This is a genomic window from Micromonospora avicenniae (assembly GCF_900156065.1).
Lineage (GTDB): Bacteria > Actinomycetota > Actinomycetes > Mycobacteriales > Micromonosporaceae > Micromonospora > Micromonospora avicenniae.
The window spans coordinates 113,130-170,800 of sequence record NZ_FTNF01000011.1; the positions used below are offsets into that span (position 1 = coordinate 113,130).

Genomic DNA, 57,671 nt, shown 5'->3' on the forward strand with positions numbered 1-57,671 from the left:
CCTTCCCACCGCGATGCGGTACATCCGGGACAAATCCGCCGTTGACCGGCGCGCCGGCAATCGGATGGTGGTGCGGGGCTGTCAGGCCTGGTCGATGGCAGGGGCTCGGTCGGGACGGCGGAACAAACTGTTAATTGTCTTAATCATTACATGTAAACTCATCGTTATCAATGTCGGCATGCTGAGTACCAGGCAACGAACGGCATGCGGGTGAGCGGTACGTCCGCGGGCATCCGTCCGCGGACGCGCCGGATCAGGGACGGGAGTGCGATGGTGACCGAGCCGGGGCGGAGCAGGGGCGCTGTGAACGGAACACCGGCGGAGCAGGGCCTCGACCGCGAGGTGTGCGCGCGGTGGCGACTGACGCCCGGGCCGGCGCTCGGGCACCGCGGGACGGGGACGTGGGCGGTCACCCGCGGTGGTGAGCCGTTCGTGGTCAAACACCTCCATCCGCAGCGCTTTCCCGACTGGCGTTACACGCTGCGGGTGGCGGCGGCGTTGCGCGCCCAGGGGTGGCCGACCCCGGAGCTCGCCGAGGAACCGGTGACCGTGGCCGGCGGCGCGTGGGTGCTCTTCCATCGCCTCCCCGGCCGATCGCCGAACCCGACCGACGCGGGCAGGCCCGCCGAGGAGCGCGCTCGGGGGAGGCTGCTCGCCGAGCTCCACGCGTCCGCAGCGGCCACCGGCATCGTCGACCAGCGGCGCGGGTTCACCGGCCCGGCGGAGCTGGTGCGCGACCCGGTGCTGGACCACTGGCTGCGCGTGCACGAGGCTGCCCGCCCGGACGAGGGGCGAGCGCTGCGGGCGTACCGTGACGCGGCGCTGCGATGGTTCACCGACAATCCCGTCGGGAACGCTCCGCGCAGCGTCGTCCACGGCGACTTCGCTCCCTGGAACCTGCTGTTCGACAACGGCCGGCTGACCGGCGTCGTCGACTTCGAGGGAACCCACCACACGTACCAGGTGGCCGACTTCGCGTTGTCCTGGCGTGGCTACCACGACGACGTCCTGCGGGGCTACGACGAGGTGCGCCCTCTGTCGGACGGCGAATGGGCGTTGGTGCGGCCGGCGTTCTGGGCGTGGCTGTTCATCGGGATGAAGGATCTGCTCGCGTGCCACTACGGCGGAGTCAGGCGGGTCGACTCGCTGCCGACGCTCGAATGGCAGGTCCGTCACCTCCGGAGGCACTCACCTCTGCTCGCGGCGAAGGCGGGCGCGTCCCCGCTGGCCTTCGAGCGGTGACGCGCGCCGGCTGGGTAACGGCTGCCTGAAAAAGGCAACGTCAGCCGCCGCCGACCCGTGGTTGCCGGTGGTCGGTCAACCGGAGGCCGACGCCGCGTACCGCGTCGATGGTGACGCCGGTGCCGAGCTCGCCGAGCTTGCGGCGCAGCCGCTTGACCAGTGACTGGATGTCCGCCCGGCGCTCCAGGCCCTCGTCGCGCCAGACCGCCCGGTGCAGCTCGGCGTAGCTCCACACCCGCACCGGCTCCGCCGTGAGGCAGGTCAGCAGATCGTGTTCAAGCCGGGTGAGCGCGATCTCCTGCTCGCCGTAGCGCACGGTGGACCGGGCTGAGTCGATCAGCAGTGCGTCGTCGACCGGATCGGGCGGGGTGGGTGGCGCCGGCGCCACGCCAGGCAGCTGGCGCGGGACCGCGATCAACCGACGCAGTTCGTCGACATCGGCCACCAGCAGCAGTGGTGCGGCGCCGTCGAGGCGCTCCGCGAGCCGCAGTCGCTCGGCAGGCGACGGCGCCACCGCGATGACCAGCGGATACAGCTCCTCGGCCGGATCAGGACCGTCCGGCACAGCAATCTCGTCGACCTCGCCCACCGTACCCATCCCGGGACTGACGGGCAGTGTCTGCCCGCATTGATCTTGGTCGTGACAATTGTTGGCAGGCGTCAAACCGCCGCCAACAAGCTCTTAGTGACAACTTGCTCACCGCATGTGCTTGATCGTCCATTCATCTCGATCATAGTGTCCAACCGGGCAACCGGCGTGACCCGCGCGGTGCATGGGGGGGCTTGGAGGGGATCGTCCGAACCGGTATCCAGACGGGGACGATCGTCCTGCACCTTCACCATGGCCCATTCAACCCCCTGGGTCGTCCTGAAGGAGGCAACACCGAATGTTCAGACGTCCACATTGGACGCGCGTCGCCAGATCCCTGGTGAGCGCCGGCGCGGCGACGGTTCTCGTCGCCACCGCGCTCGCCGCCACGGGATCGGGCGCCCAGGCCGCATCAGGCGGCTTCGGCGCAGGCGCGCCCTCTCCGGCGGACAAGATCCGTCCGGAACTCACGAAGCAGCTCGAGGGCAAGGTCGAGAGCGACTTCTGGATCCGCTTCAAGAACCGGGCGGACCTGAGCCAGGCCAGCCAGAACAAGGACTGGAACAAGCGGGGCGCCGAAGTGGTCGCCGCCCTCAAGAAGACCGCCGAGGAGAGCCAGGCCAAGGTCAAGGCCGAACTCAACGGCACGGGCGCGAAGTACCAGTCCTTCTGGGCGACCAACGCGATCCGGGTCAGCGGCGGCTCGTTGGGGCTGGCGCAGAAGATGGCCGCGCACGCCGAGGTCGAGGCCCTCTACGCCCCGGTCGCCTACCAGATCCCCAAGACCACCAAGGGGGACGCCGAGAAGGCCGTGAACGCCCTCGAGTGGGGCATCGCCAACATCAACGCCGACGACGTCTGGTCCCAGTACGGCGTCACCGGTGAGGGCATCACGATCGCCAACATCGACACCGGCGTCCAGTTCGACCACCCGGCGCTGGTCAACTCCTACCGGGGCAACAACGGCGACGGCACGTTCGACCACAACTACAACTGGTTCAACGCCGCCGGCACCTGCGCGACCGCCCCCTGTGACGGCGACGGCCACGGCAGCCACACCATGGGCACGATGGCCGGCTCCGACGGCGGGGCGAACCAGATCGGCGTCGCCCCCGGCGTCAAGTGGATCGCGGCGAACGGCTGCTGCCCCAGCGACGCCGCGCTGATCAACTCCGGCCAGTGGATGCTCGAGCCGACCGACCTGAACGGTCAGAACGGTGACGTCACCAAGCGGCCGAACATCGTCAACAACTCGTGGGGCACCGTCCTGCCGTCGAACGACCCGTTCATGGAGGACGTGACCCTGGCCTGGACGGCGTCGGGCATCTTCGGCGTCTTCTCCAACGGCAACAGCGGCCCCGGCTGCCAGACCAGCGGCTCGCCGGGCAGCCTGGAGAGCAACTACTCGGCCGGCGCGTACGACATCAACAACAACATCGCCGGCTTCTCGTCGCGTGGTGCCGGGCAGAACGGCGGGATCAAGCCGAACATCTCGGCGCCCGGCGTGAACGTCCGGTCCAGCGTGCCCGGCAACGGGTACGCGAGCATCAGCGGCACCTCGATGGCGGCTCCGCACCTCGCGGGCGCGATCGCGCTGCTCTGGTCGGCGGCGCCCGGGATGGTCGGCGACATCGACGCGACCCGGGACCTGCTCGACAACACCGCCGTCGACACCAACGACGCGCAGTGCGGTGGCACCACCGACGACAACAACGTGTGGGGTGAGGGCCGGCTCGACGCGCTCGCGCTGCTCAACTCCGCGCCGATCGGCGACACCGGCACCGTGACCGGTACCGTCACCGACGCGGGCACCGGCACTCCGATCCCGGGTGCCTCCGTCGTCCTGACCGGTCCGGCCGACCGGCAGCTCACCACCGCCGCGGACGGAAAGTTCTCCTCCCTGCTGCCGGTCGGTGACTACCAGGCCGTCGTCTCGGCCTTCGGCTACGGGCAGAAGACGGTGACCGCGACGATCACGCCGAACGCGACCACGACGCTCAACGTCGCGCTCGACGCCATGCCGAGCGTCAACATCAGCGGTACCGTCACCGACGGCTCCGGGCACGGTTGGCCGCTCTACGCCAAGGTCACGGTCGTCGGCCCGTCGGGCCTGTCCGACTACACCGCGCCCGCCAACGGCCGCTACAGCCTGAAGGTTCCGGCCGGGGCGACCTACAGCCTGAAGGTCGAGTCGGTCTACCCGGGCTACGAGACGGTGACGAAGGAGGTCGTCGTCGCCTCGCGCAACGTCACCGCCAACGTCGCCGTGCCCGCGAAGGCGGACGCGTGCGCGACGGCGCCCGGCTACGAGTACGGCTCCGACGGTGAGTACGAGACCTTCACCGGCACGGGCACGCCGAGCGGCTGGGAGGTCGTGGACCACCTGGGCAACGGCCAGGTCTGGAAGTTCACCGACGACGGCAACCGGGGCAACCAGACCGGTGGCAACGGCGGCTTCGCCATCGTCGACAGCGACCGCTACGGCGGCAGCGGGCAGCAGGACACCTCGCTGGTCAGCCCGGTCGTCGACCTGAGTGACGTCGCGGCGCCGGTCATCCGGTTCAACCAGGACTTCAACTGGCTCGGCCCGGAGAAGGCCGACGTCGACCTCAGCCTCGACGGCGGTCAGACCTGGACGAACGTTCTCAAGCAGACGAACGAGGTCGCCGGCCCGCGGGTGACCGAGGTGGCGATCCCGCAGGCCGCGGGTCAGTCGCAGGTCCGCGTGCGGTTCCACTACTACGACGCCGCGTACGAGTGGTGGTGGCAGGTCGACAACGTGCTCATCGGCAGCGAGGTCACCTGCGAGCCGACCAACGGCGCTCTGGTCTTCGGCCACGTCCGTGACAAGAACACCGGCGGGTACGTCAACGGTGCCACGGTCACCAGCGTCGACAAGCCGGCGGAGAAGGCCACCACGATGGCGACTCCGGACGACACCGGTCTCGAGGACGGCTTCTACTGGATGTTCTCCTCGCTGACCGGCACGCACAAGTTCACCGCGAAGGCCGGCAACTACGTCAGCCAGAGCAAGAACGTCGACGTCCAGGCCGACTGGGCGACCGGCACGAACTTCCAGCTCAACGCCGGCCAGCTGTCCGTCACCCCGGGCACGCTGAGCGGCACCGCCAAGATGCCCAGCGGCAAGGTCAGCAAGACGTTCACCGTGACCAACACCGGCGGCGCGCCGGTCGACGTCGCGTTCGGTGAGCGCGACGCCGGCTTCGAGCTCCAGCGGGCCGACGGGTCCCGGGTGAGCCGGCAGCAGATCCTCGGCGCCGAGGGTGCGCCCGAGCAGCGGCTGAAGGTGGCGACCTCGTTCGCCGCCACGGCCTCCGGCAAGTCGTCGACGGCGGCCACCGCGGCCGGCCCCCAGGCCGACCCGTGGACGAACCTGCCCGCCTACCCGGGAGTCGTCATGGACAACCGGGTGGTGAACCTCGACGGCAAGGTGTACTCGATCGGTGGTGGTGACGGCTTCGCGTCCAGCACGAAGAACTTCGTGTACGACCCGATCGCCCAGACCTGGTCGCCGATCGCCGATCTTCCTGAGGCACGCAACGCCCTGACGGTGGGTGTCCTCGACGGGAAGATCATCGCGACCGGTGGCTGGGCGGCTGCCGGCCCGTCCGGTACCACCTGGGCGTACGACCCGGACGCCAACACCTGGAGCCAGCTCGCCGACAACCCGGCGCCGCGCGCGGCGGCCGGGCAGGCGATCGCCGACGGCAAGCTCTACGCCATCGGCGGCTGCACGAGCTCGGCCTGCACGCCGATGTCGAGCACGGTGGTCCGGTACGACCCGGCCGGCGACAGCTGGGAGACCCTGCCCGAGTACCCGAAGTCGGTGGCGTTCGCCTCCTGCGGCGGGATCGACGGCATGATCTACTGCACCGGCGGTAACGACGGTGGCTCCGCGCACAAGGCCAGCTACGTCTTCGACCCGGGTGCCAACGCCTGGAGCCCGATCGCCGACGCGCCGGTCGACCAGTGGGCCTCGTCGTTCGCTGTCGCCAACGGCAAGCTGCTGGTCGTCGGTGGTGTGCAGGCTGGTGCGGTCACCAACGCCGGCTTCGCCTTCGACCCGAGCACCGGGTCCTGGGAGAACCTGCCGAACGCCAACGCCCCGCGGTACCGCGGTGGTGCGGCGTGTGGCTTCTACAAGGTCGGCGGCTCCTCGGGTGGCTTCACCGCTACCCAGGAGAGCGAGGTGCTGCCCGGCTTCGAGGAGTGCGCCGTCGGCGGCGCCGACGTCAGCTGGCTGACGATCGACAAGTCCGAGGTCACGCTGGCGCCGGGTGAGGCGGTGACGGTCACCGTCGGGATGACGGCGAACGTCGACCAGCCGGGCACCTACACCGGTCAGGTCACCATCAAGGAGAACACCCCGTACACGGTGGCTCCGGTGACCGTGGCGATGACCGCGCAGGCTCCGAACACCTGGGGCAAGCTGATGGGTACGGTCACCGGGAACAGCTGCAGGGACGGTGCCGTTCCGTTGAACGGCGTGACCGTCCAGATCGACTCGTGGGCGAGCTCGCTCACCCTCGCCACCAATGCGGAGGGTAAGTACGCCTACTGGCTCGACAAGCGGAACAACCCGCTGACCATGATCGTCGCCAAGGACGGCTGGAAGCCCCAGACTCGTTCGACGAAGATCAACACCACCACGCCCACGGTGGAGGACTTCGCGTTGTCTCCCACCAAGTGCTGACGCGTCACCGCTGATGCACGACGTCCGGCCCGCCTGGTCCTCCCAGGCGGGCCGGACCCCTTTTCTGGACCCGCCGCACGGCGTGCTGTGGATCGCCCTCCGGGCGAGGGCACAACCTGCGGGATGCTGTGCCTGAGGGCTCAACGTCGGGCTGCGGTGGCTGTCCGGCGGTCGGGACGCCTGTCCGGTCAGGCGGAGGCGAGCCGGAAGCCGACTCCGCGGACGGAGTCGATGGTCGCCGAGGCGTCCAGCGTGGCGAGCTTCCGTCGTATCCGGCGCACCACCGAGTGCATGTCGGAGCCGCGCCCGAGGTGTTTGTTGCCCCAGACCTTGAGGTGCAGCCGCTCGTAGGTCCAGACCCGGCCGGGCGCGCCCATGAGACAAAGCAGAAGGTCGTGTTCCAGACGCGTCAACTCGATCTCGCGGTCCAGCCAGCGCGCCACCCGCCGGTCCGAGTCGACCGTCAGTGCCGGTGCCGGTGCCGGTGCCGCCGCGGCGGCACCGGGCGCGCCGTCGACCGGCACGGCCTCTACCGGGCGGACGTCCGCCTCGGTGGTCGGCGTCTCGGCTCCGCCGAGAAATTCCCTCGCCTGGTCGACGCTCGAGACGATCAGGAACGCCTCCGTGCCGCCGAGCAGTTGCGCGAGCTGCCGGCGCGCGGCCGGCGCGGAAGCGATACCGATGACCATGGATGCGACCGGGATCCCCCGCATTCCCCACCTCTTCCGGTTTCCCCACTGATACCGGGATGGTTTCTTGATGACGCAGATCAATCTGCGGAGTGACCCTAGCGGGGCTTTATCTCGGTTCGGTTAAGAATATTTGCACGTAGGCATTCATAAATTGAGTCCCATGGCTCGCGATCTCGGCATTGTCATGTTCATGACAAGGTGGCCGAGTTTTGACAGGAAACCTTTGTCCTTTATGGCTTGGTTGTGCCCGGTCTGGGGGCGTCGGTTACAGCTACCAGCGAGTACGTTGGTTCACTGCCGCCGCCAACCCGCCGTGCAGCGGCGAATTTCCGGGATCGGGTGCATTCAGATTCTGCCCCGGACTACTGAGCGATGAATCAGCATCTGACTCAATAATCGGTTGACGGCCGGGGCGCGTCGTGGCGCCGGTATCGTTGCTCCGTGGCCTCGTTGTATACATTTCTGTCGGCCGTGGATACGAGGGAGGATTGGCCAGGCATTGCGTTGCCGAACGGTCGTGCGGGGTGGCCGCCGGCTTGCAGCTAATTTGCCCTCGGCCCGCACACCGGCCCGCCGAGCCGGTCGCCCGACCGCCCCCGGTGGGCCGGGTGGGCGGAGATGGTGGGCGACCGGCCGGTGACGTACCGGCCACGGTGCCGTGCGGAGCACGCCAAGACGGGCTCAGCTGCGCGCCGGCGACCACCCGTCGGCGAGCAGCCGTGCCGCGTCGGTGCCCTCACCGTGGAACAGCAGCCCGTTCCCGTCCGCCGCGACGATCCGGTCGACGTAAACCCCTCGGCCCTGGCTCGAGACGTCCGTGCTGCTGCTCCACCGCAGGTGGGTGGCGTGTTCGGGTAGCTCGGCCATGACCTGCCACCACACCCGGCCACCGTAGCCGGTGACCGTGCCGTCGCTGCTCCAGCGCTGTCCGCTTCGGCTCAGCACCAGCGTCGTAGGCGCCCAGGTGACGCCGCCGTCGACCGAGGTCTCGACGCGCACGCTGTCGAACCGCGGCTCGGTGTCGTACCAGAACAGGAAGCTGGCCGTGCCGCCGTGCGCCGGCCGACGCAGCGGCGCGGTGAGCGTGACGGTCGCCGAGTCGCGCGGATCCGCCCGCCACGCCTCGCGTGAGTTGGGCCGCACCGGCATCGCCTCCGCGAGGTCGCGCGCCACGGCGCGGCGGGCCACGTTGTTGCTGCCCCAGCCTCGGTCGGGGTGTACCCGGTTGCTGAGCAGGATCACGAACGAGTGGGACAGCGGGTCCACCACCAGGGACGTGCCGGTGAAGCCGGTGTGCCCGAACGTGACGGGGGAGGACAGGCCCATCATGTACCAGTGCTTGTCGAGCTCGAAGCCGAGCCCGCGGTCGCTCTCCGGGTACGTCGTCTCGAGCGGGGCGTTGTAGTTGACCAGCATGGCGCGTACCGTCTCCGGACGCAGGATCCGCCGGTTCCGGTACTCGCCCCCGTTGAGCAGCGACTGGCACAGCACCGCCAGGTCCGCCGCGGTCGAGAAGACTCCCGCGTGACCGGCCACCCCACCGAGCGACCAGGCGTTCTCGTCGTGCACCTCACCCCAGACCATGCCTCGTCCGGCGTACGGCTGGTACTCGGTGGCGGCGATCCGGGAGCGCAGCTGCGGTGCCGGGTTGTAGCCGGTCTCGTTCATGCCCAGGGGTGCGGTGACACCGTCGCGGACCAGGTCGGCGAGGGGACGGCCGGCGACCCGTTCCACCAGCACGCCCAGCGCGATCAGCCCGAGGTCGGAGTAGACGTACCGGCTGCCGGGTGTCGCGCCGGCGTCCAGCGGTGTGGCAAGAGCCGCGGCGAGCCGTTCGGTCGGTGTCGGGTAGCTGCTCCACAGTGGTGCGAACGCGGGCAGCCCGGAGGTGTGGGTGAGGAGCATCCGGACGGTCACCTCGGCCTTGCCGCCGGCCGAGAACTCGGGGACGTAGTGGGCGACCGGTGCGTCAAGTGACACCCGCCCCCGTTCGACCTGCTGCATGACCACGATCGTGGTGAACAGCTTCGACACCGACGCCAGGTCGAAGATCGTGTCCGGGCGCATCGGGATCTGCTGGTCGGCGGGAAGCTCCACCCCGGCCAGGTCCGGCGGCGCGCCCACCGCGCTGTACCGCACCGCCGTGCCCACCGCCGTGTGCTGCACGATGACGCCGTCCTTGGCCGCCAGCGCGACGGCGCCGGCGTACGCGGGGTACCCGGGATGGTCCGGCGTCGGTTCCAGGTACGCCGCCAGGTCGGCGGGGATGCGCCCCACCGGTTCCGGCGACAGGCCGACCTCGTGCGCGGTGCCGCGTCGAAGCGTGTCGTGCCGGAACCGGACGTCGGCGGGCGTCACGGTGGGCGGTTCGGCCCCGGCCGGCGGTCGGGCGAGCGCGGAGGTGCCACCGGACCCGAGTGCGGAGGCGGACTCCGCGTGTGCCGTCCCGTCACCGGTGTCCACAGGAGCGGCGGCGGCTTGGGACGGCAGCGCGGCCGCCAGGACGGCCACCGCCAGGCCGAGGGTGACCGCCCGCCGCCGACCGGCTCCGGAGTTGCGGTGCGGCATGGCTCCTCCTACCAGGTCAGGCCGTGGCCGTACGGGTGCAGCACGGCTGACCCGTCGGGCGTCGGAATCGTCACGGGCAGCCGTCCCCGCGGGGACAGTTCGTCGTGCAGCGCACGGACCAGGGTGTCCATCGCCGCTCGGGTGTACGAGTACGTGACCAGGTAGGCGTCGACCCCCGGCAGGTACGCCACGTCGTACGGGTCGCGGACCGCCACCACGACGACCGGCTTGCCGGTGCCCAGCAGCGCGGCGACGAGTCGCTGCTGACTGGCACGCGGGTCGGTGATCGTGGTGTCCCACGCCTTGTTCACCAGCACGACGGTGAGGTCGTGGCCGGCCGCCTCGGCGGCCGTCGCGGCGATCACCGCGTCCGACGGCAAGGTGGCGGGTCGGGCGGTGGCTCGGGCCCCGCGCGCCGTGAACCCGGCGGCGACCGTCTCGATCGGGGTGAAGGCGGCGGTGTTCCACCCGGTGACCAGCACCGACCGGTCCGTCCGGGGCAGGGGCAGGAGCCCGGCGTCGTTGCGGACCGCCGTGAGGGTCGGGTCGGTGACCCGGGTGACCGCGGCGAGGTGTTCCGGCGCCCCGACGATGCGTACCGCCTTCTCCGCGTCGACCAGCGGCGAGCGGGCGAGGCCCTGCCGGTGCTTGAGGGTGAGGATGCGGCGGACCGACTCGTCGATGCGTCGTTCGGTCAGCTCGCCGCTCGACACGGCGCGCAGCACCGCGTCCCGGGCCAGCCGCAGGTCCGGCGGCATGAGCAGTTGGTCGGCGCCGGCCTTGAGCGCCAGGACCGGAACCCGCTCGTCGCCGTACCGCTGCCGTACGGCGGCCATGTTGAGCGCGTCGGTGATGATGACGCCGCGGAAGCCGAGCTCGCCCCGGAGTACGCCGTTGAGGATGCGCGGCGACAGGGTGGCCGGGTCACCGGAGGGGTCGAGTGCGGGGACCACGATGTGCGCGGTCATGATCGAGTCCACGCCCGCCCGGATCGCCTGCCGGAACGGCGGCGCGTCGATCTGGTCCCACTCCGCCCGGCTGTGGTTGATCACGGGCAGGCCGGTGTGGCTGTCGGTGGCGGTGTCGCCGTGGCCGGGGAAGTGCTTCGCCACCGAGGTCACCCCGGCGCCGGCCTGGAATCCGGTGACCTGCGCCCCGGTCAGCTCGGCCACCAGCGTGGGGTCGGCCCCGAAGGACCGGACGCCGATCACCGGGTTCGCCGGGTTGACGTTGACGTCGGCGATCGGGGCGTACGGCTGGCGGATGCCGACCGCGCGGAGTTCGCGTCCGGTGACCTCCGCCGCGATCCGTGCGGCCTGCGGCGACCGGGCCGCGCCCAGGGCCATCGAACCGGGGAACTGCGCGGCGGGTGCGGGCATCCGCAGCACCACGCCCTGTTCCTGGTCGGTGGAGATGAGCAGCGGCACCGCGCCCTTGCCGCCGTGGCCGAGCGCCGCCCGTTGCAGATCATTGGAGAGGGTGGCGATCTGACGGGGACTGTCCAGGTTGTGTGACCAGGAGAAGTAGCAGACCGCGCCGAGGGCGAACTCCTCGACCACCTCGGCCGGGGTCTCGACGCCGAACGCGGCGAGGTTGGCGGCCCGGTCGGCGGCGCTGGGCTCGGTGGCGTCAGCGCCGTAGACGTAGGTGGCGAAGAGCTGGCCGACCTTCTGCTCAAGGCTCATGTGCCGCAGCGTCGAGGTGACCCAGCCGTGCTCCCCGGATCGCTCCGGTGGGTCAGCGGCGCGGCCGGGGACCGGTGCGGCGGTGGCGCCCACGGCGGCGACCAGGACGGAAGCGATGGCGAGACGGGTCTTCATCGACGACGACCTCTCAGTCCGGATGGCCGAAACTTAGCTACACATCGATGAATCGTCAAGAAGGATTGCTACATGCCGGATGCTCGGCTCCTCAGCCATGCACGGATCTGTTCGCCGTGCTCGTCGAGCCCGGGTGGTGGCAGCTCGTACTGTGCCGGGGTCTCCGACAAGGTGATGGGGTGGCGGATGCCGGGCACGCCACCGACGGTGACCACCGGGTCGAGCCCCAGTTCCTCGGCGAGCGAAACGCCGCCGTCGACGGTGTTGATGGGTGCGCACGGCACGCCAGCGGCCAGCAGCTCCCGGAACCACTCGTTCCTCGTGCGCCGGACGAGCCGTTGGACGAGCAGCGACCGCAACTGTTCCCGGTTGGCGGTGCGGTCCTGGTTGCGCTCGAAGCGCGGGTCGTCGGGCAGGTCCGGCAGGTCGAGCACCTGGCAGAGCCGGCGGAACTGACCGTCGTTGCCGGCGATGACGACCAGCTCGCCGTCGGCGGTGGGCAGCGGCTCGTACGGGCAGAGGCTGGGGTGCGCGTTGCCCATCCGGTACGGGACGGTGCCGCCGGCGACGTAGCCGCTGGTGTAGTTGACCAGCCCGGACAGCGCGGAGCTGAGGAGGTTCACCTCGACGTGCTGGCCGCGGCCGGACTGCCGGCGGTGGTGCAGGGCGGCGAGGATGCCGACGCTCGCGTGCAACCCGGCCATCACGTCGAAGACGGCGACGCCGGCGCGGTAGGGCGGGCCGTCCGGTTCGCCGGTCAGGCTCATGAGACCGGAGATCGCCTGGACCATCAGGTCGTAGCCGGGGTGGTTCGCGCCGGCGCCGGTGCCGAATCCGGTGATGCTCGCGTAGACGACCCTCTCGTTGGTGGCGGCGACGGTGTCGTAGTCCAGGCGGAACCGGGCGAGGCCCCCGGGGCGGAAGTTCTCGATCACCACGTCGGCGCGGCGGACCAGTTCCTGGGCGGCCGCGAGGTCGTCCGGGTCCTTCAGGTCGAGCACGACGGAGCGCTTGTTGCGGTTGACACCGAGGTAGTACGTCGAGACGTCGTCGCGGGTCGGGGGCATCCAGGTACGCGTGTCGTCACCGTCCGGGCCCTCCACCTTGACGACCTGCGCACCGAGATCGGCCAGGAGCATCGTCGCGTACGGGCCGGCGAGGATCCGGGAGAAGTCCGCGACGAGAAGGCCGGCCAGCGGGCCCGAGGATTGCTGCACCATGTCTCCGCCCGTTCTGCGGACCGGTGTCCGCGAAATCAGCTTGCTCCACCCGGGGCCGCTCCGGTGTCACCTGGAACGCGGACGGCGGCCGCCAGCCCGAAATCGCCCCGGCAATGATCGATGACGATGGCATCCCTCCGGCGCCGGCCCCTCGCGGTTCGTCCCCGGTGCAACTAGAGTCGACCGCAGCAATTCCCGTGGATCGATCCCCGGCCACCCGCCACGGCGAGGAGCGTGTCATGCAGCTGACCGAAGGCGTCGAGGTCGTCGGCCCCCGGCACGACCGCCACGACGAGATCCTCACTCCACCGGCGCTCGCCTTCCTGGCCGAGTTGCACCGCGCCTTCGACACCCGCCGCCGCGAGCTGCTCGCCGCGCGTGCCGATCGTGTCGCCGCGCTCGCCGCCGGCGCAATGCTGGACTTCCTGCCCGAGACGAAGCACGTCCGCGAGGGCGACTGGCAGGTCGCCCCGCCCGCGCCCGGCCTCGTCGACCGGCGGGTGGAGATCACCGGACCGACCGACGCGAAGATGACCATCAACGCCCTGAACTCCGGGGCGCGGGTGTGGCTCGCCGACCTGGAGGACGCGAACACACCGATGTGGGAGAACGTGATCGGCGGCCAGCTCAACCTGCGCGACGCGATCGGGAACACACTCACCCACACCGCCGCGGACGGCCGGCGCTACACCCTGCGCGACGGCGAGCTGGCCACCATCGTGGTCCGGCCGCGCGGCTGGCACCTCACCGAGAAGCACATCCTGGTCGACGGCGAACGCACCTCGGCCAGCCTCGTCGACTTCGGCCTCTACTTCTTCCACTGCGCGAGGCGTCAACTCGACAGTGGTAGCGGGCCCTACTTCTACCTGCCCAAGATGGAGAGCCACCTGGAAGCGCGGCTCTGGAACGACGTGTTCCTGCTGGCTCAGGAACGGCTCGGCATCCCACGCGGCACCATCCGCGCCACCGTGCTCATCGAGACCTACCCGGCGGCGTTCGAGATGGACGAGATCCTCTACGAGCTGCGCGAGCACTCCGCCGGGCTCAACGCCGGCCGCTGGGACTTCATGTTCAGCGTCATCAAGACGTTCCGCACCCGGGGCCGGGACTTCCTGCTGCCCGACCGCAACGCGGTGACCATGACTGCGCCGTTCATGCGCGCGTACACCGAACTGCTGGTGCGGACCTGCCACCGGCGCGGCGCGCACGCCATCGGCGGGATGGCCGCGTTCATCCCGAGCCGCCGCGACCCGCAGGTCAACGAGACGGCACTGGCGAAGGTGCGCGATGACAAGACCCGCGAGGCGGGCGACGGGTTCGACGGCTCCTGGGTGGCCCACCCCGACCTCGTGCCGATCTGCCGGGAGGTCTTCGACGGCGTCCTCGGCGACCGGCCGCACCAGCTCGACCGCACCCGCGAGGACGTCCGGGTCACCGCCGATCAGCTCCTCGACGTCGCCGCCACGCCCGGACGGCAGACCGAGGCGGGGCTGCGCAACGCGATAAGCGTCGGCGTCCAGTACCTCGCGAGCTGGCTGCGCGGCACCGGCGCGGTGGCCATCTTCAACCTCATGGAGGACGCGGCCACCGCCGAGATCTCCCGTTCCCAGGTCTGGCAGTGGCTGCACAACGGCGTCACCCTCGACGACACCGGCGAGAAGGTCGACCGGGAGCTGATCGAACGACTGGCCGACGAGGAACTGGCGAGACTGCCCGGTGCCCAGGCCGACTGGACGGCGGCCCGGGAGCTGTTCATGGAGGTCGCCGTGGCCGACGACTTCGTGGACTTCCTCACCCTGCCCGCGTACGAACGGATGCCCTGACACCTGCGGCCGCGACGGAAGGTCGGCGATGACCACGACGGACATCAGCACCCTCGGCGCGGCACTGCGAGCCGTGCTCGGCGACGCCCAGGTGATCAGCGACCGGCAGGAGCTGCGCACCTACGAGTGCGACGGGCTCGCCCAGTACCGGGTGATCCCCGCCCTCGTGGCGCTGCCCCGCACCGCGGCCGAGTGCGCGGCGACGGTCCGCGCCTGCGTCGACGCCGGCGTGCCGTTCGTGGCCCGCGGCTCGGGCACCGGCCTGTCCGGCGGGGCGCTGCCGCACGCCGAGGGAGTGCTCGTCGTCACCTCCCAGATGCGCGCGATCCGGGCGGTCCTGCCGCAGGACGAGCGGGCCGTCGTCGAGCCCGGCGTCATCAACCTCCACGTCAGCCGGGCCGCCGCGCCGTACGGCTACCACTACGCACCCGACCCGTCGAGCCAGCAGGTCTGCTCTATCGGTGGCAACGTGGCGGAGAACTCCGGCGGCGCGCACTGCCTGAAGTACGGGTTCACCACCAACCACGTCACCGGCCTGGAGGTGGTCACCCCCGACGGCGACCTGGTCCGGCTCGGCGGCGCCGCCCCCGACGCGCCCGGGTACGACCTGCTGGGCGCCTTCGTCGGCTCGGAGGGGACGCTGGGCATCACCACCGAGGTCACCGTGCGGCTCACCCGCTCGCCGGAGTCGGTGCGTACGTTGCTGGCCGGCTTCGCCGGCACCGACCAGGCCGGCGCGGCGACCTCCGCGATCATCGCGGCCGGCGTGGTGCCGGCGGCCATCGAGATGATGGACGCGCTCGCCGTCGAGGCCGCCGAGGCGGCGGTGCGGTGCGGCTACCCGGCCGGCGCGGGCGCCGTGCTGATCGTCGAGCTCGACGGCCCGGCCGCCGAGGTCGACGCGCAGTTCACCGACGTGGAGCGGCTCTGTCGCGAGCACGGTGCCGGTGAGATCCGGGTCGCCGCCGACGACGCCGAGCGGGCGCTGATCTGGAAGGGACGCAAGTCCGCCTTCGCGGCGGTCGGCCGGATCAGCCCGGACTACATCGTCCAGGACGGGGTCATCCCGCGTACGGCGCTGCCCGAGGTGCTGCGCCGCATCGCGGAGATCTCCGCGCAGCGCCGCGTCCGGGTCGCGAACGTCTTCCACGCCGGCGACGGCAACCTGCACCCGCTGGTCCTCTTCGACGACGCCGTGCCGGGCCAGGCCGAGCAGGCCGAGGAGGTCTCCGGCGCGATCCTCGACATCTGCATCGCGCACGGCGGCTCCATCACCGGCGAGCACGGCGTCGGCATGGACAAGGTCGGCCACATGCCGCGTATGTACAGCGACGACGACCTCGACACGATGCAACTGCTCCGGTGCGCCTTCGACCCGCGCGGCCTCGCCAACCCGGGCAAGGTCTTTCCGACCCCTCGGCTCTGCGGCGAGGTGCCCGGCCGGCGCAGAGGTGTCCACCCGCTGCAGGAAGCCGGTCTCGCGGAGGTGTTCTGATGCCCGACGACGTCCTCGCCGACCTCCGAGCGGCGGCCGGCGGTGACCGGGCGCGCCCCGGCGGGGCCGGTGACGCGGTGGCCGGCGTCCAGCCCCGGTACGTCGCGGCCCCCGGCTCCACCGAGGAGGCCACCGCGCTGCTGCGCGTGGCCGCCGCCCGGCACCTGGCCGTGGTCGTCACCGGCGCCGGGACCAGGCAGGACTGGGCCGGCCCGCCGCAGCGCCTGGACCTGCTGCTGCACACCGGCCGGCTCACCGGCGTCGTGGAGCACGCCGCCGGTGACCTGATCGTCGTGGTCCGGGCCGGCACGGCGATGGTGGATCTCCAGGCGAAGCTGGCCCCCGCCGGTCAGCAACTCGCGCTCGACACGCCGCTGCCGCCCGGGGCGGCGGCCACCATCGGCGGTGTGGTGGCCACGAACGCCAGCGGACCCCGCCGGATGCGGTACGGCACGGTCCGCGACCTGCTGATCGGGATCACCGTGGTACGGCCGGACGGGGTGGTGGCCCGCGCCGGTGGCAAGGTGGTGAAGAACGTCGCGGGCTACGACCTCGGCAAGCTATTCACCGGCGCGTACGGCACGCTCGGCCTGGTCACCGAGTGCGCGTTCCGGCTGCACCCGCTCCCGGCCGCGCGGACCTTCCTGACCCGCCGGACCGCCGATGCCGCCGGGACCGGCCGCCTCGCCGCCGCCGTCCTCGCGTCGCAGCTGGTCCCGAGCGCCCTGGAGGTCGACGCGGCACCCGACGGCGGTACGGAGATCGCCGTGCTGCTGGAGGGCACCGCCCGGGGGGTCCGGGAACGCGCCGCCGCCGGTGTGGCGCTGCTCGGCGGGGCCACCGCCGCCGACGAACCGCCCCACTGGTGGTCGTCCTACCCGTGGCGGCCCGGAGACGTCGGGCTCAAGCTCACCACTGTCCTCTCCGGCGTCCCACGACTGCTCGCTGCCGTCGGCAAGGCGGCACGCCGGCACCGGGTGCCGCTGGCCGTCCGGGGTTCGGCCGGCACCGGCGTGCTCTACGGCGGCCTGCCGGCCGCCACGGCACCCGAGCTGGCGGCGAGGATCGTCACGGAGTTGCGCGCCGAGGCGGGGACGGCCGGCGGGCACCTCGTGGTGCTGACCGCGCCCCCTGCCGTCCGGGAGCGCATCGACCTGTGGGGGCCGGTCGAAGGGCTCGACCTGATGCGCCGGGTCAAGGCGCAGTTCGATCCGGAAGCTCGCTTCGCGCCCGGCCGGTTCGTGGGAGGGATCTGAGATGAGCGACGTTCCCGCCCAGCGTGGACGACCGCACGACGTGTTGGGGCCGGTCGCCCCCGCGCCGGGCGAGCCGGCCTTCGACGACGACCATCCACCCCGGCGGGACCTGGTCGAGGACTGCGTGCACTGCGGCTTCTGCCTGCCCAGCTGTCCCACCTACGTGCTGTGGGGCGAGGAGATGGACTCGCCGCGCGGACGGATCCACCTGATGAAGCAGGGACTCGACGGCGAGCCGCTCACCCCGTCGATGGTCGCCCACGTCGACCGCTGCCTGGGCTGCATGGCCTGCGTCACCGCCTGCCCGTCCGGAGTGCGGTACGACCGGCTCATCGAGGACACCCGCCAGCAGGTGGAGCGGCGGCATCGCCGGCCCCGCCGGGAGCGGGCGCTGCGCGCCGCCGTCTTCGCGCTCTTCCCGTACCCGCGCCGGCTGCGCCTGCTGCGCGGCCCGCTGCGGGCGTACCAGGCCAGCGGCCTGCGGCGGCTCGTCCGCCGCAGTAGGCTGCTGCCGCGGCTGGCTCCGCCGCTCGCCGCCCTGGACTCGCTGGCGCCCCGGATCGGGCCGGCCGGCGAGGTCCCGTCGCGGGTGCCCGCGCAGGGGCGGCGGCGGGCGACGGTCGGCATGTTGACCGGTTGCGTGCAGCAATCCTTCTTCCCGGAGGTGAACGCGGCCACCGCCCGGGTCCTCGCCGCCGAGGGGTGCGACGTGCTGATCCTCCCCGAACGCCAGGGATGCTGCGGTGCGCTCAGCGTCCACAACGGCCGGCGGGCCGAGGCGCAGCGTTTCGCCCGTGCGCTGGTCGACGCCTTCGACTCCGCCGGAATCGACTACTTCGTGGTCAACGCGGCCGGCTGCGGTTCCGCCCTCAAGGAGTACGGCGAGCTGTTGGCCGACGACCCGGCGTACGCGAAGCGGGCCGCGGCGTTCGCCGGCACGGTGCGTGACCTGTCGGAGCTGCTCGCGGAGCTGGGACCGGTGGCGCCGCGCCACCCGCTGCCGTTGACGGTCGCCTACCACGACGCCTGCCACCTGGCACACGCTCAGGGTGTGCGGACCCAGCCGCGCGAGCTGCTGCGCGCCGTGCCGGGTCTCGAGCTGCGCGAGATCGCCGACCCCGAGATCTGCTGCGGATCGGCCGGGGTGTGGAACGTGCTCAACCCGGAGCCCGCCGAGCGGCTGGGCGATCGCAAGGCCCGCGACGTGCTCGCCACCGGCGCAGACCTGCTCGTCACCGCGAACCCCGGCTGTCTCATGCAGATCGCCGCCGGCGTGCGGCGCCTCGGCGGTAGCCTCGCCGTCGCCCACACCGTCCAGATCCTCGACGCCTCCATCCGTGCCCGACCTGTCGGCGACCTGTTGCGCTGAACCAGCCCCGTCAACCTGGACCCGGGCGGCGCGCGCGGACGCGTCGCCGGCGGTCTACGCGGCGCGCCCGGCCGCGTCCCGGCGGTCTACGCGGCGCGCCCGGCCGCGTCCCGGCGGTCTATGCGGCGCGCCCGGCCGCGCCGCCCGAGGTTTTGGAAAGGGTCTGCCGGGAGGGGCCCCGTGCCATCGCTTCCACCGATCGGCAAGGGGCCCCTGTCGACACTGGGACCGCGTGGTTCAGAACGTGACAAGCGGATCGCCCAGGAAATCGGCGATGAAGTTGATGAAGAAGAACCCGAAGAAGATCACATTAATGAGCAGCAATACGTAATGCCAGATGCGGGGACGCGCGGCGCGCGGCAGCCGGCGGTTCAGATAGATCAGCATGAACGGGAAGATCAGGGCCCCGAGATTGGACATGTTCGCCGACCACTGCACCAGGCTGACCGGCAGTGCCAGGTGCAGGACGACCGCGATGATCGCCAGTAGCAGGAGCATGAACGGGTAGTAGAACCGGCGCGGATCTCCCTCGATCAGGCGCCGCAACCGAGGGCTGGTGGCGTGCGCGGCGTCCGTGGTCACCCGCACCATGCCCTCGAAGATGCCGAGCTGCGTGCTGAACAGGATCAGTACGCCGATCACCAGCATGAAGTAGAACATCCCGCGGCCGTACTCCGGTTCGAGCGCGCTGGCGACGAACGTGGGCACGGTCGCCGTGGTGGGCGCCTCGCCGGAGAGTTGCACCGCCTGGGCCATCAGGATGGTGGGCAGCAGCATGCCCAGCATGGCGCCGACGAAGAAGATGCCCCACATGTCGGTGAGCAGCAGCCGGTACCACCGCTTCCAGCGGGCCGCGTTGGCCGGGTCGTCCGGGAAGGTGACCCCGCTGGCGAGCAGTTCGCGCCGGTCGCCCCGCAACCCGGAGATGTAGCCGGTGCGGTAGCCCATGCCGTAGCCCTTGTCGCGGTAGTGACCCATGACGTACCAGTTCAGACCTGAGGCCAGGGCGGTGAAACCGGCGAGCCCGCCGAGCTGCGTGGCGGTGATGCCGGCCGGCGGCGCCGCGGGGGTGACGAACCCGCGGATGCCCTCCCACCACAGGCTGCCGGGCACGACGAGCAGCGCGATGAAGAGCAGCGCCACCAGGATGGTCCCCACCATCACCCAGTTGGCCAGCTCCAGCGTCCGGCTGATGCGCCGGGCCGCCGCGGTCATCAGGAACACCAGCACGAGGAGGGCGATCGCCCACAGTCGAGGCTCCTCGGCCCCGGTCGGCGGCACCTCGCCGTGCACCAGCGCGTACAGCCCCTGGCCGGCGGACGCGGCCCAACCGCCGGCGATGAACGCGAAGATGACCAGGAACACCCCCACGGGCACCCAGAGCAGGTAGCCGGGTGGCACCCGGCCCCAGCCGACGACCGGCGCCTCGCCCGTGGCCATCACGTACCGCGACGACTCGATGTTGTAGAACGTCTGGAGTACGGCCGAGATGAGGATCACCCATCCCACCCCGACGAAACCGAACTGCCCTACCGCTTGCGGGCCGAGCAGCCATTCGCCGCTGCCGATCGAGATGCCGAGCGCGATCAAGCTCGGGCCCAGTGCGTACTTGAACAACTGGGGAAGGCCGAGCTTGCGTACGCCGAACACTTCCTCGGGTTCGGGTAGGTCGGCGACGGCGAGCGGAGGACGGCTCTTTCCCAGCGGATAGGAGCGGACGTCCGGGGCCTCAGTCACTTCGGTCATGAAGAACCTCCTTATGGAAGGGCCCCCCTGACCATCAATCGTCATGCCTGGTTAATGCATTGGCAATAACCACTCGACGAAGCGATGTGGATTAGCGGTCGACCGTCCCGGCCGGAGCCATCACCCGTAGCGCGTTCGCGGCCAGCCCGATCCGGATCGGTGTACGACCGTGCAACTCACCGTCGACCTCCACCACCGCGGGCCGGTCGGTGTCCACCCACAGCTCCCCGACGGCGAGGAACGGCTCCTCGTGCAAGGTGCGCCGGTGGCCGGTCGTGGCATTGCGGACGGCGTCCCGCAGCAGCCCGCGGCGGCTCGGTCCACCGACCGGGTACGCGACCAGCAGCCGGTCGTCCGCGTCGGCGTCCGCGGTGATCGGCCGTCCGGCGTGGAATCCGCCGTTGGCCACGTACAACTGGCGGGTGACGTACGTGCGCTCGCCGCCACCGGCCCGGACGGTGGCCCGCAGCGGCCGGTGCCGGGTGAGCAGAGCCAGCGCCGTCAGCGGATACGCCACCCGTCCGGTGAGGCGCTTCAGGCGCGGCGGAGTGGTGAGCATGATGTCGGCGGAGAGCCCGATGCCGACGTGGTTGGTGAACGGGGTGCCACCGGCGAGACCGAGGTCGACGTCGACCACCGTCCCGTCGACGAGCACGTCGACGGCCTGGTCGAGACGGAGCGGGATGCCGACCGTGCGGGCGAAGTTGTTGGTGGTGCCCATCGGCAGCATCCCGAGGGCGATGTCGCGGTGGGCGAGCAGACGCGCGGCCGCGCTGAGAGTGCCGTCGCCGCCGCCGGCGATGAGCAGGTCCGGCCGAAGGTCAGCGGCCTCGGCGAGGGTGGACTCGAGTCGGTCGACCTGTTCCACCGGGTGCTTCGCGACCAGGTCGAAGCCGGCCGCTGTGAGCAGGCCGCAGGCCCGTTCGTACTGGTGGCGACCTCGGCGGGAGTGGGCGTTGACGACCATCGCCGCCCGACGGTCGCGCCGGATGGCCTCGCCCAGCTCCTGTTTCGTCCGCATCAGGCCCCGACCTTATCCGCAGTGGACCGTCGCCGCCCTGCAATGCGCCCGCATCGGCGGTTGAGCACGGCTGTGGCCCGTCACTCGTGCCCGCGCCGGCCCGTCGAGCGCGCTGCCGAGCGCCCGTACCATTGCCGGGTGCAGCGTCCGGTGATCTTCGACCTCTTCCACACCCTGCTCGACGGCGCCGACGGCGAGCGTGACCGGGTGATCGGCGAGATGGCCGTCGAGCTCGGGATACCACAGCAGGATCTGGTGGCGGCCTACCACAGCAGTTGGCGGGAGCGGCTGATCGGCTGGGACGTCGAGCAGACGATCGAGACCCTCGCCGGGCGCCTCGGCCACCGTCCGACCGACGCGCAGGTGACGCGAGCGGCGGCGCTGCGTCGAGCGTTCGCGATCCGGTCGCTGGGCCGGGCCTCGATGGCCACCCTCACCGTGCTCGACAAGCTACGCGCCGACGGACACCCGCTGGCGCTGCTCAGCAACGCCGCCGCCGAGACCGCGGCGGCCTGGGTGGAGAGCAGGTTGGCTCCGCGCTTCGACGTCACGGTCTTCTCCTGCGCCGTCGGGTTCGCCAAACCTGATCCCGAGAGCTACCACGCCGCGGCCGCCCGGTTGGGTGTACCGCCCGAGACGTGCGTCTTCGTCGGTGACGGCGCGGACGGCGAGTTGGCCGGCGCGGCCGCGGTGGGCATGTGGGTGCTGCGGACCGTCGAGCACCGGGACACCGATCCGAGCTGGGACGGCCCGGTCCTCAGCGACCTCGGCGAGCTGCCCGCGCTGTTGAGCGGGGCCGGGGTCGCCGAAGGCCCGGCGAGCGGCGGGGGGCGCTCACCACGGTGACGGTCGACGCCGATCAGGTCGGCGAAATCCCGGCCGCCGGGCACTCGACGGGTCGCCGATCCGGGGTCCGCAGGTCTGCTCGACGAGGAGGACGTACCCTGCTCATTCCCGCCATCACCGCAGGCCGGTGACCGTACGCTGCCGGGGGAGGGGTGCGGTATGGCACAGGCGCAGCGAGTGGCGGTAGTCGGGCTGGGCGGCATGGGTCGGCGGATGGCCGCCAGGATTCTCCAGGCCGGCCTGCCCACCATGGTCTGGAACCGTAGTCCCGAGCCGGCCCGCCGACTCGGTGAGCAGGGCGCCCAGGTCGCCGATGCTGTGCCCGACGCGGTGCGTGCGGCGGACGTCGTGATCACCATGGTCACGGACGCGGACGCCGTGTACTCCATCGCCACCGACCAGGGCATGCTCGCGGCGATGCCGGACGGCGCGATCTGGGCGCAGATGAGCACCATCGGAGTCGCGGGCACCGAACGGATCGCCAGACTGGTGTCGGAGCAACGTCCCGGGGTGGTCCTGCTGGACGCGCCGGTGGCGGGCAGCCTGGGCCCGGCCGAGCAGGGGAAGCTGGCCGTGCTCGCCTCCGGCCCCGAGGAGGCGCGGGAACGGATCGCCCCGGTCTTCGAGGCGGTGGGGCAGCGTACCGTCTGGGCCGGCCCGGTCGGCGCCGGTTCGCGGATGAAGCTGGTCAACAACCTGCTGCTCGCGTTCCTCAACGAGGGCATCGCCGAGTCGCTCGCCCTCGGCCGGGCGCTCGGGCTGGACCGGTCCGCGGTGCTCGACGCGTTTCGCGGCAGCCCCATCGTCGCCCCGTGGGCCGCCGAGAAGCTGGAGCGGATCGGCCGGGACGACTACTCGCCGCAGTACCCGCTCCGGCTCGCGCTCAAGGATGTACGGCTCGCGCTGGACGGCGTGCCCGACGCGAGCCGGTTCACCGTGGCCGAGCGCCTCGGTGTCGAGTGGCAACAGTTGGTGGACCGGGGTCTCGGCGACGAGGACCTCACGGTGGTCACGCGCGCCCTCGAAGGCTGAGCCGGCCGCCCCAACCCCCCTGCGTCGCCCCGCTTGGTCGAGGTATTCGAACCGATTTCAGGCGGTAGGTCAGATCCGTAGGGTTAAGGTGATTTTGCGCAGGTTCCAAGCGGCCCGTTGTCCCTGGCCCTACCCGCAGCACCCGCGGCGCGGGCCACCGCAACCGTCAGACGCGGTGGACGAGCGTCGCAGCACGACCCACGCCGACGGCCACCCCGTCGGCCGGTGCGCCAGACGGTGTCGCCGCGGAGTCGCGTGCCCGGACGGAGAGATGATGTCCCTGCTTGACGATGTCAACGAGCCCGCAGACCTCGACCGGCTCACCGGCGACCAGCTCGGGCTGCTCGCCACCGAGATCCGGGCGTTCCTCGTGGACGCGGTCTGCCGGCGGGGCGGGCACCTCGGACCCAACCTCGGCGTGGTCGAGCTGACCCTCGCCCTGCACCGGGTCTTCCGCTCACCGCACGACCGGATCATCTTCGACACCGGACACCAGGCGTACGTCCACAAGCTGCTCACCGGCAGGCGGGACCGCTTCGCGGCGCTGCGCGGTCGCGGCGGCCTCTCCGGCTATCCCCGGCGTGCCGAGTCGCCGCACGACCTGGTGGAGAACTCGCACGCCTCGACCGCCCTCTCGTACGCCGAAGGACTCGCCCGTGCCTACGCGCTCGACCGGACCGACCGTGCGGTGGTGGCGGTCATCGGTGACGGCGCCCTCACCGGCGGCCTCGCCTGGGAGGCGCTGAACAACCTCGCCACGTCACCGGGCCGCGTGGTGGTCGTGCTCAACGACAACGGCCGCTCCTACGCCCCGACCGTGGGGGGCCTCGCCGACCACCTCGCCGGGCGCCATGGCGGCGACGCCGGGCCGGGGCTGTTCGAGGCGCTGGGCCTGGCCTACCTCGGCCCGATCGACGGCCACGACGTGCACCAGGTCGAGGCGGCGCTGCAGAAGGCCCGGGCCGCCGACCGATCCGTGGTGGTCCACTGCGTCACCCAGAAGGGGTACGGGCACCAGCCCAGCGAGACCGACGTCGCCGACCGGTTGCACGCCGTGGGCGTGGTCGACCCGCTCACCGGCCGGCCGGCCAGTAGCCCGAACCGCACCTGGACCGACGCCCTCTCCGACGAGCTCGTGGCCATCGGCGAGGGCCGCCCCGACCTCGTGGCGGTCTCCGCGGCGATGCTCGGCCCCACCGGACTGGCCGCCTTCGGCGAGCGCTACCCCGACCGGACCGTCGACGTCGGCATCGCCGAGCAGCACGCCGTCACCTCGGCCGCCGGACTCGCCTTCGGGGGCAAGCACCCCGTCGTGGCGGTCTACGCCACGTTCCTCAACCGGGCCGTCGACCAGGTCCTGCTCGACGTGGCCCTGCACCGCCTGCCGGTCACCCTGGTGCTGGACCGGGCCGGCATCACCGGCCCGGACGGGCCCAGCCACCACGGCATGTGGGACCTCGCACTGCTCGGCGCCGTACCGGGACTGCGGGTGGCCGCACCCCGGGACGAGGCGACGCTCCGCGAGGAGTTGCGCGAGGCGGTTGCCCACGAGGACGGACCGACCGTGCTGCGCTTCCCCAAGGCCGGCGTCGGCGACGAGATCCCCACGCTCTACCGCAGCGGCGGGGTCGACGTGCTGCGCACCGCGACCGCCGCGCCGGTCCTGCTGGTCGCCGTCGGGGCCATGGCCGCGCCCGCGCTGCGCGCCGCAGACCTGCTCGCCGAGGCGGGCGTCGAGTGCACGGTGGTGGACCCGCGCTGGGTCCGCCCGGTGAATCCGGCGCTGACCGCCCTCGCCGACGAATACGCGCTGGTCGTCACCGTCGAGGACGGCGTACGCGACGGTGGCATCGGCAGCGCCCTCGCGCTGGCCCTCGCCGACGCGGCCGTCGACGCCCCGGTGCGGTCGCTCGGCCTGCCGACGTCGTTCATCCCGCACGGTGAGCGGGCCGGTCTGCTCGCCGAGCACGGCCTGGACCCGCCCGGTATCTGCGCCGCGGTCCTGCACCAGGTCTCGACCATTCCCGCCGGTCTCGACAGGCGGGTGCGGGACCGGGCGCAGGCATCACTCACCGCGCTGCACGGATGACGCGCCACCGCCCGACCCCCGCCCCAGAGGAAGGAGACCAGGGATGAGCCAGCAGATCGTCGTGCCCGCAGTGCACCGGCTCGCCCAGGCCCGGACGGAGGAGAACTTCCCGGTCGCGCTGCGGGTGCTGCCGGACCGGTACCGCCGCCACCTGCTCGCCGTGTACGGGTACGCCCGCCACGTCGACGACCTCGGCGACGAACCGCAGGCGCCCGGCGTGGACCGGACGGCCGAACTGGACCGGATCGAGGCCGAGCTGCGCGCCCTGGCCACCGGCCGCGCGGTCAGCCACCCGGTGGTACGCGCCCTCGCACCCACCATCACCGGGTGCCGACTGCCCATCGAGGCGCTGATCCGGCTCGTCGAGGCGAACCGGGTCGACCAGCGGGTCACCCGCTACGCGACGTTCGCGCAGCTCGTGCAGTACTGCACTCTCTCCGCCAACCCCGTCGGCGAGCTGGTGCTACACGTGTTCGGGCAGGTCGGTCCAGCCCGGCGGGAACTTTCCGACCGGATCTGCACCGCCCTGCAGATCGTCGAGCACCTTCAGGACGTCGCCGAGGACCACCGGCGCGGCCGCATCTACCTGCCGGGGGAGGACATGGACAGGTTCGGCGTCACCGAGGACGACCTGGCCCGGCCGGCCGCGAGCCGGCCACTGCGCGAGCTGATCGCCTTCGAGGCGGAGCGGGCCCGCGCCTGGCTCGACGCCGGCGCTCCGCTGGTGTCCGCGCTGCACGGCTGGGCGCGCCTCGCCGTCGGCGGCTACGTGGCCGGGGGACGGGCCACCCTCGACGCGCTCGCGGCGGCCGACCACGATCCACTGCGTGGCGCCGTGCGTCCCGATCGCCGGCGGGCGCTGCGGCGCTGGCTGGCCGCCACCGTACGGAGCGCCGGATGACCGCGACGACTCCCGCCGTCGAGGCCGCCTACCGTCACTGCGAGGACATCACCCGCAGCCAGGCAGCCAACTTCGCGTACGGCATCCGGCTGCTGCCCACAGCGAAGCGGCGCGCCCTGTCCGCCATCTACGCCATCGCCCGGCGCATCGACGACATCGGCGACGGCGACCTGCCGCGCGACGAGAAGCTCTTCCAGCTGGCGGAGACCCGCGCCGCGCTGCGCCGGCTGCCCACGGACCGGGGTGGCGACCCGGTGCTCACCGCGCTCGGGCACGCCGCCACCCGCATGCCGATCCCGCTCGCCGCCTTCGACGAGCTGATCGACGGGTGCGTGGCCGACGTCGTCGGCCGCCGGTACGACACCTTCGACGGCCTGGTCTGGTACTGCCGTTGCGTGGCCGGCTCGATCGGCCGGCTCTCCCTCGGCGTGTTCGGTGTCGCCGACCCCGGACCGGCCGCCCGGCTGGCAGACGCGCTCGGCGTGGCCCTGCAGTTGACCAACATCTTGCGTGACCTGGTCGAGGACCGCGCCGACGGACGGATCTACCTGCCCGCCGAGGACCTGCGACGGTTCGGCTGCACCCTGGAGCTTGGCGGCACCGGGTTCACCGACCCGCCCGAGCGGCTGACGGAGCTGGTGCGTTTCGAGGCGGCCCGGGCCGCCCAGTGGTACGACGACGGCCTGCGGCTGCTGCCGCTGCTCGACCGGCGCAGCGCCGCCTGCACCGCGGCCATGGCCGGCATCTACCGTCGCCTGCTCGCCCGGATCGCCGCCGACCCGCTGGCGGTCGCGCGTACCCGGGTGTCGCTGCGCGGCCGGGAGAAGGCCTGGGTGGCAGCACGTGCTCTCGTCGGGCGCACCGCATGACCGGGCCGCTCACGACGCCGCCGGAGAGCGGCGGGGTGTGTGTCGTCGGTGGCGGGCTGGCCGGGATCACCGCGGCGATCCGCCTCGCCGACCTCGGCCTGCCGGTGACGCTGCTCGAGAGCCGCGCCGAACTCGGCGGCGCCACCTACTCGTTCCGTCGCGGCGGTCTGACCGTCGACACCGGGCAGCACGTCTTCCTGCGTTGCTACCACGCCTACCGGGGGCTGCTGGAACGCCTCGGCACCACCGCCGGAACCCAGCTGCAACGCCGGTTCGAGGTGCCGGTGCTGCTACCGGGGCACGCGCCACACCTGCTGACCCGGCGCCCGCTGCCCGCCCCGGCCCACCTGCTGCCCGCGCTGGCGGGCTATCGCCTGCTCAACCCCGCCGAACGGCTCGCCGCCGTGCGGGCCTGTGCCGCGCTGCGCCGCGTCGACCCCGACTCGCCGGTCACCGACGAGCAGAGCTTCGGCGACTGGCTCGCCGCCCACGGCCAGAAGCCGCGCCTGGTGCGCCGGCTCTGGGACCTGATCACCGTGGCCGCCCTGAACGTGCCCAGCACGCATGCATCCCTGGCGCTGGCCGCCCGGGTCTTCCGCACCGGCCTGCTGGAGACCGCCGACGCCGGCGACATCGGCCGTCCCCTGGTGCCGCTCACCGAGTTGCACTCCGTCGCGGCCCGGCGGGTCCTCGAACGACTCGGCGCGCGGGTACGCCTGCGGTCCCGGGTGCGGTGGATCCACCCGGAGCCGACCGGGTTCCGCGTCGGCGTGGACGGCGGTGAACTGGCCGCCGAGGGCGTCGTGCTCGCGGTGCCGCACCAGGTCGCATCCGCGCTGGTCCCGCCGGCCGCCGCGCCGGCCGCCGCCGAGTGGGCCCGCCTCGGTGCCGCGCCGATCGTCAACGTGCACCTGCGCTACGCCCACCGCGTCACCCGGCTGACCATGGCCGCGGCCGTGGAGTCACCGGCACAGTGGATCTTCGACCGGTCGGCCCCGGACGCCGGCACGGAACAGCACCTGGTGGTCTCGCTCTCGGCCGCCGACGCCGAGATCGACCGCCCCGCCGCCGAGCTGGTGGCAACCCAGCGCGATGCGCTCGCCGAGCTCCTCCCCGCCGCGCGGCGCACCCCGGTACTCGACGCGTTCGTCACCCGGGAACCGCGAGCCACCTTCCGGCAGAACCCCGGCACCCGCCGGTACCGGCCCGCGGCGGGCACGCGCCTGCCCGGACTGGTGCTCGCGGGGGCATGGACCGACACCGGATGGCCGGACACGATGGAAGGCGCGGTGCGCAGCGGCGAGGCGGCCGCCGACATCCTCGCCCGACAGCTCGTGTCCCGGCCTCGACACCACACGGAGGCCGCACGATGACCGTTGTACGCAGCCGCAGTACCGACCAGATCCAGACGTACGTGGAGCCGGCCATCCGAGCTCTGCTCGACCGCCTGGACCCGGGCAGCCGGCTGGTGGCCGGCTACCAGCTCGGCTACTGGGACGCCGACGGGTCGCCGGCGGCCAGCCAGGGCAAGGGTTTGCGTCCGGCGCTGGCGCTGCTGTCCGCGCGGGCCACCGGGGCCGCCCCGGAGGCGGGCGTGCCGGCGGCCGCGGCGGTCGAGCTCGCGCACAACTTCTCGCTGCTGCACGACGACGTGATGGACGGCGACACCGAACGCCGGCACCGCCCCACCGCGTGGACCGTGTTCGGCGTCGGCCCGGCCATCCTCGCCGGGGACGCGCTGATCGGGCTGGCGTACGAGGCGCTCATCGAGGTCGCCGGAGGTGAACCGGCGGCACGGCGGCTCGCCGAGGACGTACGCGCCCTGATCGCCGGACAGATGGCCGACCTCAGCTTCGAACGGCGCGACGACGTCGGTCTCGACGAGTGCCTGACGATGGTCGGCGACAAGACGGCGTCGCTGCTGGCCGGGTCGTGCGCGCTCGGGGCGCTGCTCTGCGGCGGCCCACCCGGACTGGTCGACGGGCTGTCCCGGTTCGGGTTCCACCTCGGCCTCGCCTTCCAGCTCGTGGACGACGTGCTCGGCATCTGGGGCGACCCGCGGCGCACCGGCAAGCCGGTCGGTTCGGACCTGCGCGCCCGCAAGCGCAGCGTCCCGGTAGTGCGCGCGTTGGCCAGCGGTGGCCCCGCCGGGCTGGCCCTCGCCGACCTGTACGGCTCGCCGACGACGCTCACCGACGAGGACGTCGCCCGGGCGACCGAGCTGATCGAGGCGACCGGCGCCCGCGAGTGGACGCAGCAGCGGGCGTGGCAGGAGATCGAGGCGGCCCGGACCGAACTGGACGCCCTGAAACTGCCGGAGGACGTACGAGCCGAATTCACCGACGTGGCCGACTTCATCACCGGACGGGACCACTGATGACCGAGTTGCTGTCTGCGAAGACCACCACCCACGACGCGAAGCGCCGCGCCGGCCCCGACCCGCTCGACGGTGCGCGGGAGGCGCTGCGCCGCGCCCGGGAACACCTGCTCGGTCTGCAGGACGAGGCGGGCTGGTGGAAGGGCGAACTCGCCACCAACGTCACGATGGACGCCGAGGACCTGATGCTGCGGCAGTTCCTCGGCATCCGTACCGCCGAACAGACCGAGGAGACCGCCCGCTGGATCCGCTCCCAGCAGCGCCCCGACGGCTCCTGGGCGACCTTCCACGGCGGTCCGGGCGACCTGTCCACGACCATCGAGGCGTACGTGGCTCTGCGCCTGGCGGGCGACACGGTCGAAGCGGAACACATGTCGGCCGCCGCCGCGTTCGTCCGGGCACACGGCGGCCTGGCGGCCAGCCGCGTCTTCACCCGCTTCTGGCTGGCCCTGTTCGGTCACTGGCCATGGTCGCGACTGCCGGCCGTCCCACCGGAGCTGGTGCTGCTGCCGTCGTGGGTACCGTTCAACGTCTACGACTTCGCCTGCTGGGCACGGCAGACGATCGTTCCGCTGTCCATCGTCCGAGCGCTCCGTCCGGTGCGTTCGCTCGGCTTCGGCGTCGACGAGCTGCGTACCGCGGCCCCACCGCCGCGGCCGCCCCGGCTCGCCTCCCGCCCCGGGCTGCTGCACCGCCTCGACCGTCTCGCCGGCTCCTACGAGCGGATCGCCCGCGGGCCGGTGCGCCGGCACGCCCTGCGCCGCGCCGCCGAGTGGGTCGTGGCCCGCCAGGAGGCCGACGGCTCGTGGGGTGGCATCCAGCCGCCCTGGGTCTACTCGGTGATGGCGTTGCACCTGCTCGGCTATCCGCTGGACCACCCGGTCCTGCGCGCCGGGTTGGACGGTCTGGAACGCTTCACGGTCCGTGCCCAGACCCCGGACGGGACGGTGCGCTGGCTGGAGGCGTGCCAGTCGCCGGTGTGGGACACCGCGCTCGCCGTGACGGCGCTCAGCGACGCCGGTCTGCCGGCCGGGCACCCCGCGCTGGAACGGGCCGGCCGGTGGCTGCTGGACGAGGAGGTCCGGGTACGCGGTGACTGGGCGGTGCGCCGACCGCACACGCCGCCCGGCGGCTGGGCCTTCGAGTTCGACAACGACGGGTACGCCGACACCGACGACACCGCCGAAGTGATCATGGCGTTGCGGCGCACCAGCGTCCCGGCCGAGGCGGCGGTGCTGCGCGGCACCCGATGGATGCTCGGCATGCAGTGCCGCGACGGCGGCTGGGCCGCGTTCGACGCCGACAACACCCGGGCCATCGTCGCCGACCTGCCGTTCTGCGACTTCGGTGAGGTCATCGATCCGCCCAGCGCGGACGTCACCGCGCACGTCGTCGAGGCGCTCGTCGCCGAGAACTACGCCGGCACCATGCCGGTACGCCGCGGCGTGCACTGGTTGTTGCGCGCCCAGGAGCCGGACGGGTCGTGGTTCGGCCGCTGGGGCGCCAACCACGTGTACGGAACCGGCGCGGTGGTGCCCGCCCTGGTGGCCGCGGGCGTCCCCCGTCGCCACCCGGCGATCAGCCGGGCCGTCGACTGGCTGCTGACGCACCAGAACGCCGACGGCGGCTGGGGGGAGGATCTGCGCTCCTACCGGGACCCGTCCTGGATCGGCCGGGGTGAGTCCACCGCGTCGCAGACCGCCTGGGCGCTGCTGGCGCTGCACGCGGCCGGTCACGGCACGGGCGAGCCGGCTCTGCGGGCGGTGCGCTGGCTGGTCGAGACCCAACGCCCGGACGGTGGCTGGGACGAGCCGCAGTTCACCGGCACTGGCTTCCCCGGCGACTTCTACATCAACTACGGGCTCTACCGGCTGGTCTTCCCGATCAGCGCGCTCGGCCGGATCCTGAACGCCCGCGCCGGCGAGCTCGAGGCAACGGTGACACGGTGATCCGCCCCAGCGTCCCGGACGCTCCGGCATGGACGCTCTACGCGCCCATGCGCCCGGAGCTGTCGGCGCTGCGGCGCGGGCTTGGCGAACCCGATCCGTTCGGTCGGCTCACGCTCTGCCGTACCGGCATCGGGCCGCGCCGCGCCCGATCCGTCGCCGCCCACCGTCCCGCCGGGACCGCCCCGGTCGCGGTGGCCGGCATCGGCGGCGGACTCGCGGCGGGCCTGGCCACCGGCGACGTCGTGGTGGCCGACGTGGTACGGGCCGACCCGCTGGCCCCCGACGCCCCACCCGGCGAGGTCCGGATGCCGGACGCCGACCTGCTCGCGGCCGCGCTGCGTCGCCGCGGACTGCGGGTGCACGTCGGGCCGGCGGTCAGCACCGACCGGATGGTCGACGGCGCGGCCCGGGACCGGCTGGCCGGGTCCGGCGCGCTCGTCGCCGACCTGGAGTCGGCGTGGCTGCTCGCCGGCTGCGCCGGCCGTCCGACGGCCTGCGTGCGGGTGGTCGCCGACACCGCGGCCGGCTCGCTCTACCGCCCGGCGACGCTTCGCCGGGTCCGGGCGGCGCTCCGGGTGCTGCCGGTGGTGGCCGACGCGCTCACCGAGTGGGCCGCGGCGGCCGGCAGCGTGCAGCAGCTGCTGCTCGCTTCGCCCCGGTCGTTCTGCGCCGGCGTGGAGCGGGCGATCGCCGTGGTGGAGGAGGCGTTGCGACGGCACGGCCCACCCGTCTACGTCCGGAAGCAGATCGTGCACAACGCGCGGGTGGTGGCGGACCTGCGGGCCCAGGGCGCCGTCTTCGTCGACGAGCTCGACGAGGTCCCCGACGGTGCGCTCACCGTCTTCTCCGCGCACGGCGTGGCTCCCGCCGTGCGGGAGGAGGCCGCCGACCGGCGGCTGCCGGTCATCGACGCGACGTGCCCACTGGTGACCAAGGTGCACGCCGAGGCGCGCCGGTTCGCCGGCCGGGGCGACACCGTACTGCTGATCGGGCACCCCGGACACGAGGAGACCGACGGCACCCTGGGGGAGGCGCCCGACCGGATCCGCCTGGTGCCCGACCCGGCCGCCGCCGAGACGGTGCAGGTCGACGACCCGGAACGGGTCTCCTACCTGGTCCAGACCACCCTCGCGGTGGACGAGGCGGCGGACATCCTCGACACGCTGCGGCTGCGCTTCCCGGCGCTGGTCGGCCCGGGTTCGGACGACATCTGCTACGCCACCACGAACCGGCAACGGGCCATCACCGCCGTCGCCGCGCGAGCCGACCTGGTCCTGGTCATCGGCTCGACGAACTCCTCGAACTCCCGCCGGCTGGTGGAGGTCGCCGAACGGGCCGGCGCCCGGGCCCACCTGATCGACGGCGTGAGCGACATCGACCTGCGTTGGCTCTCCGGCGCACGGACGGTCGGCATCACGGCCGGCGCGTCCGCCCCGCCCGGGCTGGTCGACGAGGTCGTCGCCGCGCTCACCGCGCTCGGCGCCAAGGAGGTGAGCGAACACACCGCAGCCGTGGAGGACGTGGTTTTCACCCTGCCGAAGGAGGTACGCCAGCCATGAGTATGCCGTTGCGTCAGAGTCTGCGTATCGCGCGGTACCTGGCCGGACAGAAGATACGCGGGCGCAAGCATTTCCCGTTGCTGTTGGAACTGGAGCCGCTGTTCGCCTGCAACCTGAAGTGCGCGGGCTGCGGCAAGATCCAACAGCCGGCGAGCCTGCTCAAGCGCCGGATGCCTGTGGAACAGGCGCTCGCCGCGGTGGAGGAGTGTGGCGCTCCCATGATCTCCATCGCCGGCGGGGAGCCGCTCATGCACCCGGAGATCGACAAGCTGGTCGCCGAACTGGTGCGCCGGAAGAAGTTCGTCTTCCTCTGCACCAACGCGATGCTGCTGCCCAAGAAGATCGACAAGTTCGAGCCGTCGCCGTACTTCGCGTTCACCGTGCACATCGACGGCCTGCGCGAACGGCACGACGCGGCGGTCTGCAAGGACGGCGTCTTCGACGTCGCGGTGGAGGCGGTCCGCGACGCCAAGCGGCGTGGTTTCCGGGTCACCACGAACACCACCGTCTTCAACACCGACACACCGCAGACCGTCATCGAGGTGCTCGACTACCTCAACGACGACCTGAAGGTCGACGAGATGATGCTCGCCCCGGCGTACGCGTACGAGAAGGCGCCCGACCAGGAGCACTTCCTGGGCGTAACGGAGACCCGGGAGCTGTTCCGCAAGGCGTTCTCCGGTGGCCGCCGAGCCCGCTGGCGGCTCAACCACTCGCCCCTCTTCCTGGACTTCCTGGAGGGGAAGGTGGACTTCCCGTGCACCGCGTGGGCCATCCCGTCGTACTCGCTGCTGGGCTGGCAGCGGCCGTGCTACCTGCTGTCCGACGGGTACGCCTCCAGCTACAAGGAGCTGCTGGAGTCGACCGACTGGGACAGTTACGGCAGGGGCCGCGACTCGCGCTGCGCCAACTGCATGGCGCACTGCGGGTACGAGCCGACGGCCGTGCTGGCCACCATGTCCTCGCTGCGCCAGTCGATCCGGGCGGTGCGCTCGACGACCTGATCCGGCCCGCGCCCGGGGGCGCGGCGGGAACCCGCCGGGTCGTCGCCGGGCGCGGGCGGGACAGGCCGCCCGCGGCTCAGCCGAACCGGGTCGCGAGCCGGCGGTACACCGCCGGCAACAGTCCCCGTACGGCGACCGGCAGGCGCAGCCAACGCGGCACGTAGACCTCGGCCCGGTCGTTGGCGATCGCGTCGGTGAGGGCGGCCGCGACCCGGTCCGGCGGCAGCGGGCGCGGACGGCGCCGCCGGTAGGGCTGGCCCCGGCGCGCGAAGAACGGGGTGTCCACGACCCCGGGGACCACTGTGCTCACCGCCACCTGGCGGCCGGCCAGCTCCATGCGCAGGCTCTGCGCGAACGCGTCCAGCCCGGCCTTGGTGGCAGCGTAGACCGCCTCCCCGTTCACCCCGAGCCGGCCGGCGATCGAGCCGACGAAGACCAGGTGACCGCCACGGTGACACATCCCGGGCAGCAGCGCCCGGGTCAGCTCCATCGGCGCCCGCAGGTTCACCGCGAGCAGTTCGTCGGCGAGCGAGTCGGCCATCCCGTTGAACGGCCCGGCCCAGCCGACGCCGGCGTTGTTGATCAGAACGTCCACCCGCGTGTACCGGGCCAGGGCCCGCTCGGCCAGCTCCCGGCCGGCGTGGGGGCGACTCAGGTCGGTGACGAGGGTGGTGGCGCCGGTCTCCGCCGCGAGCCGGTCCAGTCGATCCGGGTCACGGCCGGCCGCCACCACCTGACTCCCGGCGTCGGCGAGCCGGCGTACCACCGCCGCCCCGATCCCCGACGACGCGCCGGTGACCAGCACCACCGCGCCGGTCAGACGCATCGCGGCACTCCGGGCGGGACCGCCCGCTCGGTCCTGCCGTTCGTCGCCGTTCCGGGCGTCTCGCCGACCAGGGGCGTCTCCCGTCGCCCCTGGTCCGCCCCGACCGGCACCCCGTCGTTCGCCGCGGCGTCGCCGGTCCGTCCGGTTGCGCGGATGTCGTGCCCGGCCGCCCCCGGGACGCCGGTGTCGGTGTCGACGAGCAGCTCGGCGAGACCGGTCCGCAGGGCCGCGACGATGGCGTTCCCGACGTCGGCGAGGGCGGCGTTGAGGATCACTCCGACCTCGAAGCTGGCGCCGCTGCGTAGTACGGCGATGCCGATGTGCACGTCCTCGGCGAGGGCGACGACGGGAGCCGCGGCCAGCACCGGAGCGTCGGCGAGCACGCGCATCGGAAAGGAGGTGGGCATGTAGGAGACGACGACGTTGAGGCGGCGGCTGGTGTAGAAGCGTCGCGCCAGCGCCGCGTGCGCCGGTGCCGGCAGGGCCCCCAACGCCCGCATCACCAACCCCGCCGCCTCCACCTCGCCGCTGCCCAGCGCGCCGCGCAACGTCCGGCGTACCTCGGCGACCCGGTCCTGCGGCGGCATCGGCCGCAGCGGAAGGTCCAGGCTGACCGCGCCGGTCCAGTTGCCCTGGGTGGGCGCGCGGCGCCGTGCGTCGCGGGAGACGGCGAATATCACCCGCAGCAGCGGCGGCACCGGATCCGGGTGCGCCGACCTCAGCGCGCCGGCGGCGAGCGCGAGCATGAGCTCGCTCGGATGGGCACGGCAGGCACGGGCGGCCCGCAACACGTCAGCGGCGGGCAGGCTCACGCTGACCAGTTGTCGGCGCGACGTGTCGATCCGTTGGTTGAGCGGAGTTCGGGGCGTCGACCCGAGCGTGGCGAGTCGAACCAGACCGCGGGCGACGCGCCTCAGCCGGTGAGCCGTCTCCCGGGCATGGGCGAGCCCGGCCGACCTCTCTTCGGGCGTCACGGCCCGCGGCGGGGACGGCGGTGCCTTCCGACGGGTACGGGCGGCCGGAGTCTCGACCGTGTCGAGCAGCCGCCGCACCACGGCGATCACCGAGACGCCGTCGCCGAGGCAGTGGTGCAGTTTGACGGCGAGCCGCGTGCGATCGCCCGGCAGGCCGCTGATCAGCAGCAGGCGCCAGAGCGGCCGGTCGTGGGGCAACGGCTCGGACCAGAATCGGTCGATGGCCGCGGTGCCGTCGTCGCCGGGTGGCACGTGGACCTCGTCGAGGTGCGCGGCCGGATCCACGAAACGTTCGATCACCCAGCCGGGGCGGCGCCACGGGCCACGGTCCACCGGACGGCGGCGCAGCGTGGTGATCCCCGGCAGCCGTTGGGCCATCATCGCGGTCAGCTGCGCCCGCGTGACGGGTACGCCCTCGGAGCGTGGACCCAGCTCCAGCACGGTCCCGATCTGCTGTGGTTCGGTGGGCGTCTGGACGTACAGGAAGAACGCGTCCTGCGCGCGCAACGGCCAACTCGCCCGACGTCCGCGTGCCGCCCCGCGGTCCCGACCCCGGGCACCGCCGTCGTCCAGCCCGGCGCGGGCAGCGACGCCGCCGGCGGCCGGGGGCGCGACGGCCAGGTACTCCTCGGCGGCGCTGGGGACGAGCCGGCCCCCGGGCCCATCCGCCGGACCGCGTGATCCGGCGAGCGCCGACAGGCCCAGGTCCGGCAGCTGCCCGTCGGGTGGAACCTCGACCGGACGTGGCGGCAGGCGCAACCGGGTGCGGACCCCGGCGACGAGGGTCTGCGGGGTGTGGGCGGTCTCCGCGAGCCCGGCGGCCGCCATCAGCGCGGCGTTGGCGGCGCCGTGTGCCGCGATCGGCCGGTACATCACGATCGGCGTCCCGGTGGCCAGCGCCTCGAGCGCGGTGGCGCCGCCGGCGTTGGTGACCAGCAGCCGGGCGGCCTGCAACAACGTCGGCATGTCGTCGACCCAGCGGCGCACCACCAGTCGACCCGGGGGGACGTCCAGCGCCTCGAGCCGCGCGGCCAACCGTTCGTTGCGCCCACAGACCGCCACCACCTGGATCGGGTCGCCGACGCCGACCAGCGCCTGGATCGCCTCCTCCACCGCGCCGAAGCCGTACGACCCGCAGGCGACCAGGACCGCGGCTCGTTCCGGGTCGAGATCGCAGCGCCGTGCGGCCTCCACCCGGTCGCCGGGGCGGAACGAGTCGAGCACGGGTGGCGCGCAGACCCCCAACGTGGCGCCCGTCGCGGCGGCCGCGGCGACCGGCATCGCGGCCGGATGCACAACGACGTTCAGGTCGAGGTTGGGGTAGACCCAGAAGGGGTGGGGTGCGAAGTCGGAGATCCACGCGCCCACCGGAACGCCGAGCCCGCGTCGGCGGCGCAGCCAGGCCAGGCCGGCGCTGCCCAGGGGGTACGTGGAGACGATCAGGTCCGGGTCGAAGGCCTCGACGACCGGGGCCAGCCGGCGTCCGGCCCACGAGCCGGTGAACCACTTGGCGGTGGCGGCGAACCAGTGGTGCCGCCACAGCGAGGCCCAGAAGAATTCGTACAACCAGGGGGTGACTCCTACATTCGTCACGTAGGTGCGCCGGAAGCCGCGACCCACCCCGGGTCCCATGACGTCGAGGGTGTCCACCCAGCCGACCCGGCTGCCCGGCCAGATCGCCCGGATCCGCTCCTCCAGCGCCCGTCCCGTGGCGTCGTGCCCGCCGCCGATGTCGGCCGAGACGATCAGTACGCGCCGGGCGACCGGCTCGGCCGGCTCCGGCGCGACCGGGGCGGTCACGGATCACCCGCCGGAGTCGCCATGCGATACCTGCCCGAAGACGGGTATGCGCAGATACCTTCGCCGGCCGCGTCCGGCGCCGTCGACACCGGGATCGTGACATGGCTCTGGGCTTCCTGCTGGCGATCATCGCAGCGTTGTGCAGTGCCACCGCCGCGATCGTCCAGTCGATCGGCGCCCGCCGGCTGGCCGCCACCCCGCACGTCGACCCGCGACTGCTGCTCCGGCTGGTCCGCAACGGCCCGTACGCGGTGGGCCTGGTGCTCGACGGGGCTTCCTCCCTGCTGACCTTCACCGCGCTGCGGATCCTGCCGGTGTTCGCGGTGCAGGCGGTGGGCGCCGCCAACCTCGGCATGGTGGCGATCATCGCCATGTTCGTGCTGCGTCTGCGCCTGACCGTCCGGGACTGGCTGGCGATCACCGGGGTGATCGCCGGGCTGGTACTGCTGGTGCTCTCCGCGATGGCCGGGCCGCCGGGTACGGTTCCCGGCAGCGCCGGGTGGTGGCTGCTCGCCCTGGTGGTCGTACTGGCGGTCGTGGCCTATCTGGGCAGCCCGAGAATGTGTGGTCCCGCGGTGCCCGGCCTGTTGGCCGGGCTCTCGTTCGGGTCGGCGGCGCTCGGCGCGCGCCTGCTCGCGCGGGTCGCGAGCGTCGACGACGTGGTCACCAACCCCGCCTCGTACGCCGTGGTGCTCGCCGGCCTGACCGGTGTGCTGCTGTATGCGACAGCGCTTCAGCGTGGCTCCGTGACGGTCGCCTCGGCCTCGTCGATCGTCGGGCAGACGGTGGCGCCGGCGGTGACCGGCTGGCTCCTGCTCGGTGACCGGGTCCGGCCCGGCTTCACCCCGGTGGCGATCCTGGGGTTCGTGCTCGCGGTCACCGGCGCGGTCGCGTTGGCCCGCCACGCTCAGCCGCACCGGCACACCGGGCCGGACGACTGCGGGCCGGAGCGGAGCGAGACGCCCGGTCGCTGACATGTCGGATGCTCCCAGCGGTACGCGGCGGAGAGGCGCGGCAACACCCCATTGGAACGATCACCAGCTTAATCCCCATTTGCCTACTCTTAGTGCGAATGCTGGCACTGCGGGGGTAACCGCTCGGCGGGGCGGGAGGTACACCGTTTATCTCCGACGGCGCCGGGAACCCGCGCCGGGTCACCGCTGGGCTCGGCCCCGAGCCGGGGCACGGCTCTCGGGGGTGGGCCCGGCCTCGGGCGGTGACGACGGGACGTTGACGACCGCCGTAGGGGAGGCACACTTGACCGGCCCGGTTGGCGTGCGGTGAACGACACGGGGGAGATGCTGGCGGGCGTGCCCATCGCCCTGGCCGCCGCGGCGGCCTTCGGTGCCTCGGGCGTGCTGCAGTTCCGCGCGGGACGGCAGGTTCCGGAGGAGCCGGCCGGGCGACCCAGCCTCCTGGTCCACCTGATCCGCCTGCCCAGCTGGCGCTGGTCGGTGGTGCTGGCCATCGTGGCCTTCGCCCTCCAGGTGGCCGCCCTCAGCCTGATCCCGCTGATCCTGGTGCAGCCGCTGCTGGTGACCGGGCTCGTCTGGTACGTGCTGCTCTTCGCGGCGTTCGAACACGACCGGCCCGACCGGACGATCCTGCTCGAGTCCACCCTGTGCCTGTTCGGTCTCGCGGCCTTCCTCGTGATCGCCGAGCCCGGCCGTGGGCAGGGACGCGGGCTGGAGTCGTTCTGGTCGGCGATGCTGCTCGGTGTGGCCGTGGCGGTGGCGATCGGGCTCTGTCTGCTGGCCGCGGTGCGGCTCGAGCGGCGCTGGAGACCGATGCCCCTGGCCATTGCCGCGGGCATCTGCTACGGCGTGACCGCCGGCCTCGTCAGCAGCCTGGCGTTCCACCTGCAGGAGAGCCCCTGGCAGGTGTTCACCCAGTGGCAGGCGTACGCCGTCGCCGTGCTCGGCCCGTTCGGGGTGCTGCTCAGCCAGAACGCCTACCAGGCCGGGCCGCTGGGCGCGCCGGCCCTGGCCGCGATCACCGTCACCGACCCGCTGGTGGCCATCCTCGTCGGGTTGATCTGGCTGGACGAGTCGATCCGGGGTGGTGTCCAGGCGGCCCTGGGGCAGGCGCTCGCGCTCGTCGTGGTGATCCTGGCGGTCGTCATGCTGGCCCGACGCGCACCACACGTGAAGGGTGGTTAGTGCGGCGGCTGGGCCGGTCAGCCGCATCGCCACCGCGCCACGGATCGACTACGCCGCCGCGCCGGCCGTCGTCCTGACCTCCGACGGCACCACGCCCAGGGCGGACAAGGTCGCGGCGGCGCTGACCGACCTGGCATCCTGAGGGCCGACCGGCCCCGGGCCCGGGTCAGCTCGCGGCTGTGCTCCCGGAGACCCTTTCGAAAGGTGTTCGCATCGTGACGGAGATGTCCGCGCCGGCGGGCCCGCCGGTACCGCGGATCGTGCAACTGCTGGCCTCGCCCGTGCACCGGTACGTCGGCCGGCCCGCCGACGGCCCGGCTCCCGCGCCGGAGGGCGAACTGGTCGAAGAGGTCCACATCCGGGCCGGCCTCGGCATCGCGGGGGACCGGTACTTCGGCCGTCCCGCGCACCGGGAGGCGAGCGTGACGCTGATCGCGGCGGAGTCGCTGCCCCCCGGCGCCGATCTGCGGCAGGTCCGTCGCAACGTGCTCACCGCCGGCATCGCCGTGGACGATCTCGTCGGTGCGGTGCTGGTGCTGGATTCCGGCGCCGGCCCGGTCCGGCTGCGGGTCAACCGGCCGGCGAATCCCTGCGCGTGGATGGATGTGGCGATCGGCCCGGGCGCGTGGAAGGCGCTGCGCCGCCGGGGCGGCGTGCGGTGCACACCGCTCACCGACGGCGTCCTGCGGGTCGGCCCGGTGGACGTGGCGATCGAGGCGCCGCCGGATCAGCGCCCCTGAAGGGTTCCGGACGTTGGCGCCGAAGGTCCATCCCGTGCTGCCGTCCCAGTTCCGCGACCAGGTCATCAGCCCTGCCGTTGTAGTACCGCATGTTCGGCCACCAGAGTGCCGGCGCTGGGCCTTTCCCCTGTTCACCGCGCATCTCGCGCGGGATGGCCGCGAACCGCGCCGGGAGACCGGCCCGGCGCGGCAGTGGCGCCGGTCGCGTCGGCGGCGGTCGGCCGTCGCCGGCCGACCGCGGCCTGGGACACTGGCGGAATGCAGTTCACCGTGACCGACGTGCCCGAGCGTGACCGTTTCGAGGCGCGGGACGAGACCGGGGCGCTCGCCGGCCTCGTCACCTACCAGCTGACCGGCACGATCATCGCCTACACCCACACCGAGGTCGACCCCGCCTTCGAGGGCCAGGGTGTCGGCTCGACGCTCGCCCGGGCGGTGATGGACGACGCGCGCGCCCGGGGGCGCACCGTCGTGCCGATCTGCCCGTTCCTCGCCAAGTGGCTGACCAGGCACCACGAGTACGACGACATCGTGGTCCGGTCCACCCGCAAGGTGAAGTAACCCTCCGGGCAGGGGCGACGCCGCACGGGTCGCCCGGCTCCTGTCGATCATTGTCGATCAGGTCAGATAGCCGGCATGGACACAGACGTTCGACGCTACCTCGACGACCTGGTGGCGGTGGCCCGCACGGTGCTGGGCGAGAACCTGGTCGGCGCGTACGCCGCCGGCTCGGTCGGGCTCGACGCGTACCAGTCCGGCCGCAGCGACATCGACGTGGCACTGCTCTGCGCCGACCCGGTGCCCGAGGCGGCCAAGCGCGCCCTGGTGGCCGGGCTGCGGCACGAGGCGCTGCCCTGCCCGGCACGTGGGCTGGAACTGGTCACGTACCGCCGCGCGGTCGCCGCGTCCGGCACCCCTGAGCCCGGGTTCGAGGTGGAGTTGAACACCGGGGCGCGGATGCCGTTCCGGGCCACGTACGCCCCGACGGACCGTCCCGTCGCGGACGGGCACTTCTGGTACGCGCTGGACCGCAGCATCCTGCACCAGCACGGCTACCCGCTGCTCGGCTCGCCGGCGGCCGAGGTGTTCGCCGACGTGAGCCCGGCCGACCTGCGTCGCCTGCTGGTCGACGCGCTCACCTGGTGGCTGGCTCTGCCGACCCCGCCCGGCGACGAGCCGGCGGCCGGCGCCGAGGACGCGGTGCTCGGCGCCTGCCGGTCCCTGGTCCGCTTCCGTTACGGCCGGTGGCTGGCCAAGACCGACGCCGGACTGCGGCTGGTCGCCGAGGGCGACGAGGCCACACCGGTCATCGAACGTTCCATCGCGGCGCGGCTCGGCGGCGCGCCGCCGAGCGGCCCCCAGGCGCGCGCCTTCCAACAGCGCGTCCTCGACGAGATCCGGGCAGGCTGACCCCACCCGGCCCCCGCCCCGCCCTGGTGCTCATGAAGTTGTCGCCTGACCGGCATGTCGCAGCGACAACCTCACGATCGACGCACTGGTGGCGGGGGCGCGGGGTGGGGTGGGGGCTGGTCAGGCGAGGGTGATCCGGACCGGTTCGTCGTCGGGTCCGCCCGGCAGCCGTACGGTGACCCGACCGTCGGCGGTGTGCACGCTGCCTCGGCTCGCGGTCACCGGGCGGTCGGTGGCCAGCAGCACCTCGTCGTCACCCTGGGTGGGGCGCAGCAGCAGGGTGTCCCCGTCCCGGCCGACCAGTTCGCACGTCGTCTCCAGCAGCGTCGCGGCGCCGACCCGGACCCCGTACGGCAGGATCATCCCGGTGCGGGCGGGCACCCGTAGCCGACGCCCGCCCAGCAGCGGGGCGCCGTGCCAGCCGAGTGAGACGGTGACTGCCGACGGCGCCACGTTCACCAGGTGCAGCAGCCGCTGCCCGGCCCGGTCCACGGTGGAGGTGAGCACCAGCCCGGGCCCGTCGGCGTCGGGGGCGAGCCGGCGGCGGGCACCGAGCCGCTCCACCGCCGTACGCCAGAAGTCCAGGTCGCAGGGGACGTCGGCGGCGACCACCAGGGCGCGGCCGGCACCGACGGTGACCTCCACCGCGCACGCTTCGCCGGAGGCGACCTCGGTGAGCACCGGTTCCGCGGCGTCGCCGGCCAGCCGCTGGGCGTATCCGACCCGTGCCTCGGCGCGGCCCGCCGCCCAGCCGTGCCCGACCACCGACGGGAAGGACTGCGGCCCGTCGTCGACGCGGCCGGTGACGGTCAGCCCGAGCGCGTCGGCGAGCAGCGTGCACGGGTTGCCGTCGTGGTCCTGCTCCGGCAGTACGCCGTGCAGTAGCAGGCGACCGCCGCCGTGCAGGTGCTCGACCAGTCGTTGCTGCACCTCCCGGCCGAGCGTGGCGGCGCTGGCCAGCGCGATCACCGGCGGAGTGTCCGCGGGCAGCGGCGACTGGAGGTCGACAGCCGGGAACGAGTAGCCGGCGAGCAGCAGCGCCCGGGCGAGCACGTCGCGTGGACCCATGCCCCGGAACCGTTCCAGGTCGGCGACCTGCTCGGCACGCGACGCCGAGGCCGGGTGGTGGTACTCGGTCAGGTAGTGGTCGGGCACGAAGCCCAGCGCCAGCCCGTCGTTCTCCTCGTCGGAGTCGGCGAGCAGGTCGGCGACCCCGCGTACGGCGTGCAGGGCACGGCGGGCGGCCGCATAGGTCGGGTTGAGTCGCCCCTCGGGGTCGACCGGCGCCGCGAAACCGTGCCGTTCCCCGGTGAACGCGATGCGGTCGTTGCCGTCGCCGACCGGCTCGGCCAGGGGCGGGTTGTACCCGCCGGCGAAGAGGTAGAGGTTGAGCAGGCGGTTGCCCTGCGCCACGCAGAGCCGGGCCTTCAGCTCTATCGCCTCCGGCGGGTAGAGCGTGGACAGGTCCTGTCCGTAGTCGCCGTTGCCGGCCTCGAACTCCAGCGACGTCGGCGGCTGGTGGGCGTCGTGGACGGCGGCCAGGAACGCGTTGCTCACGTACAGGTCGGCGACGTTGGTGACGGTGAGGTCGCCGAGGTAGTAGTCCGAGCCGGAGGTGAGCTGCGGCTGTCCCCGGTACGCCTCGAAGAGCTGGCTGATGCCGATCGGGAAGGTCCGGCCGCGCCCGCCCCCGGTGCCGTGCACGTTGATCAGGAAGGGCACTCCGGTCACCCCGTGCCGTTCGGCGGACTCGCGCAGCGCGACCACGTACCGCCGGTACCTGTCGCGCATGTAGCGGCCCAGGTCGTCGTGGAGCGTCAACGACCGGCTCTCGGCCGGGCTGCGCAGCGCCGCCGCCCACGCGTCCGGGTCGCCCGGGTCGGCGCCGACGCGTTCCGCCGCCGTCTCCTTGCCGTACCGGTCGACGGCCCAGCGCCGCAGGTCCTCGCAGACGACGTCGGTGAGGTCGGGGGAATTGGTCACCCAGGAGAGCATGCCGATCTCGTTGTCGAGCTGGACGCCGATCACCGGACCGCCGTGGTCCGCGAGCCGTTCGGCGATGAGTGGCATCACCTCTGCGTACCAGCCCTCGGCAGCGGCCAGGAACTCCGGGGCGAGGTAGTCGACGGTGCGGGTGGTGATGGCTCGACCGTCCCAGGTGGTCGGAAGCAGGTGCGGGTGTTCGTCGTACACCCGGTAGGGCAGGCCCTCGTTCTTGACCTCCGCCATGATGAACGGTCCGGGCCGGACCACCGCGTACAGGCCGCGTTCGTGGGCCAGGTCCAGGAAACCGGCGAGGTCCCGCTGTTCGTGGGTACGCCCGGTGAGGTCCACGCTGCCGTCGGGCAGCTCGTGCCAGAGCCACGGCACGTAGGTGGCGACGGTGTCGCCACCGCACTCGCGGAGCCGGTCGAGCCGGTCCGTCCACGCCGCCCGGGGCAGTCGGAAGTAGTGCACCTCCCCGGCGAGGAGCAGGCGCGGACGACCGTCGACGACGATCCTGCGGTCGTGGAGAAGAACTCGCGACATGCGGTCTGACTCTTCCTCTCGGCGGATCTTCAGGCGGCCCTCTTGTGCTCCGGCGGGCGCCTGCTTATGGTGCCTGAAACCGGTTTCTGTTAACCGCACGTTACGGATCGAGGGAGTCATGGGCAATAGTCGGGTCACGGTTCGGGAGATCGCCCGGCTGGCCGGAGTCTCGGTCGCCACGGTGTCCCGGGTCTCCAACGGCACCGGCCAGGTGTCCGAGGAGATGCGACGACGGGTCCTCGAAGCCATCGAGAAGTACGGCTACCGGCCCGACCACCTCGGCCGCGCCCTCGCCGCCCGCCGGCACGGAGCACTCGGCCTGGTCTTCCCCGGTCTGTCCGGCCCCTACTTCACCGAGCTGATCCAGGGCTTCGAGTCGGAGGCCGTGCCGGCCCGGGCCAGCGTGCACATCCTCTGCACCCACCTGCGCGAGGACTCCGACGACCAGGTGCTGGAGATGGCCCGACGGGTCGACGGCGTCGCGGTCGTCGGCGGCACCATCTCCGAGCCGACACTGCTGCGGCTCGCCGAGACGGTCCCGGTGGTCGTGCTCGCCGGCCGCGGCCTGGAGACGGTGCCCGCGGTCAGCGTGGACAACGCCCCCGCCATGACCACCTTGACCCGGCACCTGCTGGTCGACCACGGCCTGCGGGACCTCGTCTTCGTCGGCAACCCGGACGGCTCACCGGACGTCAGCGAGCGGTGGGCCGGCTTCCAGAACGCGTACCACGAGCTGGACCTCGCGCCGCCGACCGAGCCGCTGCGCCTCGCCATGCAACAGCACGACGGCGTGCTCGCCGCCGAGCGGTTGCTGGGCGGCGACGGTCCGGCCCCACAGGCGGTGGTCTGCGCCAACGACGAGCTCGCGCTCGGCGTCCTCGTCGGGGCGCTCGGCCGGGGTCTGCGGGTACCGGAAGACCTCGTCATCACCGGCTTCGACGACGCGCCCATGGCCGCGCTCGTCTCGCCGCCGCTCACCACCGTGCGGCAGCCGGTCCGGGAACTGGCCGCCGAGGCCGCCCGGCTGATCCTCAACGCCGTCGACGCCCCTGGCGTGGCGCCCGACGGCATCGTCCTCCCCACCGAGTTCGTCGTGCGCCGCAGCTGCGGCTGCCCGGCGGGATCCCCCACTGGAGGTACCGGCAAGTGAAACGATCGAGACTCGCCAGTGTCGCCGTCCTCGCGGCAGCCGTCGTCCTGGCCGCCGCCGGCTGCACCGGCACCGAACAGCAGTCCGGCCCCGGCACCGAGGGCCGTATCGCGTACCTCGACTACGGCGACTTCGGCGGCGGCAGCAACCCGCAGGCCAACTACAACCCGTACCTCGACGCGAGCCGGCTCGGCGCCACCGAGTACCTCTTCGAGCAGCTGGTCGCGTACGACAACTACGGCTGCCAGGCCAAGCCGTGGCTCGCCACCGAGTGGAACTGGACCGACCCGCAGACGCTGGTGTGGAAGCTGCGCGACGGGGTGAAGTGGAACGACGGCAAGCCGTTCACCGCCGACGACGTGACCTTCACCTTCGAACTGCTCAAGCAGCACAAGGCCCTCGACACCAAAGGCATCTGGCGCTACCTGAACGCCGTCGAGGCGACCGATGCGCACACCGTCACCATGCGGTTCACCCAGCCCGGCGCCGCCGCGTTCACCCTCTTCAGCGAGATCAAGATCGTGCCGAAGCACGTCTGGTCCACGGTCGGCGACCCGGTGACCTTCGCCAACGCCGAGAAGCCCGTCGGCACCGGCCCGTTCACCGTGAAGGCGTTCAACCCGCAGCAGCTCACCCTCGGCCGCAACCCCGACTACTGGCAGGCCGACAAGGTCATGGTCGACGAGCTGCGGTTCCACAAGGCCGACGGCGGCGGCCAGATCGACCAGCTCAAACTCAGCCGCGGCGAGTACGACACCAACGCGATGTTCGTGCCGGACATCAAGAAGGCGTACGTCGACCGGGACCCGGAGCACAACAAGTACTGGTACCCCTCCGGCGGCTCGATCAGCGTCTACATGAACCTCACCAAGGCGCCGTTCGACGACACCGCCTTCCGCAAGGCCCTGCTGCCCGCGTTCAACCGGCAGGAGATCGTCGACAAGGCGCAGCTCGGCTACGTCAAGCCGGCCAGCCAGACCGGTCTCGTGGTCCCGGGTCAGGCCGACTGGCTGCCGAAGGACATCGCCGACCAGGGCGTCATCGGCTACGACCAGGCCAAGGCCGACGCGGACCTGACCGCCGCCGGCTACCCGAAGAACGCGGCCGGCAAGCGGGTCGGCAAGGACGGCAAGCCGATCGCGTTCAGCTTCCGGGTACCCGGCTCCTGGACCGACTGGGTGCAGGCGCAGCGGATCATCGTGTCGAACCTGACCGCGCTCGGCTTCACCGTCCGGGCCGAGACCCCCACCCCCGAGGCGTACGAGAACGACCGGGCGATCGGTAACTACGACATGCTGCTCGGCGTGCACGGCGGTAGCTGCAACATGTTCCGCAACTTCCAGGAGCCGCTGGCCAGCGACCAGTCCGCGCCGGTCGGCAAGAAGGCCGTGAGCAACTTCGTCCGCTGGAACGACCCGCACACCGACCAGCTGATCGACACGCTGCGCACCGCCACCGACGAAGCGGCGCAGAAGGCCGCCGTCGCCGACCTGACCAAGGTCATGATGGAGCAGGTGCCGGTGATCCCGCTCTGGTACGGCGCCAAGTGGTTCCAGTACCGCACGACCAAGGCGGTCGGCTGGCCCAGCGAGGACGACCCGTACGCCGCGCCCAGCGACAACCTGCTGATCATCACGAACCTCAAGCCCGCCGGGGCCGACGCCAAGTAGCCGACAGCCGGCCGGCGCCCCGCGCGCCGGCCGGCCCGTCGGCGGAGAAGGGATCGGTACTCGTGGTCTACTTCCTCAGACGCTTCGTCTTCTTCCTCGGCACCCTGTGGGCGGCCGTCACGCTGAACTTCCTGATCCCCCGGCTGCAACCCGGGGACCCGGCCGAGGCCATCGTGTCCCGGCTCGCCGGGCAGAGCGAGAGCGTCGACCCGGCCCAGGTGCAGGCGATCCGGGTCATGCTGGGCACGCCCGACGGGAACCTCTTCGACCAGTACGTGCAGTACCTCGGCGCGGTGCTGCACGGCGACTTCGGCATCTCGTACACCTACTTCCCGTACAGCGTGACCCACATGATCGGGCAGGCTCTGCCGTGGACGGTCATCCTCGTCGGGGTCACCCAGATCATCTCGTTCATCGTCGGCACGCTGCTGGGCACCTGGGCCGCGTACCGCCGCAACAGCAGGGTCGACTCGGTCATCACCCTCGGCTCGACCTTCCTCGGCACGCTGCCGTTCTTCTGGCTCGCCCTGCTGCTCGTCTACGTCTTCGCCATCACCCTGCACTGGTTCCCGGAACGCGGCGGCTACGGCGGCGGCAGCTCACCGGGCTGGAGCTGGCTGTTCATCTCCGACGCCTTCCAGCACAGCGTGCTGCCGGCGGTCGCGCTGCTGATCACCGGCCCGATCGGCTGGATCATCGGGATGCGCAACAACATGGTGCAGAGCCTCGGCGAGGACCACACCCGGCTGGCCGTGGCGCGCGGCCTGTCCCGGCGCCGCGTCGCCATCACGTACGGGGCGCGGATCGCGATCCTGCCCAACGTCACCGGTTTCGCCATCGCACTCGGCGGCATCCTCGGCGGCACCGTGCTGGTGGAGACCGTCTTCAACTACCCGGGCATGGGCCGGCTGCTGCTCGAGTCGGTGTCCAGCCGCGACTACCCGCTGATGCAGGCGATCTTCCTGTTCACCACGGTCGGCGTGCTGGTGGCGAACTTCCTGGCCGACCTGCTCTACGGGTTCCTCGACCCCCGGGTGCGAAAGGTGGAATCGGCATGAGAATCGGCCACGACGAACGGGGTGAGGCCGCATGAGCACCCCCGCCCCCGCCGTGCCGGCGCCCGGCGCGGACACCGAAGGCGTCCAGGCCGCCGCCACCGCGGTCGCCCGAACCACCCGCCTGCCCGGCTGGTTCGTCATCCTCTGGCGCAACCGCAAGTGCCGCATCGGCCTGCTGATGCTCGCCGGGTTCATCCTGGTCGCGGTCTTCGCGCCGCTCATCGCCCCGTACGACCCCCGCGACGACGCCTTCCCCACCTCACTCGGCCCCACCGGCAGCCACTGGCTCGGCACCACCGCCCAGGGCGAGGACGTCCTCTCCCAACTGGTCGTCGGGGCCCGCACCTCGCTGATCGTCGGCCTCGCGGCCGGCGTGCTCTCCACCCTCATCGCGCTGGTCATCGGCCTGACCGCAGGCTTCGTGGGCGGCTGGGTCGACGAGGTGCTCTCCTTCCTCATCAACCTCGGCCTGGTCGTGCCCGCGCTGCCGTTGATGGTGACGCTCGCCGCGTACGCCCCGGTACGCGGGCTCTGGCTGATCATCATCGTGATCAGCGTGACCGGCTGGGCGTACGGCGCACGCATCAAGCGCTCGCAGATCATCACGCTGCGTACCCGCGACTACGTGACCGCCGCCCGGTTCGCCGGCGACGGCACCGCCCGGATCATCGCCCGGGAGATCGTGCCGAACATGACCTCGCTCATCGTGGTCGGCTTCATGGGCGCGGCGCTCGGCGCCATCGGCGGCGAGGCCGGCCTGGCCTTCCTCGGGCTCGGCGATCCACTGACCGTCAGCTGGGGCACCATGCTCAACCAGGCCAGCCTCGGCGGCGCGATGCTCACCGGTCAGTGGGCCTGGCTGATCGCTCCCGGCCTCGCGCTATCCCTGCTGATCACCTCCTTCACGCTGATCAACTTCGGTATCGACGCGCTGAGCAACCCCCACCTCCGGGAGGACTGACATGGCTCTGCTCGAGGTGGATCACCTCTCCGTCACCTACACCCCGCGCGACCAGCCGGCCAACCGAGCGGTGCACGACGTCTCGTTCCACCTCTCCGAAGGAGAGTTCGTCGGCCTGCTCGGCGAGTCCGGGTGCGGCAAGTCGACGCTCGGCAACGCCGTGCTGCGCCTGCTCAGCCCACCGGCACACATCACCGGCGGCCGGGTCGCCTTCGACGGGGTCGACCTGACCGAAGCCGACGACGAGCAGCTGCGGAAGCTGCGCTGGGTGGACCTGTCCACCGTCTTCCAGAGCAGCATGAACTCGCTAAACCCGGTCATCCGGGTGCAGGCCCAGTTCGCCGACACCTTCGCCGCGCACAAGGTGCCCGGCGACGTCACCGAACGCGCCACCGAGCTGCTCGAACTGGTCGCCCTCGACCGGCGGGTGCTGCGGGCGTACCCGCACGAGCTCTCCGGCGGCATGAAGCAGCGGGTGGCCCTCGCGCTCGCCCTCGCCCTGCGCCCCAAGCTGGTCCTGCTCGACGAGCCCACCACCGGTCTCGACGTCGTGGTGCAGCGCGGCATCCTCACCCGCCTCGCCGAACTGCGCCGCGAACTCGGGTTCGCCGTGCTGTTCATCAGCCACGACCTGGGAACCGTCCTCGAGATGGCCGACCGGGTGATGGTGATGTACGGCGGTGAGATCGTCGAGGATCGCCCCGCGGCGGAGATGCTCCGCGAGCCCCGGCACCCGTACACCCGTGGCCTGCTCGGCTCGTACGCCGACCCCCGGCTGCCCGACGTGCGGGTCAGCTACATCCCGGGCCGGCCGCCGGACCTGTCCCGCACACACGCGGGCTGCCTCTTCACCACCCGATGCCCGCACGCCGAGGATCCCTGCCGCACCATCCATCCGGATCTGCTCCCCGACCGGGGCGGCCTGGTGCGCTGCCTGGTGGCCCAGGAAAATCGGCTGCCCGTGGTCACCCTCGGCAGCGCCGAGGCCGCCACTGTCCTCGGTAGCCACTTCCCAGCCACCGGATCGCTCGACCGACCCGCCGACGCGGCCGACGCCGCGCCGGTGCTCACCGTCGAGCGGGTGAGCAAGCGTTACACCAGCCGGCGCGGAATGAGGACGAACACCGTGGAGGCGGTCCGCGACGCCTCGTTCGCGCTGCGCCCCGGCCGGGTCACCGCGTTGGTAGGGCAGAGCGGCAGCGGCAAGTCGACCCTCGCGCGGCTCGTCACCGGCGTCGAGCGTCCGAGTAGCGGCGAGGTCCGGTTCACCGGAGAGGGTGGGGCCGACGTCCGGGTGGACCGGCTGCGCGGCCGGGCCCTGCGCGACTACCGGCGGCACGTGCAGATGGTCTTCCAGGATCCGTTCAGCGCGTTGAACCCCACCCGCACCATCGCGTACGCGCTCTCCCGGCCGCTGGCCAACTTCGCCGGACTGCGCGGGGCGGCGGCTCGGGAGCGGACCGCCCAACTGCTGGAGAGCGTCGGTCTCTCGCCGGCGGGGCAGTTCCTCGACAAGTTGCCGCACCAGCTCTCCGGCGGGCAGCGGCAACGCGTGGTGACCGCCCGGGCCCTCGCGCCCGAACCACGGGTGCTGATCGCCGACGAGCCGATCTCCATGCTGGACGTGTCGATCCGCGCCGAGATCCTCGAGCTGCTCGGCGACCTGGTCCGTGAGCGCCGGCTGGCGATGCTCTACATCACCCACGACCTGCTCAGCGCCCGGCTCCTCGCCGACGAGGTGCTGGTGCTCAACCAGGGGACGCTGGTCGAGCGCGGAGCGACGCGCGAGGTGATCGGGTCGGCCCGCGACGACTACACGCGGCTGCTGCTCGACTCGATCCCCAACCCGTTCGGCAAGGCCGCCGGCCAGCAGACGCTGCCGTCGACCTGAGGCCGGACGTCGCGCGGCCGGGAAGGGCTCCACCCCGGAGGCGATCGGCGTGGAGCCCGCCGTCAGGCCAGCCAGGCGGCCGACCGGGCGGGCAGCTTCTCCTCCACTTTCGGCATGCTGGCCAGCAGCAGCCGTCTGCCGTACGGGCGCCAGTCGACCGGCACGTCGCCGAGGTTCACCAGGCAGGTCGGGCCGCGGTGTCCGCGGCGGAAGGCCAGGCACTCCGCAGGCGCGTCCCGCCAGGTCAGCTCCGCCGGCCGATCCCGCCACCACTCGCCGCGCAGGGCCAGCGCGGCCCGGGTCAGCGCCAGCGCCGAGCCGGGGTCGTCCCGCTGGCGGGCCACCGACACCTCACCCCAGTCCGTCGGCTGCGGCAGCCACGGCGTCGACCCGGTCGGCCCGAAGCCGTATGGCACCGACTCACCGGTCCACGGCAGCGGCACCCGGGCGCCGTCGCGCCCCCGTTCGGCGCCGCCGGAGCGGCGGAACACCGGATCCCGGATCGCCTCGTCGGCGAGCGTCACCTCCGGCAGGCCGAGTTCGTCACCGGCGTACAGGTACACCGCGCCGGGCAGCGCCAACATCATCAGCAGCACCGCCCGGGCGCCGTGCGGACCCCACCGGTCGGCGGCCCGCCGCACGTCGTGACTGCCGTGCACCCAGGCCGGCAGCCGGCCGTGCCGGCCGGTGGCGGCGAGCAGCGCGTCGACGCCGTCGCGCCACAGCTGTGCCCGCAGCGGCCAGTAGAGCGGGTCCATGGCGAACGCCTGCCCCAGCTCGTCGGGGCGCAGGTACGGCGCGAGCACCTCCGGCCCGCCCCAGGTCTCCGCCACGCCGAGGCGGTCGCCCGGGTACGACGCCAGCTCCCGCGCCCACCGGCGGTAGATCTCGTGCACCTCGTTCCGGTCGCTGTACGGGGCCGGGTCGCCGGGCCGCCAGCCTTCGGGCAGGTCGGGATACCCGGGGTCCTTCGACAGTGATCCGGCCGCATCGAACCGCACCCCGTCCACCCCGCGGTCCAGCCAGAATCGGATCGTGGCGAGCGCGTCGGCGGCCACGTCCGGATGCTCGTGCCGCAGGTCCGGTTGCTCGGTGTCGAACAGGTGCAGGTACCAGTCGCCGTCCCCGAACGGCGCCCAGGCCGATCCGCCGAAGATCGACGGCCAGTTCGTCGGCGGCTCGGCGCGGCCCGGCCCAAGTCCGGGCCGCACGTGGAACCGGGCGCGTTCCGCCGAGCCGGGCCCGGCCGCGCGGGCGGAGACGAACCACTGATGCTCGCTGGAGACGTGGTTGAGCACCAGGTCGACCAGCACCCGCAGGCCGAGCCGGTGCGCGTCGCCGATCAGACCGTCGACGTCGGCGAGCGTGCCGAGTCGAGGGTCGACGGCGCGGTGCTCGGTGACGTCGTACCCGGCGTCGTGGTCGGGGCTGGGGTAGAACGGCGTCACCCAGACCGCGTCCACGCCGAGCCCGGCCAGGTACGGCAGGCGCGACCGTAAACCCGGCAGGTCACCGAGCCCATCGCCGTCGGAGTCCGCGAACGAGCGCACGTACACCTCGTAGGTGACGGCCTCGCGCCACCACGGTCCGGTCATCGGGGGGTCAACTCCAGCAGGGAGAGCGACGGCATGGGCAGGGTCAGCGACAGCGTCAGCCGGCCGTCGTCCGGCGTGACGGTCACCGGCGGTTCCGCCTCGGTGAGCGTGTCGGTGCTGCGCAGCGCGATCCACTGCTCCTCGGTGGGCCAGCCGTCGACGCCGAGCCGGCGGGCGGTGGCGGCCAGGTTGGACGTCCGGTCGTCCAGCCTCCGGTGGCGCAGCTCGTACGCGCCGCGGTCCAATCCGGCCAGTGCCATCCGGACGGTCCGGTCGAGTCGGCGGCGTTGTTCCGGGCGGTCGAGCACGCTCTGGTCGAGGGTGCCGTTCCACACCACGGCGGCCACCCGGCCGGTCTCCGGGTCCATCGACGGCCACACCCGCACGAGGGTGCCCGCGCCGTCGCCGGTGAGCCGCGCCGGAAGTTCCACCTCGCCGAGCTGCTCCAGCATCCACAGCGCCCAGAACCGGGGCTTGGCCAGGTTTCCGACCGACAGCAGGCCGAACCCGCCGTGCACCAGCGCGGGCGGGCGGCCCAGTTCCTCGAAGTGGTCGCTCGCCACCCAGCAGGCCAACGCGTCCACCCGGCCGGCCGCCTCCCGCATCCCGGTGGCCACGAACGCGGCCGACAGCGCCGAGTCGTTGACCGGTGCGAAGTGGGTGGGGGAGGAGCCCCACTCGGTCCAGAGCAGCGGCGTGCCGGCGCGTCCGTGCCGTTCGAGCGCCGGCCGCAGGTCCAGCGGCGAGCTGCCGTAGACGTGGGTGGAGAGGAAATCCACCGGCGCGCCGGAGGCGTCGACGTGGTCGAGGAACGGCTCGATCCACTTCGTCGCCGCGGTCGCCGGCCCACCGACCGCAAGCCCCGGGCACGCCTCACGAACCGCCCTGGCGGTCACGTCGTACATCCGCAGGTACTCCTCGCGGGTGCCGGTCCAGAAGCAGTCCAGGTCCGGTTCGTTCCACACCTCGACCGCCCACCGGCGCAGCTCGGCGTCGCCGACCCTCGCCCGCAGGTGCCGGATCAGGTCGCCGACCAGCGCCGCCCATCTGTCCCAGTCCTTCGGCGGGCTGGACACGCCGGCCGCGGTGACCTCGCGGGACGGGTCGCGGGCCAGCGCCCGAGGCACGAACGACAGCTCCAGCACCGGCCGCAGCCCGGTAGGGGCGAGGGCGTCCAGCACCGCGTCGATGCCGGCGAAGTCGTGCACCGGGCGTCCGTCGGCCTCGCGGTAGACGCCGAGGTCGTCGCCGAGGATGCCGTGCGCGCGTACCCGCCGCACGCCCAACTCGCGGTGCACCCGCGACAGCGCCGCGGCGAGCCCGGCGCCCATCGGCTCGCCGCCCACCCGGTCGGTGCTGAGCAGCAGACTCAGATGCTCGGATCCGATCGTGTCCCGCCACGGCCGGTGCACCGGCCCGGCCGGGCGGGCGGCGTCCACGTCGACCTCGACCACGGCGTCGCCGTCGGCGTACGCCGCGACCGGCGCCGACCCCGGCCCGAGCCGGCCGAGGTCGGGGCGGTCCGGGTCGTACACCGGGCGCACCGCGTACCGCACGGTCCGTCCCGGTTCGACAGTCGTGTCGGCGTACGGCGGGCCGGGCACCGCGAGCAGGTCACCGCCCCGGTGGTCGACCACCCGGTACGGCCCGTCGCCGTCGCGGCGGTGCACCAGGTATCCGGCCGCGCCGGGCACGGTGTCCCAGTCGACGTCGACCTGCCCGCGGCCGGCGCGCACCCGGATCCGATCGCGGTCCGTGGTTCCGTCGGCAGGTGGGCGCGGCGCGTCGCGCCGAACCGGGTCCGTGCCGGGATCGTGCGGGTGGACGGTGTCCGGGCCGGACGTGTCGCCGGTGGCCCGGTCCGGTCCGGTTGCCGGCCGAGGCGGCCGTGGAACGCTGGACACGCTCAGCTCCCGGCGACCTCGATCAGTACCGCGCCCGGCTGCGGCAGGTGCAGCTCCACCACGGCGGCCCTGCCCTCGGTCGCGGTTTCGATCTTCTCCGCCGCCAGCGCGTCCACGGCGCGCAACGCGTCCCACTGCTCGCCGGCGGGCCACTCGGTGATGCCGAGCCGCCCGGCGAGGGTGGTGACGTCGCCGTGCTCCCGGTCGAGGCGGGTCACGGTCACCGTGCGGCCGGCCGCGCCGTCCACGGCGAGGCGGACCCGTCGGGCCAGCGAGGAATCACCGTCGCGCTTGGACTGGTCCAGGGTGTGCGCCCAGACGAGGATCGCGAGGCTGCCGTCCGACCGCCGGCTGGCCCAGGTCTGCACCAGGCCCGTCGCGCCGTCGCCGGCGGCCCGCACCGGCAGCTCGGTCTCGCCGAGCTGACTCAGCATCCGCAGCGCGTGGTACCGGGGCTTGGCGATCCCGCCGACGGTGAGCAGGCCGAAGCCGCCGTGCAGCAGCCGGGGCGGGCGGCCCAGCTCCTCGAAGTGGTCGCTGGCCACCCAGTACGACAGAGCATCGACCCGACCGGCGGCCGAGCGCATGCCGGACAGCAGGAACGTCGCCGCGGACGTGCCGTCGTTGACCGGGTGGAAGTGCGTCGGCGTGACGCCCCACTCGGTCCAGAGGATCCGGGCGTCCGGGAAGCCGAGCCGCGCCAGGGTCGGTCGCAGATCCAGTGGCGGGCTGCCGTACGTGTGGGTGGAGACGAAGTCGACGGGCGCACCCGAGCGGCGGGCGTGATCGAGCAGCGCGTCCACCCATCCGGCGGCGGCCGAGGACGGCCCGCCGACCGGGATGCGCGGGTCGACATCCTTCACCGCCCGGGCGGTCACGTCGTACAGCCGCATCCACTCGTCGCGGGTGCCGGACCAGAACACCTCGAGGTTGGCCTCGTTCCACACCTCGAAGTCCCAACCCAGCACCTCCTCGCCGTACCGGTCGAGCAGGTGCGCGACCAGGGCGCGGACCAGCTCGGCCCAGCGGTCCCAGTCCTTGGGCGGGGAGATGACGCCGCGGTACTGGAAGACCGTGCGCTCCGGGTCGCTGGCCAGGTCGCGAGGCATGAAGCCGATCTCGACGACCGGTCGCAGGCCGGTGGAGAGCAGCAGGTCGTAGACCCGGTCGATGCCGGTGAAGTCGAGCACCGGTTCGCCGTCCACCTCGCGGTAGACGCCGAGGTCGTCGTGGAGGATCGAGTGCGCCCGGACCGTCTCGACGCCGACCTCCTCGCGGATCCGGCGCAGCGCCGCGAGCAGTTCGACGCCGATCTCCCGCCCGCCGGAGGTGTCGGCGCAGAGCAGTTGAGAGAGGCGCTCGCTGCCGATCATCGGCTGCCACGGCCGGGCGAGCGGCATGCCGGTGGCGGCCGCGTCGACGGCCAGCTCGACGGTCGGCGTGACGCCGGTGGCCGGCAGCGACGCGCAGGTCAATGGCGCGCTCAGCGGCCCGGTCACGGTGACCTCGGGGACGGCGGCCACGGCGTACGTGTACGGCTGTCCTGGCTCGCCGGTGGTGTCGACGTACCAGGTGTCCGGGACGGACAGGACGTCGCCGCCGAGGTGGTCGACCGGGGTCAGCTCGCCCACGACGACGCCGTCGCGTACCGCGGCTCGGTGCACCAGGTATCCGACCGCGCCGGGCACCGGCGACCACGAGAGACGGACGTGGCCGACACCGGCGTGGGCGGCCAGGCCGTCCGGCGGCGAGAGGACGGGCGTGCCGTAGGTCGTGCCTGTCTCGTCGCTGCGCAGGGCGATCCGCGCCTCCCAGTCGGATCGGGCGTCGGCCGGCTGGTGGTCGCTGGTGCTCGTCACCGGGGCACCTCCTGGTGTGTCGGGTAGTCCGGTCCGAGCACTGTAACCGGTTTCTGTGCCGGTCGCGCCCCCTCGCCCGGCACTTTTTCGCGAGTACTGATCGGGTTCGGTCGCCCGGCGGAGGGCGCCCACGATGCGGCGAGGTCGCCTTGATCCCTTCCGGACGGCACCGCGCCGGTTCAGTCGTCGGCCGCCGTCACGTAGGCGTGCGACCGGTTGGCCCGGCGGTGACCGCCGCACCGGCAGCGGATAGGGGAGAGCCCACTCCCGTCCGGGCGGCGACCCGCAGGCCGCCCGGCTCGACCGCCCCACCGGCGCGACCTCGGTGGGGGAGCTGTGTCCGCACCACGCCCACCGCCGGAGGGCAACGAGTTGGTCAGGCGACCCGGGGCGCCGGCACGATCGGCAGTGCGCTGCGCTGCGTCGCGCCCGACCTCCCGCCGCCCTGCTCGGCGACAGCAGCACGCTCCACCACGGGCGTACGGGGGTCCGTCCGGTCGGGCAGGGTGCCGGCCGGCGGTGTGCCGCCGGTGACGACCCCGCCCAGCAACGCCAGCAGGCGGGGAACGTCTCCGATGGGCATCCGGAACGACGCCCGGCAGACTCCGCCGCCCCACACGGAGAGCACCACCGCCTCCCGCTCGGGGTGGTAACTGACCCGCATCATCCGGTCCTCGCCCCGCGTGTCGGCGAACAGGTCACCGAGGCTGGGCATCGGCAATACCTCTCCCATGGCAACCAGAATGCAACACTCCGGTCACCCAGCGGTAGATCAAAGTTTGCGGAACGGTTCGGCGTACGCGAACTCGCCCCGGATCGACGGGTCCCAACCACTGAGCGGACGCGCCATGAAGTAGCGCGGCCCCCAGGCGGGGACCGGCGGGGTCACGCCGTGCTCGACCGCGGGCCGGAAGCCGAAGCGCGGGTAGTAGCCGGGGTGGCCGAGCAGCACCACCAGCTGTTC

General features: G+C 72.5%; 42 protein-coding genes and 1 pseudogene (1 of these 43 only partly in view). 28 read left to right on the plus strand and 15 right to left on the minus strand.

Translation table 11 applies throughout. The features are described from left to right. Positions 1–303: 303 nt before the first annotated feature. The gene (locus BXA10_RS18210) at positions 304–1,242 is read left to right on the plus strand and encodes a phosphotransferase enzyme family protein (RefSeq protein ID WP_076471585.1); all 939 of its coding nucleotides are present in this window, start codon (positions 304–306) and stop codon (positions 1,240–1,242) included. Positions 1,243–1,282: 40 nt separating this feature from the next. Here BXA10_RS18210 and BXA10_RS18215 read toward each other — a convergent pair whose 3' ends face one another. Then, positions 1,283–1,840 (minus strand): winged helix-turn-helix domain-containing protein, encoded by a 558-nt coding sequence (locus BXA10_RS18215; protein ID WP_076471586.1) that lies wholly within the window; start codon positions 1,838–1,840, stop codon positions 1,283–1,285. Between the two features lie 289 nt (positions 1,841–2,129). On the opposite strand from BXA10_RS18215, the gene BXA10_RS18220 reads away from it, so the two are divergent. Then, entirely contained in the window at positions 2,130–6,545 is a 4,416-nt protein-coding gene (locus tag BXA10_RS18220; RefSeq protein WP_076471587.1) for a S8 family serine peptidase, read from the plus strand. A gap of 188 nt (positions 6,546–6,733) precedes the next feature. On the opposite strand, the gene BXA10_RS18225 is transcribed toward BXA10_RS18220, so the two are convergent. The 4 genes from BXA10_RS18225 to BXA10_RS18240 form a co-directional block, all read right to left on the minus strand. Next, a complete protein-coding gene (locus tag BXA10_RS18225) occupies positions 6,734–7,258 on the minus strand; it encodes a winged helix-turn-helix domain-containing protein (protein ID WP_076471588.1) in 525 nt (174 codons plus the stop codon). Between the two features lie 660 nt (positions 7,259–7,918). Continuing rightward, on the minus strand, positions 7,919–9,805 hold the full coding sequence (locus tag BXA10_RS18230; RefSeq protein WP_084752965.1) for a serine hydrolase domain-containing protein: 1,887 nt from the start codon (positions 9,803–9,805) through the stop codon (positions 7,919–7,921). Positions 9,806–9,813: 8 nt separating this feature from the next. Beyond that, a complete protein-coding gene (locus BXA10_RS18235; protein ID WP_076471589.1) occupies positions 9,814–11,625 on the minus strand; it encodes a glycoside hydrolase family 3 protein in 1,812 nt (603 codons plus the stop codon). 68 nt (positions 11,626–11,693) lie between these two features. Next, positions 11,694–12,845, minus strand: a complete 1,152-nt coding sequence (locus BXA10_RS18240) for a CaiB/BaiF CoA transferase family protein (RefSeq protein WP_139338037.1) — start codon at positions 12,843–12,845, stop codon at positions 11,694–11,696. Positions 12,846–13,084: 239 nt separating this feature from the next. Between BXA10_RS18240 and aceB the strand changes: the two genes are divergently transcribed. Genes aceB through BXA10_RS18260 form a run of 4 tightly spaced genes read left to right on the plus strand, consistent with a single transcriptional unit; the run spans position 13,085 to position 18,788 of the window. After that, positions 13,085–14,668, plus strand: coding sequence for a malate synthase A (aceB, locus tag BXA10_RS18245; protein ID WP_076471590.1), 1,584 nt, complete (start codon positions 13,085–13,087; stop codon positions 14,666–14,668). A gap of 28 nt (positions 14,669–14,696) precedes the next feature. Then, a complete protein-coding gene (locus BXA10_RS18250; protein WP_076471591.1) occupies positions 14,697–16,163 on the plus strand; it encodes an FAD-linked oxidase C-terminal domain-containing protein in 1,467 nt (488 codons plus the stop codon). Beyond that, entirely contained in the window at positions 16,163–17,419 is a 1,257-nt protein-coding gene (locus BXA10_RS18255) for an FAD-binding oxidoreductase (protein WP_076471592.1), read from the plus strand. Before BXA10_RS18250 ends, BXA10_RS18255 begins: the two co-directional genes overlap by 1 nt. 1 nt (position 17,420) lies before the next feature. After that, positions 17,421–18,788: a (Fe-S)-binding protein gene (locus tag BXA10_RS18260; RefSeq protein WP_076471593.1), complete on the plus strand. Its 1,368-nt coding sequence runs from the start codon at positions 17,421–17,423 to the stop codon at positions 18,786–18,788. A 237-nt stretch (positions 18,789–19,025) separates the two neighbouring features. On the opposite strand, the gene BXA10_RS18265 is transcribed toward BXA10_RS18260, so the two are convergent. Then, positions 19,026–20,534 (minus strand): Nramp family divalent metal transporter, encoded by a 1,509-nt coding sequence (locus tag BXA10_RS18265; RefSeq protein WP_076471594.1) that lies wholly within the window; start codon positions 20,532–20,534, stop codon positions 19,026–19,028. A gap of 91 nt (positions 20,535–20,625) precedes the next feature. Beyond that, a complete protein-coding gene (locus BXA10_RS18270; RefSeq protein WP_076471595.1) occupies positions 20,626–21,555 on the minus strand; it encodes a diacylglycerol/lipid kinase family protein in 930 nt (309 codons plus the stop codon). A 138-nt stretch (positions 21,556–21,693) separates the two neighbouring features. On the opposite strand from BXA10_RS18270, the gene BXA10_RS18275 reads away from it, so the two are divergent. From BXA10_RS18275 to hpnH, 11 genes and pseudogenes are all read left to right on the plus strand, one after another. Continuing rightward, entirely contained in the window at positions 21,694–22,401 is a 708-nt protein-coding gene (locus BXA10_RS18275) for an HAD family hydrolase (protein WP_076471596.1), read from the plus strand. A 159-nt stretch (positions 22,402–22,560) separates the two neighbouring features. Further along, on the plus strand, positions 22,561–23,433 hold the full coding sequence (locus BXA10_RS18280) for an NAD(P)-dependent oxidoreductase (RefSeq protein ID WP_076471597.1): 873 nt from the start codon (positions 22,561–22,563) through the stop codon (positions 23,431–23,433). A gap of 274 nt (positions 23,434–23,707) precedes the next feature. Beyond that, positions 23,708–25,522, plus strand: a complete 1,815-nt coding sequence (locus BXA10_RS18285) for a 1-deoxy-D-xylulose-5-phosphate synthase (RefSeq protein WP_084752996.1) — start codon at positions 23,708–23,710, stop codon at positions 25,520–25,522. Positions 25,523–25,565: 43 nt separating this feature from the next. Then, positions 25,566–26,423, plus strand: a complete 858-nt coding sequence (hpnC, locus tag BXA10_RS18290) for a squalene synthase HpnC (RefSeq protein ID WP_076471599.1) — start codon at positions 25,566–25,568, stop codon at positions 26,421–26,423. Next, on the plus strand, positions 26,420–27,292 hold the full coding sequence (hpnD, locus tag BXA10_RS18295; RefSeq protein WP_076471600.1) for a presqualene diphosphate synthase HpnD: 873 nt from the start codon (positions 26,420–26,422) through the stop codon (positions 27,290–27,292). Before hpnC ends, hpnD begins: the two co-directional genes overlap by 4 nt. After that, complete coding sequence (gene hpnE / locus BXA10_RS18300) at positions 27,289–28,665, plus strand: hydroxysqualene dehydroxylase HpnE (protein WP_076471601.1); 1,377 nt, start codon at positions 27,289–27,291, stop codon at positions 28,663–28,665. Before hpnD ends, hpnE begins: the two co-directional genes overlap by 4 nt. Next, the gene (locus BXA10_RS18305; RefSeq protein WP_076471602.1) at positions 28,662–29,669 is read left to right on the plus strand and encodes a polyprenyl synthetase family protein; all 1,008 of its coding nucleotides are present in this window, start codon (positions 28,662–28,664) and stop codon (positions 29,667–29,669) included. The genes hpnE and BXA10_RS18305 overlap by 4 nt, the downstream gene beginning before the upstream one ends. Continuing rightward, complete coding sequence (gene shc, locus BXA10_RS18310; protein ID WP_076471603.1) at positions 29,669–31,618, plus strand: squalene--hopene cyclase; 1,950 nt, start codon at positions 29,669–29,671, stop codon at positions 31,616–31,618. The genes BXA10_RS18305 and shc overlap by 1 nt, the downstream gene beginning before the upstream one ends. A gap of 47 nt (positions 31,619–31,665) precedes the next feature. Continuing rightward, a pseudogene (locus BXA10_RS32200) lies at positions 31,666–32,163 on the plus strand (phosphorylase family protein); the annotation flags it as partial. Positions 32,164–32,205: 42 nt separating this feature from the next. Beyond that, positions 32,206–33,177 carry a 4-hydroxy-3-methylbut-2-enyl diphosphate reductase gene (gene ispH / locus BXA10_RS32205; RefSeq protein WP_245828308.1) on the plus strand — a complete coding sequence of 324 codons (972 nt, stop codon included), beginning with the start codon at positions 32,206–32,208 and terminating at the stop codon, positions 33,175–33,177. After that, positions 33,174–34,181, plus strand: a complete 1,008-nt coding sequence (gene hpnH / locus BXA10_RS18320) for an adenosyl-hopene transferase HpnH (protein WP_076471605.1) — start codon at positions 33,174–33,176, stop codon at positions 34,179–34,181. Before ispH ends, hpnH begins: the two co-directional genes overlap by 4 nt. A 76-nt stretch (positions 34,182–34,257) precedes the next feature. On the opposite strand, the gene BXA10_RS18325 is transcribed toward hpnH, so the two are convergent. Both BXA10_RS18325 and BXA10_RS18330 read right to left on the minus strand, forming a co-directional pair. Further along, positions 34,258–35,007, minus strand: coding sequence for an SDR family NAD(P)-dependent oxidoreductase (locus tag BXA10_RS18325; RefSeq protein WP_076471606.1), 750 nt, complete (start codon positions 35,005–35,007; stop codon positions 34,258–34,260). After that, complete coding sequence (locus tag BXA10_RS18330) at positions 34,998–37,781, minus strand: wax ester/triacylglycerol synthase domain-containing protein (protein WP_076471607.1); 2,784 nt, start codon at positions 37,779–37,781, stop codon at positions 34,998–35,000. The genes BXA10_RS18325 and BXA10_RS18330 overlap by 10 nt, the downstream gene beginning before the upstream one ends. A gap of 101 nt (positions 37,782–37,882) precedes the next feature. Between BXA10_RS18330 and BXA10_RS18335 the strand changes: the two genes are divergently transcribed. The 6 genes from BXA10_RS18335 (at position 37,883) to BXA10_RS18355 (ending at position 42,090) form a co-directional block, all read left to right on the plus strand. Further along, complete coding sequence (locus BXA10_RS18335) at positions 37,883–38,755, plus strand: DMT family protein (protein WP_076471608.1); 873 nt, start codon at positions 37,883–37,885, stop codon at positions 38,753–38,755. A gap of 306 nt (positions 38,756–39,061) precedes the next feature. Beyond that, positions 39,062–39,940, plus strand: coding sequence for a DMT family transporter (locus BXA10_RS18340; protein WP_076471609.1), 879 nt, complete (start codon positions 39,062–39,064; stop codon positions 39,938–39,940). Beyond that, entirely contained in the window at positions 39,933–40,082 is a 150-nt protein-coding gene (locus BXA10_RS31545) for a hypothetical protein (RefSeq protein WP_175649238.1), read from the plus strand. Before BXA10_RS18340 ends, BXA10_RS31545 begins: the two co-directional genes overlap by 8 nt. 82 nt (positions 40,083–40,164) lie before the next feature. Beyond that, positions 40,165–40,680, plus strand: coding sequence for a molybdenum cofactor biosysynthesis protein (locus BXA10_RS18345; RefSeq protein WP_076471610.1), 516 nt, complete (start codon positions 40,165–40,167; stop codon positions 40,678–40,680). A 258-nt stretch (positions 40,681–40,938) separates the two neighbouring features. Continuing rightward, positions 40,939–41,241, plus strand: coding sequence for a GNAT family N-acetyltransferase (locus tag BXA10_RS18350; protein WP_076471678.1), 303 nt, complete (start codon positions 40,939–40,941; stop codon positions 41,239–41,241). Positions 41,242–41,316: 75 nt separating this feature from the next. Continuing rightward, on the plus strand, positions 41,317–42,090 hold the full coding sequence (locus BXA10_RS18355) for a nucleotidyltransferase (RefSeq protein ID WP_076471611.1): 774 nt from the start codon (positions 41,317–41,319) through the stop codon (positions 42,088–42,090). A 120-nt stretch (positions 42,091–42,210) separates the two neighbouring features. Here the strand turns inward: BXA10_RS18355 and BXA10_RS18360 are convergent, their stop codons facing one another. Continuing rightward, positions 42,211–44,619 (minus strand): beta-galactosidase, encoded by a 2,409-nt coding sequence (locus BXA10_RS18360; RefSeq protein ID WP_076471612.1) that lies wholly within the window; start codon positions 44,617–44,619, stop codon positions 42,211–42,213. Between the two features lie 118 nt (positions 44,620–44,737). Here BXA10_RS18360 and BXA10_RS18365 point away from each other — a divergent pair, with 118 nt between their 5' ends. The 5 genes from BXA10_RS18365 to BXA10_RS18385 all read left to right on the plus strand — a co-directional run bounded on the left by BXA10_RS18365 (position 44,738) and on the right by BXA10_RS18385 (position 51,349). Then, the gene (locus BXA10_RS18365) at positions 44,738–45,769 is read left to right on the plus strand and encodes a LacI family DNA-binding transcriptional regulator (RefSeq protein WP_076471613.1); all 1,032 of its coding nucleotides are present in this window, start codon (positions 44,738–44,740) and stop codon (positions 45,767–45,769) included. Beyond that, a complete protein-coding gene (locus tag BXA10_RS18370; RefSeq protein ID WP_139338039.1) occupies positions 45,766–47,439 on the plus strand; it encodes an ABC transporter substrate-binding protein in 1,674 nt (557 codons plus the stop codon). Before BXA10_RS18365 ends, BXA10_RS18370 begins: the two co-directional genes overlap by 4 nt. A 62-nt stretch (positions 47,440–47,501) precedes the next feature. Next, positions 47,502–48,497 carry an ABC transporter permease gene (locus BXA10_RS18375; RefSeq protein WP_076471614.1) on the plus strand — a complete coding sequence of 332 codons (996 nt, stop codon included), beginning with the start codon at positions 47,502–47,504 and terminating at the stop codon, positions 48,495–48,497. Positions 48,498–48,528: 31 nt separating this feature from the next. Next, positions 48,529–49,458, plus strand: a complete 930-nt coding sequence (locus BXA10_RS18380) for an ABC transporter permease (RefSeq protein ID WP_076471615.1) — start codon at positions 48,529–48,531, stop codon at positions 49,456–49,458. A gap of 1 nt (position 49,459) precedes the next feature. After that, entirely contained in the window at positions 49,460–51,349 is a 1,890-nt protein-coding gene (locus tag BXA10_RS18385) for an ABC transporter ATP-binding protein (protein WP_076471616.1), read from the plus strand. Positions 51,350–51,411: 62 nt separating this feature from the next. Here the strand turns inward: BXA10_RS18385 and BXA10_RS18390 are convergent, their stop codons facing one another. The 5 genes from BXA10_RS18390 to BXA10_RS18410 form a co-directional block, all read right to left on the minus strand. Continuing rightward, positions 51,412–52,944: an alpha-amylase family glycosyl hydrolase gene (locus BXA10_RS18390; protein ID WP_076471617.1), complete on the minus strand. Its 1,533-nt coding sequence runs from the start codon at positions 52,942–52,944 to the stop codon at positions 51,412–51,414. Further along, the gene (locus tag BXA10_RS18395; RefSeq protein WP_175649239.1) at positions 52,941–54,848 is read right to left on the minus strand and encodes a GH39 family glycosyl hydrolase; all 1,908 of its coding nucleotides are present in this window, start codon (positions 54,846–54,848) and stop codon (positions 52,941–52,943) included. The genes BXA10_RS18390 and BXA10_RS18395 overlap by 4 nt, the downstream gene beginning before the upstream one ends. Before the next feature lie 2 nt (positions 54,849–54,850). Then, complete coding sequence (locus BXA10_RS18400) at positions 54,851–56,707, minus strand: GH39 family glycosyl hydrolase (protein ID WP_076471618.1); 1,857 nt, start codon at positions 56,705–56,707, stop codon at positions 54,851–54,853. Positions 56,708–57,083: 376 nt separating this feature from the next. Further along, on the minus strand, positions 57,084–57,440 hold the full coding sequence (locus BXA10_RS18405) for a hypothetical protein (protein WP_139338040.1): 357 nt from the start codon (positions 57,438–57,440) through the stop codon (positions 57,084–57,086). A gap of 39 nt (positions 57,441–57,479) precedes the next feature. Further along, positions 57,480–57,671, minus strand: partial view of a GNAT family N-acetyltransferase gene (locus BXA10_RS18410; protein ID WP_076471620.1) — the 3' portion only. 336 nt of this gene lie beyond the right edge of the window; only the last 192 of its 528 coding nucleotides appear in the window; its start codon lies off the right edge, out of view — the gene reads right to left on this strand; the stop codon is at positions 57,480–57,482.

What these genes read in the sequence shown, in the direction of transcription:
- BXA10_RS18215 (WP_076471586.1), bottom strand. Translation starts at nt 1,840, where the DNA reads ATGGGTACGGTGGGCGAGGTCGACGAGATTGCTGTGCCGGACGGTCCT.
- BXA10_RS18220 (WP_076471587.1), top strand. Translation starts at nt 2,130, where the DNA reads ATGTTCAGACGTCCACATTGGACGCGCGTCGCCAGATCCCTGGTGAGC.
- BXA10_RS18225 (WP_076471588.1), bottom strand. Translation starts at nt 7,258, where the DNA reads ATGCGGGGGATCCCGGTCGCATCCATGGTCATCGGTATCGCTTCCGCG.
- BXA10_RS18230 (WP_084752965.1), bottom strand. Translation starts at nt 9,805, where the DNA reads ATGCCGCACCGCAACTCCGGAGCCGGTCGGCGGCGGGCGGTCACCCTC.
- BXA10_RS18235 (WP_076471589.1), bottom strand. Translation starts at nt 11,625, where the DNA reads ATGAAGACCCGTCTCGCCATCGCTTCCGTCCTGGTCGCCGCCGTGGGC.
- BXA10_RS18240 (WP_139338037.1), bottom strand. Translation starts at nt 12,845, where the DNA reads ATGGTGCAGCAATCCTCGGGCCCGCTGGCCGGCCTTCTCGTCGCGGAC.
- aceB (WP_076471590.1), top strand. Translation starts at nt 13,085, where the DNA reads ATGCAGCTGACCGAAGGCGTCGAGGTCGTCGGCCCCCGGCACGACCGC.
- BXA10_RS18250 (WP_076471591.1), top strand. Translation starts at nt 14,697, where the DNA reads ATGACCACGACGGACATCAGCACCCTCGGCGCGGCACTGCGAGCCGTG.
- BXA10_RS18255 (WP_076471592.1), top strand. Translation starts at nt 16,163, where the DNA reads ATGCCCGACGACGTCCTCGCCGACCTCCGAGCGGCGGCCGGCGGTGAC.
- BXA10_RS18260 (WP_076471593.1), top strand. Translation starts at nt 17,421, where the DNA reads ATGAGCGACGTTCCCGCCCAGCGTGGACGACCGCACGACGTGTTGGGG.
- BXA10_RS18265 (WP_076471594.1), bottom strand. Translation starts at nt 20,534, where the DNA reads ATGACCGAAGTGACTGAGGCCCCGGACGTCCGCTCCTATCCGCTGGGA.
- BXA10_RS18270 (WP_076471595.1), bottom strand. Translation starts at nt 21,555, where the DNA reads ATGCGGACGAAACAGGAGCTGGGCGAGGCCATCCGGCGCGACCGTCGG.
- BXA10_RS18280 (WP_076471597.1), top strand. Translation starts at nt 22,561, where the DNA reads ATGGCACAGGCGCAGCGAGTGGCGGTAGTCGGGCTGGGCGGCATGGGT.
- BXA10_RS18285 (WP_084752996.1), top strand. Translation starts at nt 23,708, where the DNA reads ATGTCCCTGCTTGACGATGTCAACGAGCCCGCAGACCTCGACCGGCTC.
- hpnC (WP_076471599.1), top strand. Translation starts at nt 25,566, where the DNA reads ATGAGCCAGCAGATCGTCGTGCCCGCAGTGCACCGGCTCGCCCAGGCC.
- hpnD (WP_076471600.1), top strand. Translation starts at nt 26,420, where the DNA reads ATGACCGCGACGACTCCCGCCGTCGAGGCCGCCTACCGTCACTGCGAG.
- hpnE (WP_076471601.1), top strand. Translation starts at nt 27,289, where the DNA reads ATGACCGGGCCGCTCACGACGCCGCCGGAGAGCGGCGGGGTGTGTGTC.
- BXA10_RS18305 (WP_076471602.1), top strand. Translation starts at nt 28,662, where the DNA reads ATGACCGTTGTACGCAGCCGCAGTACCGACCAGATCCAGACGTACGTG.
- shc (WP_076471603.1), top strand. Translation starts at nt 29,669, where the DNA reads ATGACCGAGTTGCTGTCTGCGAAGACCACCACCCACGACGCGAAGCGC.
- hpnH (WP_076471605.1), top strand. Translation starts at nt 33,174, where the DNA reads ATGAGTATGCCGTTGCGTCAGAGTCTGCGTATCGCGCGGTACCTGGCC.
- BXA10_RS18325 (WP_076471606.1), bottom strand. Translation starts at nt 35,007, where the DNA reads ATGCGTCTGACCGGCGCGGTGGTGCTGGTCACCGGCGCGTCGTCGGGG.
- BXA10_RS18335 (WP_076471608.1), top strand. Translation starts at nt 37,883, where the DNA reads ATGGCTCTGGGCTTCCTGCTGGCGATCATCGCAGCGTTGTGCAGTGCC.
- BXA10_RS18345 (WP_076471610.1), top strand. Translation starts at nt 40,165, where the DNA reads ATGTCCGCGCCGGCGGGCCCGCCGGTACCGCGGATCGTGCAACTGCTG.
- BXA10_RS18350 (WP_076471678.1), top strand. Translation starts at nt 40,939, where the DNA reads ATGCAGTTCACCGTGACCGACGTGCCCGAGCGTGACCGTTTCGAGGCG.
- BXA10_RS18355 (WP_076471611.1), top strand. Translation starts at nt 41,317, where the DNA reads ATGGACACAGACGTTCGACGCTACCTCGACGACCTGGTGGCGGTGGCC.
- BXA10_RS18360 (WP_076471612.1), bottom strand. Translation starts at nt 44,619, where the DNA reads ATGTCGCGAGTTCTTCTCCACGACCGCAGGATCGTCGTCGACGGTCGT.
- BXA10_RS18365 (WP_076471613.1), top strand. Translation starts at nt 44,738, where the DNA reads ATGGGCAATAGTCGGGTCACGGTTCGGGAGATCGCCCGGCTGGCCGGA.
- BXA10_RS18380 (WP_076471615.1), top strand. Translation starts at nt 48,529, where the DNA reads ATGAGCACCCCCGCCCCCGCCGTGCCGGCGCCCGGCGCGGACACCGAA.
- BXA10_RS18385 (WP_076471616.1), top strand. Translation starts at nt 49,460, where the DNA reads ATGGCTCTGCTCGAGGTGGATCACCTCTCCGTCACCTACACCCCGCGC.
- BXA10_RS18390 (WP_076471617.1), bottom strand. Translation starts at nt 52,944, where the DNA reads ATGACCGGACCGTGGTGGCGCGAGGCCGTCACCTACGAGGTGTACGTG.
- BXA10_RS18405 (WP_139338040.1), bottom strand. Translation starts at nt 57,440, where the DNA reads ATGGGAGAGGTATTGCCGATGCCCAGCCTCGGTGACCTGTTCGCCGAC.